At 72.2% G+C, this 55,818-nt stretch carries 54 protein-coding genes and 2 pseudogenes (1 of these 56 only partly in view); 32 read left to right on the forward strand and 24 right to left on the reverse strand.

Features of this window, described 5'->3' with window-relative positions:
- The first annotated feature begins 327 nt into the window (after positions 1-327).
- Together CA983_RS02245 and CA983_RS02250 are read left to right on the forward strand one after the other, a co-directional pair.
- On the forward strand, positions 328-798 hold the full coding sequence (locus tag CA983_RS02245) for a DUF5709 domain-containing protein (RefSeq protein ID WP_086599166.1): 471 nt from the start codon (positions 328-330) through the stop codon (positions 796-798).
- 35 nt (positions 799-833) lie between these two features.
- Positions 834-1,079: a type B 50S ribosomal protein L31 gene (locus CA983_RS02250; protein ID WP_086599167.1), complete on the forward strand. Its 246-nt coding sequence runs from the start codon at positions 834-836 to the stop codon at positions 1,077-1,079.
- A gap of 41 nt (positions 1,080-1,120) precedes the next feature.
- Here CA983_RS02250 and CA983_RS02255 read toward each other — a convergent pair whose 3' ends face one another.
- Positions 1,121-1,915 (reverse strand): metal-dependent hydrolase, encoded by a 795-nt coding sequence (locus tag CA983_RS02255; protein WP_086599168.1) that lies wholly within the window; start codon positions 1,913-1,915, stop codon positions 1,121-1,123.
- 144 nt (positions 1,916-2,059) lie between these two features.
- Here CA983_RS02255 and CA983_RS02260 point away from each other — a divergent pair, with 144 nt between their 5' ends.
- The 3 genes from CA983_RS02260 to CA983_RS02270 all read left to right on the forward strand — a co-directional run bounded on the left by CA983_RS02260 (position 2,060) and on the right by CA983_RS02270 (position 6,506).
- The gene (locus CA983_RS02260) at positions 2,060-4,573 is read left to right on the forward strand and encodes a DEAD/DEAH box helicase (RefSeq protein ID WP_086599216.1); all 2,514 of its coding nucleotides are present in this window, start codon (positions 2,060-2,062) and stop codon (positions 4,571-4,573) included.
- Positions 4,574-4,610: 37 nt separating this feature from the next.
- Positions 4,611-5,483 carry an acyl-CoA thioesterase gene (locus tag CA983_RS02265; protein WP_086599169.1) on the forward strand — a complete coding sequence of 291 codons (873 nt, stop codon included), beginning with the start codon at positions 4,611-4,613 and terminating at the stop codon, positions 5,481-5,483.
- Between the two features lie 126 nt (positions 5,484-5,609).
- Positions 5,610-6,506 (forward strand): DMT family transporter, encoded by an 897-nt coding sequence (locus CA983_RS02270; protein WP_086599217.1) that lies wholly within the window; start codon positions 5,610-5,612, stop codon positions 6,504-6,506.
- Positions 6,507-6,600: 94 nt separating this feature from the next.
- Here the strand turns inward: CA983_RS02270 and CA983_RS02275 are convergent, their stop codons facing one another.
- The 4 genes from CA983_RS02275 to CA983_RS02290 all read right to left on the reverse strand — a co-directional run bounded on the left by CA983_RS02275 (position 6,601) and on the right by CA983_RS02290 (position 9,426).
- Positions 6,601-7,386: an Fpg/Nei family DNA glycosylase gene (locus tag CA983_RS02275; protein WP_086599170.1), complete on the reverse strand. Its 786-nt coding sequence runs from the start codon at positions 7,384-7,386 to the stop codon at positions 6,601-6,603.
- Positions 7,387-7,396: 10 nt separating this feature from the next.
- Positions 7,397-7,768, reverse strand: coding sequence for a VOC family protein (locus tag CA983_RS02280; protein WP_086599171.1), 372 nt, complete (start codon positions 7,766-7,768; stop codon positions 7,397-7,399).
- Between the two features lie 148 nt (positions 7,769-7,916).
- Positions 7,917-8,888 (reverse strand): DUF6397 family protein, encoded by a 972-nt coding sequence (locus CA983_RS02285; RefSeq protein ID WP_086599172.1) that lies wholly within the window; start codon positions 8,886-8,888, stop codon positions 7,917-7,919.
- 124 nt (positions 8,889-9,012) lie between these two features.
- Positions 9,013-9,426: a roadblock/LC7 domain-containing protein gene (locus CA983_RS02290; protein ID WP_086599173.1), complete on the reverse strand. Its 414-nt coding sequence runs from the start codon at positions 9,424-9,426 to the stop codon at positions 9,013-9,015.
- 104 nt (positions 9,427-9,530) lie between these two features.
- On the opposite strand from CA983_RS02290, the gene CA983_RS02295 reads away from it, so the two are divergent.
- Complete coding sequence (locus CA983_RS02295) at positions 9,531-9,959, forward strand: PPOX class F420-dependent oxidoreductase (protein WP_086599174.1); 429 nt, start codon at positions 9,531-9,533, stop codon at positions 9,957-9,959.
- A 17-nt stretch (positions 9,960-9,976) separates the two neighbouring features.
- Here CA983_RS02295 and CA983_RS02300 read toward each other — a convergent pair whose 3' ends face one another.
- The 3 genes from CA983_RS02300 to CA983_RS02310 form a co-directional block, all read right to left on the reverse strand.
- Positions 9,977-10,582, reverse strand: a complete 606-nt coding sequence (locus CA983_RS02300; RefSeq protein ID WP_086599175.1) for a GTP-binding protein — start codon at positions 10,580-10,582, stop codon at positions 9,977-9,979.
- Between the two features lie 63 nt (positions 10,583-10,645).
- Positions 10,646-11,056: a DUF742 domain-containing protein gene (locus tag CA983_RS02305; RefSeq protein WP_086599176.1), complete on the reverse strand. Its 411-nt coding sequence runs from the start codon at positions 11,054-11,056 to the stop codon at positions 10,646-10,648.
- Positions 11,057-11,078: 22 nt separating this feature from the next.
- Entirely contained in the window at positions 11,079-11,516 is a 438-nt protein-coding gene (locus CA983_RS02310; RefSeq protein ID WP_020277336.1) for a roadblock/LC7 domain-containing protein, read from the reverse strand.
- A 209-nt stretch (positions 11,517-11,725) separates the two neighbouring features.
- On the opposite strand from CA983_RS02310, the gene CA983_RS02315 reads away from it, so the two are divergent.
- Positions 11,726-12,928: an IS110 family RNA-guided transposase gene (locus CA983_RS02315; protein ID WP_086599177.1), complete on the forward strand. Its 1,203-nt coding sequence runs from the start codon at positions 11,726-11,728 to the stop codon at positions 12,926-12,928.
- Positions 12,929-12,933: 5 nt separating this feature from the next.
- Here CA983_RS02315 and CA983_RS02320 read toward each other — a convergent pair whose 3' ends face one another.
- Positions 12,934-15,459, reverse strand: coding sequence for a sensor histidine kinase (locus CA983_RS02320; protein WP_086599178.1), 2,526 nt, complete (start codon positions 15,457-15,459; stop codon positions 12,934-12,936).
- Positions 15,460-15,641: 182 nt separating this feature from the next.
- A complete protein-coding gene (locus CA983_RS02325) occupies positions 15,642-16,415 on the reverse strand; it encodes an MHYT domain-containing protein (protein ID WP_086599179.1) in 774 nt (257 codons plus the stop codon).
- Positions 16,416-16,567: 152 nt separating this feature from the next.
- On the opposite strand from CA983_RS02325, the gene CA983_RS02330 reads away from it, so the two are divergent.
- On the forward strand, positions 16,568-17,167 hold the full coding sequence (locus tag CA983_RS02330) for a class I SAM-dependent methyltransferase (protein ID WP_086599218.1): 600 nt from the start codon (positions 16,568-16,570) through the stop codon (positions 17,165-17,167).
- 72 nt (positions 17,168-17,239) lie between these two features.
- Here the strand turns inward: CA983_RS02330 and CA983_RS02335 are convergent, their stop codons facing one another.
- Positions 17,240-18,142 carry an oxygenase MpaB family protein gene (locus CA983_RS02335; RefSeq protein ID WP_086599180.1) on the reverse strand — a complete coding sequence of 301 codons (903 nt, stop codon included), beginning with the start codon at positions 18,140-18,142 and terminating at the stop codon, positions 17,240-17,242.
- A gap of 98 nt (positions 18,143-18,240) precedes the next feature.
- Between CA983_RS02335 and CA983_RS02340 the strand changes: the two are divergent.
- Together CA983_RS02340 and CA983_RS02345 are read left to right on the forward strand one after the other, a co-directional pair.
- Positions 18,241-18,537: pseudogene (locus CA983_RS02340) on the forward strand (hypothetical protein).
- 135 nt (positions 18,538-18,672) lie between these two features.
- Positions 18,673-19,530, forward strand: a complete 858-nt coding sequence (locus CA983_RS02345) for a hypothetical protein (RefSeq protein ID WP_086599181.1) — start codon at positions 18,673-18,675, stop codon at positions 19,528-19,530.
- 140 nt (positions 19,531-19,670) lie between these two features.
- Here CA983_RS02345 and CA983_RS02350 read toward each other — a convergent pair whose 3' ends face one another.
- The gene (locus tag CA983_RS02350; protein WP_010040978.1) at positions 19,671-19,853 is read right to left on the reverse strand and encodes a hypothetical protein; all 183 of its coding nucleotides are present in this window, start codon (positions 19,851-19,853) and stop codon (positions 19,671-19,673) included.
- A 271-nt stretch (positions 19,854-20,124) separates the two neighbouring features.
- On the opposite strand from CA983_RS02350, the gene CA983_RS02355 reads away from it, so the two are divergent.
- Both CA983_RS02355 and CA983_RS02360 read left to right on the forward strand, forming a co-directional pair.
- On the forward strand, positions 20,125-23,019 hold the full coding sequence (locus CA983_RS02355) for a DEAD/DEAH box helicase (RefSeq protein ID WP_086599182.1): 2,895 nt from the start codon (positions 20,125-20,127) through the stop codon (positions 23,017-23,019).
- Entirely contained in the window at positions 23,016-24,299 is a 1,284-nt protein-coding gene (locus tag CA983_RS02360) for an SWIM zinc finger family protein (RefSeq protein ID WP_086599183.1), read from the forward strand. The genes CA983_RS02355 and CA983_RS02360 overlap by 4 nt, the downstream gene beginning before the upstream one ends.
- Here CA983_RS02360 and CA983_RS02365 read toward each other — a convergent pair.
- Positions 24,288-24,638: a hypothetical protein gene (locus tag CA983_RS02365; protein ID WP_086599184.1), complete on the reverse strand. Its 351-nt coding sequence runs from the start codon at positions 24,636-24,638 to the stop codon at positions 24,288-24,290. The genes CA983_RS02360 and CA983_RS02365 overlap by 12 nt on opposite strands.
- 270 nt (positions 24,639-24,908) lie before the next feature.
- Positions 24,909-26,075, reverse strand: coding sequence for a xylose isomerase (xylA, locus tag CA983_RS02370; protein WP_086599185.1), 1,167 nt, complete (start codon positions 26,073-26,075; stop codon positions 24,909-24,911).
- A 116-nt stretch (positions 26,076-26,191) separates the two neighbouring features.
- On the opposite strand from xylA, the gene xylB reads away from it, so the two are divergent.
- From xylB to CA983_RS02400, 6 genes are all read left to right on the forward strand, one after another.
- Positions 26,192-27,637: a xylulokinase gene (gene xylB / locus CA983_RS02375; RefSeq protein WP_086599186.1), complete on the forward strand. Its 1,446-nt coding sequence runs from the start codon at positions 26,192-26,194 to the stop codon at positions 27,635-27,637.
- Positions 27,638-27,652: 15 nt separating this feature from the next.
- Complete coding sequence (locus tag CA983_RS02380) at positions 27,653-28,861, forward strand: ROK family transcriptional regulator (RefSeq protein ID WP_086599187.1); 1,209 nt, start codon at positions 27,653-27,655, stop codon at positions 28,859-28,861.
- Between the two features lie 250 nt (positions 28,862-29,111).
- Complete coding sequence (locus CA983_RS02385) at positions 29,112-29,714, forward strand: N-acetylmuramoyl-L-alanine amidase (protein ID WP_086599188.1); 603 nt, start codon at positions 29,112-29,114, stop codon at positions 29,712-29,714.
- Between the two features lie 103 nt (positions 29,715-29,817).
- Positions 29,818-30,213 (forward strand): luciferase domain-containing protein, encoded by a 396-nt coding sequence (locus CA983_RS02390; protein ID WP_086599189.1) that lies wholly within the window; start codon positions 29,818-29,820, stop codon positions 30,211-30,213.
- 3 nt (positions 30,214-30,216) lie between these two features.
- Positions 30,217-31,389, forward strand: a complete 1,173-nt coding sequence (locus CA983_RS02395) for a bifunctional class I SAM-dependent methyltransferase/NUDIX hydrolase (RefSeq protein ID WP_244206585.1) — start codon at positions 30,217-30,219, stop codon at positions 31,387-31,389.
- A gap of 127 nt (positions 31,390-31,516) precedes the next feature.
- The gene (locus CA983_RS02400; protein ID WP_208636865.1) at positions 31,517-32,755 is read left to right on the forward strand and encodes a phosphodiester glycosidase family protein; all 1,239 of its coding nucleotides are present in this window, start codon (positions 31,517-31,519) and stop codon (positions 32,753-32,755) included.
- Between the two features lie 2 nt (positions 32,756-32,757).
- On the opposite strand, the gene CA983_RS02405 is transcribed toward CA983_RS02400, so the two are convergent.
- The 6 genes from CA983_RS02405 to CA983_RS02430 all read right to left on the reverse strand — a co-directional run bounded on the left by CA983_RS02405 (position 32,758) and on the right by CA983_RS02430 (position 38,164).
- Positions 32,758-32,952: a hypothetical protein gene (locus tag CA983_RS02405; protein WP_086599191.1), complete on the reverse strand. Its 195-nt coding sequence runs from the start codon at positions 32,950-32,952 to the stop codon at positions 32,758-32,760.
- A 147-nt stretch (positions 32,953-33,099) separates the two neighbouring features.
- Complete coding sequence (locus CA983_RS02410; RefSeq protein WP_086599192.1) at positions 33,100-33,963, reverse strand: phosphatidylinositol-specific phospholipase C/glycerophosphodiester phosphodiesterase family protein; 864 nt, start codon at positions 33,961-33,963, stop codon at positions 33,100-33,102.
- Positions 33,964-34,223: 260 nt separating this feature from the next.
- Positions 34,224-35,306: an acyl-CoA dehydrogenase family protein gene (locus tag CA983_RS02415; RefSeq protein ID WP_086599193.1), complete on the reverse strand. Its 1,083-nt coding sequence runs from the start codon at positions 35,304-35,306 to the stop codon at positions 34,224-34,226.
- A complete protein-coding gene (locus CA983_RS02420; protein ID WP_086599194.1) occupies positions 35,303-36,508 on the reverse strand; it encodes an acyl-CoA dehydrogenase family protein in 1,206 nt (401 codons plus the stop codon). Before CA983_RS02420 ends, CA983_RS02415 begins: the two co-directional genes overlap by 4 nt.
- The gene (locus tag CA983_RS02425) at positions 36,505-37,470 is read right to left on the reverse strand and encodes an NADPH:quinone oxidoreductase family protein (protein ID WP_086599195.1); all 966 of its coding nucleotides are present in this window, start codon (positions 37,468-37,470) and stop codon (positions 36,505-36,507) included. Before CA983_RS02425 ends, CA983_RS02420 begins: the two co-directional genes overlap by 4 nt.
- A gap of 121 nt (positions 37,471-37,591) precedes the next feature.
- The gene (locus tag CA983_RS02430) at positions 37,592-38,164 is read right to left on the reverse strand and encodes a helix-turn-helix domain-containing protein (RefSeq protein ID WP_086599196.1); all 573 of its coding nucleotides are present in this window, start codon (positions 38,162-38,164) and stop codon (positions 37,592-37,594) included.
- Between the two features lie 78 nt (positions 38,165-38,242).
- Here CA983_RS02430 and CA983_RS02435 point away from each other — a divergent pair, with 78 nt between their 5' ends.
- The 5 genes from CA983_RS02435 (at position 38,243) to CA983_RS02455 (ending at position 42,982) form a co-directional block, all read left to right on the forward strand.
- Positions 38,243-39,172, forward strand: a complete 930-nt coding sequence (locus tag CA983_RS02435) for an NAD(P)/FAD-dependent oxidoreductase (RefSeq protein WP_086599220.1) — start codon at positions 38,243-38,245, stop codon at positions 39,170-39,172.
- A gap of 93 nt (positions 39,173-39,265) precedes the next feature.
- Entirely contained in the window at positions 39,266-40,804 is a 1,539-nt protein-coding gene (locus tag CA983_RS02440; protein WP_086599197.1) for an ATP-dependent DNA ligase, read from the forward strand.
- Positions 40,801-41,259, forward strand: a complete 459-nt coding sequence (locus CA983_RS02445) for an NUDIX hydrolase (RefSeq protein ID WP_086599198.1) — start codon at positions 40,801-40,803, stop codon at positions 41,257-41,259. The genes CA983_RS02440 and CA983_RS02445 overlap by 4 nt, the downstream gene beginning before the upstream one ends.
- Positions 41,260-41,334: 75 nt before the next feature.
- Positions 41,335-42,720 carry an NADP-dependent succinic semialdehyde dehydrogenase gene (locus tag CA983_RS02450; RefSeq protein ID WP_086599199.1) on the forward strand — a complete coding sequence of 462 codons (1,386 nt, stop codon included), beginning with the start codon at positions 41,335-41,337 and terminating at the stop codon, positions 42,718-42,720.
- A 25-nt stretch (positions 42,721-42,745) separates the two neighbouring features.
- Positions 42,746-42,982: a DUF6213 family protein gene (locus CA983_RS02455; protein WP_029181253.1), complete on the forward strand. Its 237-nt coding sequence runs from the start codon at positions 42,746-42,748 to the stop codon at positions 42,980-42,982.
- Between the two features lie 75 nt (positions 42,983-43,057).
- Here CA983_RS02455 and CA983_RS02460 read toward each other — a convergent pair whose 3' ends face one another.
- Positions 43,058-43,723 carry a thiaminase II/PqqC family protein gene (locus tag CA983_RS02460; protein WP_086599200.1) on the reverse strand — a complete coding sequence of 222 codons (666 nt, stop codon included), beginning with the start codon at positions 43,721-43,723 and terminating at the stop codon, positions 43,058-43,060.
- A gap of 184 nt (positions 43,724-43,907) precedes the next feature.
- Here CA983_RS02460 and CA983_RS47535 point away from each other — a divergent pair.
- Positions 43,908-44,106 (forward strand): annotated as a pseudogene (locus tag CA983_RS47535) (cupin domain-containing protein); the annotation flags it as partial.
- Between the two features lie 91 nt (positions 44,107-44,197).
- On the opposite strand, the gene CA983_RS02470 reads toward CA983_RS47535, so the two are convergent.
- Complete coding sequence (locus CA983_RS02470) at positions 44,198-45,424, reverse strand: acyl-CoA dehydrogenase family protein (protein ID WP_086599201.1); 1,227 nt, start codon at positions 45,422-45,424, stop codon at positions 44,198-44,200.
- A 172-nt stretch (positions 45,425-45,596) separates the two neighbouring features.
- Here CA983_RS02470 and CA983_RS02475 point away from each other — a divergent pair, with 172 nt between their 5' ends.
- Positions 45,597-46,241, forward strand: coding sequence for a TetR/AcrR family transcriptional regulator (locus CA983_RS02475; protein WP_086599202.1), 645 nt, complete (start codon positions 45,597-45,599; stop codon positions 46,239-46,241).
- Positions 46,242-46,327: 86 nt separating this feature from the next.
- Here CA983_RS02475 and def read toward each other — a convergent pair whose 3' ends face one another.
- Positions 46,328-46,873, reverse strand: a complete 546-nt coding sequence (gene def, locus CA983_RS02480; protein ID WP_086599203.1) for a peptide deformylase — start codon at positions 46,871-46,873, stop codon at positions 46,328-46,330.
- Positions 46,874-47,032: 159 nt separating this feature from the next.
- Between def and CA983_RS02485 the strand changes: the two genes are divergently transcribed.
- From CA983_RS02485 to CA983_RS02515, 7 genes are all read left to right on the forward strand, one after another.
- Positions 47,033-48,271, forward strand: coding sequence for a MurT ligase domain-containing protein (locus tag CA983_RS02485; protein ID WP_030835363.1), 1,239 nt, complete (start codon positions 47,033-47,035; stop codon positions 48,269-48,271).
- A gap of 23 nt (positions 48,272-48,294) precedes the next feature.
- Positions 48,295-49,023, forward strand: a complete 729-nt coding sequence (locus tag CA983_RS02490) for a type 1 glutamine amidotransferase (RefSeq protein WP_059417691.1) — start codon at positions 48,295-48,297, stop codon at positions 49,021-49,023.
- A 195-nt stretch (positions 49,024-49,218) separates the two neighbouring features.
- Entirely contained in the window at positions 49,219-50,244 is a 1,026-nt protein-coding gene (locus CA983_RS02495; protein ID WP_086599204.1) for a 6-phosphofructokinase, read from the forward strand.
- 140 nt (positions 50,245-50,384) lie between these two features.
- Positions 50,385-51,335 carry a cytochrome c oxidase assembly protein gene (locus CA983_RS02500; protein ID WP_086599205.1) on the forward strand — a complete coding sequence of 317 codons (951 nt, stop codon included), beginning with the start codon at positions 50,385-50,387 and terminating at the stop codon, positions 51,333-51,335.
- 121 nt (positions 51,336-51,456) lie between these two features.
- Positions 51,457-52,824: a DUF6777 domain-containing protein gene (locus CA983_RS02505; protein ID WP_086599206.1), complete on the forward strand. Its 1,368-nt coding sequence runs from the start codon at positions 51,457-51,459 to the stop codon at positions 52,822-52,824.
- 33 nt (positions 52,825-52,857) lie between these two features.
- Positions 52,858-54,669, forward strand: a complete 1,812-nt coding sequence (locus tag CA983_RS02510; protein WP_086599207.1) for a serine/threonine-protein kinase — start codon at positions 52,858-52,860, stop codon at positions 54,667-54,669.
- Positions 54,670-54,682: 13 nt separating this feature from the next.
- Positions 54,683-54,862: a hypothetical protein gene (locus CA983_RS02515; protein ID WP_086599208.1), complete on the forward strand. Its 180-nt coding sequence runs from the start codon at positions 54,683-54,685 to the stop codon at positions 54,860-54,862.
- A gap of 3 nt (positions 54,863-54,865) precedes the next feature.
- Here CA983_RS02515 and CA983_RS02520 read toward each other — a convergent pair whose 3' ends face one another.
- Positions 54,866-55,818, reverse strand: the 3' portion of a protein-coding gene (locus tag CA983_RS02520) for a sensor histidine kinase (protein ID WP_086599209.1). 253 nt of this gene lie beyond the right edge of the window; only the last 953 of its 1,206 coding nucleotides appear in the window; its start codon lies beyond the right edge, outside the window; its stop codon occupies positions 54,866-54,868.

Below are 55,818 nucleotides of genomic sequence, written 5' to 3' on the forward strand. Positions count from 1 at the left end.
CGGTAGGTGGGCCTCCGGAGGCGGCCCGGGGTCGGCCCGCCCGGCCCGAGGTCGGCACAGCCCGAGGTCGGCAGGCCCGGGGTCGGCAGGCCCGGGGTCGGCAGGCCCGGGGTCGGCACGGCCTCCTGGTCGGGTGACCGCCGGAGGCGTTCCGTGGCGTTGCGCGGTTCCGAGACGGGGTGGAAGGCTGGAAGCAGGCACCGGCTCGGGGGATCGCCCGGGAACCGCGGCAGCGGTCCGGCGGCGGGCGGCGTCAGTGCTCCGTGTGGCGGCGGCCCGGCGCGGGCCCCGGTGTGAACGGGCCCGCCCCACCCCCTGGAGGTACCCGTGAAGAGCTCCGACGGCTGGGGAGACGACGTCTACCAGCCGGAACCATCCGAGCAGAGAGAGGACACGGGGCTGCTCGACTCCGAGGACACCCTGGAGTACGACGGCGTCGACGATCCCCTCGACCGGGGCTGGTCCCCTCCCGAGCGGCCCTGGGCCGTGGAGCACAGCGGCGTCACCGCGGCGGAGCGGCAGCGGGGCGAGACGCTGGACCAGCGGCTCGCCGAGGAGCTGCCGGAGCCCGTCGCCCCGGACGGTGACGGTCTCGGGGACTGCCAGGGCACGGACGGGGAACTCCTGGACAACGAGGTCGGCGCCGCCCGCTCCGGCCGGCTCGTGGCTCCCGACGAGGGCGCGCACGAGGACGAGGAGGGCGCGCTGGTCGCCATGGACGTGGGCATCGACGGCGCGGCGGCGTCGGCCGAGGAGGCAGCCGTGCACATCGTCGACGAGGACGTCCTGCCCGGCTGATCGCAGTACCGACCCGAGCCGCACGAGGAGCAGCCATGCAGCAGGACAAGCACCCCGACTACCACCCCGTCGTCTTCCGCGACCGGGCCGCCGGTTACGCGTTCCTGACCCGGTCCACCGCGACCAGCGACCGGACCATCGAGTGGGACGACGGCGAGACCTACCCGGTCGTGGACGTGGAGATCTCCTCGGAGAGCCACCCCTTCTACACGGGCAAGGCCCGCACGGTGGACTCGGAGGGCCGGGTCGCCGCGTTCGAGCGCCGGTACGGCGGCCGCTGAGCCCTGGCCCCCCGGCTCGCCCGGCGCCTGTAAGACGGCGCCTAGATGACGTTGAGCGCCGCCGCGCAGCCCACCCCGCCGAGCAGCATGAACACCGGCATCAGCACCTTGAGCTCGACCCAGCTGCCCGCCCGGAACCGCATGAACTTCGGCGGCCCGACCGGGTACCAGCGCTTCCGGCCGACGGGGATGGGCCACAGGATCGGGCAGCCGGAGACGGTCAGCGCGTCCCCGATGTCGTGCACGATCGCGCCCAGCACGACCGGCAGCCCCAGCCACAGGTACTCCTGGCCCGGCGCCGTGAACAGCCAGTCCGCGCCGTTGCCCGGCTTGTCCAGCACACCCGCGAGGATCCAGGCGGTGGCCGCGGCCAGCAGCCACACCAGGACCTCGCTGCTGGAGCCGCGCGTCGCCCGCCACAGCAGACCCTCGATGGCCAGGACCATGTGCACGAAGAGGACCGCCAGCACCCCCCAGCGGTCACTGGTGATCGCCACGACCGAGGTGCCCGCACCGATCATGACCGCCCACAGCCAGGTGTGCGTGAGCGTCCGGTGCCCGCCGGAGCGACGCGGGTCACCCTGCTTCTTGGTGGCCTTGTAGACGGCGTACGACAGCTTGTCGACGACCTCGCACAGCCAGCGCGACAGCGGTCCGAAGGACCGGGAGATGGTGGCCGCCTTGTGGTCGAGGTCCGGGGCGAGCGCTGCACCGGCGCAGATCAGAGCGCCGACGAGGAGGACCGGCCAGGGCATCGGGTGCCCGGCCGCGGCGGCGGCCGCACCGACGCCGAGCCAGGCGGCGGCGCCCGACAGTGAGTGTGCTGGTCCCATCATCGGCGTTGCCCGCCCCATTCCTCGTGTACCGCTGTCCAGTTGACCGGCGCGTGACATCCCGTCGGCGACACAGCGTAGCGTTCGCGATCTTCGTGCCCGCAGCCGATTCCCGCATCGGGCAGGAGGCCAGGCAAGATGGGGGGCGTGACCCTCATCGATCAGCTGCCGCCGACCGCCGACCCCGACGCCCTGTACGAAGCCTTCGAGTCGTGGGCCGGTGAGCGGGGTCTCACGCTCTATCCCCACCAGGAGGAGGCGCTGATCGAGGTGGTCTCCGGCGCGAACGTGATCGTGTCGACGCCCACCGGTTCCGGCAAGAGCATGATCGCGGCGGGCGCGCACTTCGCCGCGCTGGCCCGGGACGAGGTCACCTTCTACACCGCCCCGATCAAGGCGCTGGTGTCGGAGAAGTTCTTCGAACTGTGCAAGATCTTCGGCACGGAGAACGTCGGCATGCTGACCGGCGACGCGTCGGTCAACTCCGACGCCCCCGTGATCTGCTGCACCGCCGAGGTGCTCGCGTCGATCGCGCTGCGCGACGGCAAGGACGCGGACGTGGGGCAAGTCGTGATGGACGAGTTCCACTTCTACGCGGAGGGCGACCGCGGCTGGGCCTGGCAGATCCCGATCCTGGAGCTGCCGCAGGCGCAGTTCGTGCTGATGTCGGCGACGCTGGGCGACGTCTCCTTCTTCGAGAAGGACCTCACCCGCCGCACCGGCCGCCCGACCTCGGTGGTCCGCTCGGCGACCCGGCCCGTGCCGCTGTCGTACGAGTACCGCTACACGCCGCTCACCGAGACGCTCACCGACCTGCTGGCAGCCCGGCAAGCGCCCGTCTACATCGTGCACTTCACGCAGGCGCAGGCCGTGGAGCGGGCGCAGGCGCTGATGAGCATCAACATGTGCTCACGCGAGGAGAAGGAGCAGATCGCCGAGCTCATCGGCAACTTCCGCTTCACCACCAAATTCGGCCGCAACCTCTCCCGTTACGTCCGGCACGGCATCGGCGTCCATCACGCCGGCATGCTGCCCAAGTACCGCCGCCTGGTGGAGAAGCTCGCGCAGGCCGGCCTGCTGAAGGTCATCTGCGGCACGGACACGCTCGGCGTGGGCGTCAACGTCCCCATCCGCACGGTGCTGTTCACGGCCCTCACCAAGTACGACGGCACCCGCGTCCGCACCCTGCGCGCCCGGGAGTTCCACCAGATCGCGGGCCGTGCCGGCCGGGCCGGCTACGACACGGAGGGCTTCGTCGTCGCGCAGGCGCCCGAGCACGTCGTCGAGAACGAGAAGGCGCTCGCCAAGGCGGGCGACGACCCGAAGAAGCGCCGCAAGGTCGTTCGCAAGAAGGCCCCGGAGGGCTTCGTCGCGTGGTCGGAGCAGACCTTCGAGAAGCTCATCACCTCCGAACCGGAGCCGCTGACCTCCCGGTTCCGGGTGACGCACACGATGCTGCTGTCGGTGATCGCTCGCCCCGGCAACGCCTTCGAGGCGATGCGCCACCTGCTGGAGGACAACCACGAGCCGCGCAAGCAGCAGTTGCGGCACATCCGCCGGGCCATCGCGATCTACCGCTCGCTGCTGGACGGCGGCATCGTCGAGAAGCTCGACGAACCGGACGCGACCGGCCGCGTCGTCCGCCTCACCGTCGACCTCCAGCAGGACTTCGCGCTCAACCAGCCGCTGTCCACGTTCGCGCTGGCCGCGTTCGAGCTGCTGGACCCCGAATCGCCGTCGTACGCGCTCGACATGGTGTCCGTGGTCGAGTCCACCCTGGACGACCCGCGGCAGATCCTCGCCGCCCAGCAGAACAAGGCGCGCGGCGAGGCCGTGGCCGCGATGAAGGCGGACGGCGTCGAGTACGAGGAGCGCATGGAGCGGCTCCAGGACATCACGTACCCGAAGCCGCTGGAGGAGCTGCTCTTCCACGCGTACGACACGTACCGCAAGAGCCACCCCTGGGTCGGTGACCATCCGCTGTCGCCGAAGTCGATCATCCGGGACATGTACGAACGGGCGCTGACCTTCACGGAGTTGGTGTCCCACTACGAGCTGGCCCGCACCGAGGGCATCGTGCTGCGCTACCTCGCCAGCGCCTACAAGGCCCTCGACCACACCGTCCCGGACGACCTCAAGTCCGAGGACCTCCAGGATCTGATCGAGTGGCTGGGCGAGATGGTGCGCCAGGTCGACTCCAGCCTGCTGGACGAGTGGGAGCAGCTCGCCAACCCGGAGGAGATGACGGCCGAGGAGGCCCAGGAGAAGGCCGACGAGGTCAAGCCGGTCACGGCCAACGCCCGTGCCTTCCGCGTCCTGGTCCGCAACGCCCTGTTCCGCCGGGTGGAGCTGGCCGCCCTCGACCAGGTCGAGGAGTTGGGCGAGATGGACGCGGAGTCCGGCTGGGACGCCGACGCGTGGGGCGAGGCGATGGACAAGTACTGGGACGAGTACGACGACCTCGGCACCGGCCCCGACGCCCGCGGCCCCAAGCTGCTGATCATCGAGGAGGAGCCGGAGAACGCCCTGTGGCGGGTCCGGCAGATCTTCCACGACCCGAACGGCGACCACGACTGGGGCATCAGCGCGGAGGTCGACCTGACCGCCTCGGACGCGGAGGGCCGCGCGGTCGTCCGGGTCACCGACGTCGGCCAGCTGTGAACGGCCGGGCAGCAGCGAGCACAGGAGAATCCCACGCATGACGACGAACCCGGCCGAGCGACTGGTCGACCTGCTCGACCTTGAGCAGATCGAGGTCAACATCTTCCGTGGCCGCAGCCCGCAGGAGTCCCTCCAGCGGGTCTTCGGCGGCCAGGTGGCGGGCCAGGCCCTGGTCGCCGCCGGCCGCACCACGGACGGCGACCGTCCCGTGCACTCACTGCACGCGTACTTCCTGCGCCCGGGCATCCCGGGCGTGTCGATCGTCTACCAGGTCGAGCGGGTGCGCGACGGGCGGTCGTTCACGACCCGCCGGGTCACGGCCGTGCAGCAGGGCCGCACGATCTTCAATCTCACCGCCTCCTTCCACAAGCCGGAGGAGGGCAGCTTCGAGCACCAGTTGCCGCCGGCCCGCAAGGTTCCGGACCCGGAGTCCCTGCCCACGGTCACGGACGAGATCCGCGAGCATCTGGGCGCCCTGCCCGAGCAGTTGGAGCGGATGGCCCGCCGCCAGCCCTTCGACATCCGCTACGTGGACCGGCTGCGCTGGACCGCCGAGGAGGTCGCGGACGCCGAGCCGCGCAGCGCCGTGTGGATGCGCGCGGTCGGGCCGCTCGGCGACGACCCGCTCGTGCACACCTGCGCCCTCACCTACGCCAGCGACATGACCCTCCTGGACGCCGTCCGCATTCCCGTCGAGCCGCTGTGGGGCCCGCGGGGCTTCGACATGGCGTCACTGGACCACGCCATGTGGTTCCACCGTCCCTTCCGGGCCGACGACTGGCTGCTGTACGACCAGGAGTCACCCATCGCGGTCGGCGGCCGCGGTCTGGCCCGGGGCCGGATCTACGACCGTGAGGGCCGGCTGGTCGTGTCGGTCGTGCAGGAGGGGCTCTTCCGCAAGCTGGACTGACCTGGTCCTATGCCGGTCGGGGCCGCGGTTCGGGCTCCGATCGCGCCCGTGCCCGGTTCCGGCGACCATGGCAGGAGGAGGCACTCTGCCGGCGTCACGCGCCCGCCGATCCGGGAGGTGGCCACGCTGCACACCGTGCTCCCCGTCGTCTTCGCGGTCTGCGCGGCCCTCAGCAACGCCGTCGCGACGGTGTTGCAGCGCAAGGCGGCGCTCACCGTGCCGCGCTCCCAGGGGCTCAGGGCCGGGTTGATCGCCGATCTGCTGCGCCGGCCCGTCTGGCTGGCCGGCATCCTCGCGGTGATCGGCGCCGCCGTCTGCCAGGCGCTGGCGCTGGCGACCGGGCCGCTGACGATCGTCCAGCCGCTGTTCGTGCTGGAGCTGCCGCTGACCCTCGTCGTCGCGTCGCTGCTGATGCACCGGTATCTGCCGCGCACGGGCTGGCTGGCCGTGACGGTGGTGGTGGCCGGACTTGCGGTCGCGCTCGCCGCCGCGTCCCCCACCGGCAATCGCACCCATGTGGAGCTGGACCGCTGGATCCCCGCGCTCGCCGTGTGCGCCGCGGCGGTCGCCGGCCTCGCCGTCGCCGCCCTGCGCCGCCCGGAGGGCCGGGCCCGGGCGGCGGGTCTCGGTGCCGCGACGGCGATCAGCTACGCGGTGACCGCGGCGCTGATGAAGGCCGCCACTCACATCCTCGACGAGCAGGGACTCGTGTCCTTCCTCACCGCCTGGCAGACCTACGCGTTCGCAGCGACCGGCGTGTGCGCGCTGTTCCTGCTGGAGAACGCGATGCAGGCCGGCCCCCTGGTCGCCTCGCAGCCCGCGCTCACCCTCGGTGACGCGCTGGTGAGCCTCGCCCTCGGCATCACCCTGTACGAAGAGACGGTCCGCACCGGGTGGTGGCTGCTGCCCCAGCTGTTCGGTGTCGCGCTGATCGCCGCGGGGGTGCTCGCCCTGTCGCGGATTCCGTTCACCCAGTCGCTCATGGCGCCGGACGAGGAACGCCGGACGGCGGGAGTGCCCTGAGGCCGGGACTGCCCTGCGTGCAGGGACTGCCCTGAGGACAAGGAGGCCCCGGCCGACCTGGCCCACGGCGACTGACAGGCCCTGGCCGACTGGATCACCCGTCCGGCTGGCACCGCGGGCACCACACCGTGCCACGGCCCGCCATCCGGGACCGGCGCAGGCCGCTGCCGCAGCGCGGGCACCGGGGGTCAAGGTCGTCACGATGTCCGGTGAGCCAGGAGTCCCGCGGCGGCACGCAACCGGCGCTGACGGCGGACCGCAGGGTTCTGCGCATCTCGCTGTACAGGCGACGGCGGTCGTCCTGGGTGAGCTCACGCGCCAGGCGGTCGGGGCGCAGCCGGGCCCGCCACAGGATCTCGTCGGCGAGCAGATTGCCGAGGCCGGCCAGGGCGGACTGGTCGGTGAGCGCGGTCTTCAGGTGACCTCGGCGCGACGAGAGCACGGCCTCGAACTCCGGGCGGTCCACCGCCATCGCGTCCGGGCCCTGCCGCCCGAGCAGCCGGTCGAGGTCGGAGTCGTCGTGGGCCAGCCAGAGGCCCTGGAGCTTGCGCTGGTCCCGAAAGCGCAGCTGACGGTTACCGCTCAGGGTGAACAGCACCCGGTCGTGGGCCTCGACGGCATCGCCGGGACGACCGCAGACCAGCCGGCCGGTCATGCCGAAGTGCAGCACCAGGGTGGGGCCGCCGGTGCGGGCGAGCAGCCACTTGCCGTGCCGCTCGGGGGTGCCGAACCGCCGGCCCTCCAGCGCGTCGCGCAGGCCCCGCACCCCGACCCCGTGCAGGACGCCCGCGTCCCGCACCTCGACATGCCGCACGACCCGCCCCTTCGCACAGGACTCGAGCACCTGCCGGAAGCCCTCGACATCGGGCAGCTCGGGCATGACCGACGGGTCAGGATTCCTGGAGGACGGACAGCACGTTCCCCGCCGGGTCGGTGAACCACGCGATCAGCGGGCCGCCGCCGCGGAAGATGCCCTTGTCATCCGCCTTGAGGTGGTCGTAGCGCTCGAAACGCACCCCCCTTCTGCTCAGCTCGTCGACCGCCGCCTTGATGTCGTCGACGGGGAAGTTGAGGATGGTGTAGGTCGCCGGGGTGTGGTCCTCCTTCGGGTAGACCAGGATGTCCCGGCCGCCCGCGATGTGCAGGATCAACATGCCGTGCTCTTCCGAGACGCGGATTCCCAGCGTGTCGCCGTAGAACTTCCTGGCCGCGTCGATGTCGTTCACGGAGAAACCGCTGTACGCCTTCGTCGTACCGAACATGATCGCCTCCCGGACATAGTCTCCTCACAGGTCGGACCGGAACGCATCCGGAAACTCATCGCTTGTCGGGCGGACAGCGGGGCGCGCGCCCTTCGCCCGGCAGGGGTCACCCCGCAGGGTTCACCCGGCAGGGGTCCTGCGGCAGGGGTCACCCGGTAGGCCGCCGGCCTCTGCGGCGCAGCCAGCCCAGGAGGCCGTGGGAAGGCGTGTGATCCGGGGGCACGGACCGGTCTTCCGCCGGAGCCGCGACCGGTTCCGGCACTGAGGTCGGGGCCGGCACCTGCCCCGGGGCCGGTACTTGCTCCGGGGCCGGTACTTGCTCCGGGGCCGGTTCCGGGGCCGGGCGTGGTGCCGGGCGTTGCCTTCGGGCCGTTTCCATCGTGTGGGCGAGATCCGCGCGGAACCAGGCCACTTCGTCCGGCTCGCTCGCCGTCATGAGCTCCTGGGCCAGCTCGGCCGCGGGCGATCCGGGCGCGCCGTGTGCCGGGAGCCGGGGGCGGCAGCGGTTCAGGTGGGCGCGCTCGTACGGATCCTCCACCACGTCCGACACATCGGCCGGGTCGAGGAGGCAGGCCACGGCCGCCGCGTGCGCCCACGGGTCGTCTCCCGCCTGCCGCAGCAGGAACCCGATGTGCCGTCCCCGCCAGTTGCGGGGCCGCCGGTCCAGCCCCGCCTTCAGCCCTTCCCGCATCTCCGCGGGCGTGCGGCCGGTCAGCAGCCGGGCGTTGCTCTCCTCGGCCGCGAACTGCCGTAGCTCCTCGGCCAGATAGAGCCATACGACGGTGCGGTAGCGGTTCAGGTAGAAGCGCACGGGCACGAGCAGGCCGAAGCGGGCGAGGCTCGTGAACCTGGTGGGCGTCACGTCCATGAGCTTGGCGCCGTCGTTGGTTCCCGCGGTCGCGACGCGCTCGCGCAGTGCGTCCGGAAAGCCGTCCTCGGCGCGCAGTCGGTCGATCTCGGCGCGGGCGACCCGTCGGCCTCCGCCTCCTTCGTCGGGAACGGTCCGGATGAGTCCGAGATTCACCGCCAGGTCGAACTCGCCTCGCCTGAGGTCGAGTTCGCGGGCCGCCCGGCTCGGGCCGCAGGTGAGGCGGTCGGGTTTCGCGATGGTGCCTGACATGGTCGTCTCCCCCGTGGAGTCGGCGGCTCACGCCGTGTGCGGTTGCCGTGAAAAAACGGTAGCCGCTTCGGCGCACCTCGTGGCGAGCCTGTGGATAACTCCGCGGGGGTGGCGAACGTGCAGGTCAGCCGCCTGATTCCGGTTTCCGTTCGGGCTGGCGCGCGTCCACGTCGAGGTGCTCGCCGACCCGGTTGACGAGAAGTGTCATCTCGTAGGCGATCTGGCCGATGTCGGCCTCCGCGCCACTGAGGACGCACAGACAACTGCTCGTGCCGGCCGCGGTGACGAAGAGCACGGCGTCGTCGAACTCGATCATCGTCTGGCGTACGCTGCCCGCGCCGAAGTGCCGTCCCGAGCCCTTGGCCAGGCTGTGCAGTCCGGACGACACGGCCGCGAGGTGCTCCGCGTCCTCGCGGCGCAGTCCGGTACTCGCGCCTGTCACCAGGCCGTCGTTGGACAGGACCAGTGCGTGCCGCACTTCGTGGACGCGCTCGGTCAGGTCGTCCAGCAGCCAGTCCAGTCCCTGGTTCTGCGCCATGTTCCGATCTCCCCGTTTTCTCCCCGTGCGATTCTCCTCCTGGCCGGAGGATCTCCACGCCAGCCTTCCCCACGACCGCGGCCGGGGCAAGGAGGATGGGAGCCATGGCAGAGAAGATGACCGACACGCAATGGCGGGAGTTCGTTTCCCACGGCACCCGCACCGGAAAGCTCTCCACGGTCCGGGCCGACGGGAGCCCGCACGTGACCCCGATCTGGTTCGTCCTGGACGGTGACGAGCTGGTGTTCAACACCGGCAAGGACAGCGTCAAGGGGCGCAATCTCATCCGTGACGGCCGGGTCGCCCTGTGTGTGGACGACGACCGGCCGCCGTACTCCTTCGTGGTGGTGCGGGGACGCGCCCGCGTGTCGGACGACCTCGACGAGATACGGCACTGGGCCACCCGCATCGGCGCCCGGTACATGGGCGAGGAACGCGCCGAGGAGTTCGGCGCCCGCAACGGCGTCCCGGGCGAACTCCTCGTCCGTGTCGCCATCGACAGGGTCCTGGCGGAGCGGGACGTCGCGAACTGACGGAGAGGCACCCCGAATCAGCCGACCGAGTCGAGAAGTCGGGCGGTGTGCATCCGCCCGGCGTACTCGACGAGCCGGATCAGCACCTCCTTTCCCGAGTCGCGGTCCCGGGCGTCGCACAACACCACGGGCGTGCCACGGTCGAGGTCGAGGGCGCGCGAGACGTCCGAGGCGCCGTGCCGCCGGGCGCCCGCGAAGCAGTTGACGGCCACCACGAACGGGATGCGCCGGTGCTCGAAGTAGTCGACCGCGGGGAAGCAGTCCTCCAGGCGGCGGGTGTCCGCGAGGACCACCGCGCCGAGCGCCCCTTGCGACAACTCGTCCCACAGGAACCAGAACCGGTCCTGGCCCGGCGTGCCGAACAGGTACAGGGAGAGGCCGGAGCGGATGGTGATGCGTCCGAAGTCCATGGCGACGGTCGTGGTGGTCTTGTGGTCCACACCGTCGGTGTCGTCCACCGACTGGCCGGCTTCGCTGAGCAGTTCCTCGGTGCGCAGCGGCCGGATCTCGCTGACGGCGCCCACCAGGGTGGTCTTGCCCACGCCGAACCCGCCGGCGACCAGAATCTTCAACGCCAGTGCGGAAGTCTCGGCGCCGGTGGCGTCGGAGTGCTCGGAGACCATTGATCACTTCTCTCGGGAGTGCCGGCAAGGGGTGAGGTGAGTACGTGGGCGGTGTGCCGGTATCTACAGCGCCCTCAGTCCCGCGATCACCTCGCGCAGGATGCGCTCGTCGGGCAGCTGTGCCGGCGGCACGGGGCGGCTGACGGTGACGCTGCCGAGTTCCAGGAGGTCGCCGAGGAGGACCCTGACGACGCCCACGGGCAGGTCCGCGCCCGCGGCGAGTTCGGCGACCGACTGGGTCTCCGTATGGCACAGGTCGAGGAGGGTCCGGTGCTCCGGACCGAGCGGGACGTCGTCCACGCCGGACGCGGCCGGGTCCAGCGAGACCAGGGCGATCAGGTCGAACCGCACGCCGGTGGGGCCGGGCCGGGTGCGGCCGCCCGTCATGGCGTAGGGGCGGACGAGCGGGCCGGCCTCATGGTCGTACCACTGGCTGCCCTGATCGGGCGGGGTGCCCGTCATGTCCTCGGTCATCTGCGCGGACCGCCCTCTCGGTTCATCCGGCGGCGGGTGGCCGGGCGCCGACGCGGGGCGCGGTGCCGAGGTGCTCGCCGACGCGTTTGACCAGGCGTGCCATCTCGTACGCCACGAGGCCGATGTCGGCGGTCACGGCGGTGAGGAGGGCGAGGCAGGATCCGTCGCCCGCCGCGGCCACGAACAGGAAGCCCTCGTCCATCTCCACCATGGTCTGGCGGACGCCGCCGGCCCCGAAGTGCCGTCCGGCTCCCTTGGCAAGGCTGTGGAAGCCCGAGGCGACCGCGGCGAGGTGCTCGGCGTCCTCGCGGCGGAGATCGGTCGAGGCGCCCACGGCCAGGCCGTCGTTGGACAGCACCACGGCGTGCCGTATCTCGCTCACGCGGAGCACCAGATCGTCCAGCAGCCAGTCGAGTTCGCCGGAGCTCCGGGCGGAATGCGTGCTCGGGTCCTGGATCATGCGGGGTCCCTAAGAATGTTGGCGGTCCGGGAGGACCGGGTGTGGCTGATGCGGCGTTGCTGTCGATGGCTCAAGGAGAATGGCCGCCCGGTCCTCCGGGACGCTCCGACCACTGATTGAGAACTGCGGTCATCGCTGGTTAGGGACCTGTCGGCGGGGTGTTCTTCGGACCACGAAGTGCTGGTCACGAGAGACACGGAGCGACGGGCTTGAGCACGGCTCACGAGCGGATATGGGTCGGCGTCGACGCTGGCAAGGGGCATCACTGGGCGGTCGCGGTCGGCGCCGACGGCGAGACACTGTTCTCGACGAAGGTGATCAACGACGAAGCTCAGATCCTCACCCTCATCGACACAGCCCGCGAACGGGCCGCCGAAGTGAGGTGGGCGGTGGACATCTCCGGCCGTGCCTCGACGTTGCTGCTGGCCCTGCTGATCGCTCACGGTCAGCAGGTGGTCTACGTGCCCGGTCGCACCGTCAACCGGATGACCGCCGCCTACAAGGGCGAGGGCAAGACCGACGCCAAGGACGCCCGCGTCATCGCCGATCAGGCTCGCATGCGACGGGACTTCGCCCCGCTGGACACGCCCCCGGAACTCGTCTCCAACCTCCAGGTGTTGACCCATTACCGAGCCGACCTGATCGCCGACCGCGTGCGTCTGATCAACCGGCTCCGAGACCTGCTGGTCGGCATCTGCCCGGCTTTGGAGCGAGCCTTCGACTACTCCGCGGCCCAAGGCCCGGTCGTGATGCTGACCGAGTACCAGACCCCGGCAGCCCTGCGCCGCATCGGTGTCAAACGGCTGGCCACTTGGCTGGAACGGCGCAAGGTCCGCGGCGCCCAAGCCATCGCCACCAAGGCGGTCGAAGCCGCCCAGGCCCAGCAGACCGTGTTGCCCGGCGAGAAGCGGGCGGCGAAGCTGGTTTGCGACCTCGCCCACCAGCTCCTGGCCCTGGACGAGCGGATCAAGGACAACGACCGGGAGATCCGCGAGACCTTCCGCCTCGACGAGCGTGCCGAGATCATCGAGTCGCTGCCCGGCATGGGACCGATCCTGGGTGCCGAGTTCGTCGCCATCGTCGGTGACCTGTCCGGCTACCGCGACGCCAACCGTCTGGCCTCGCACGCCGGCCTGGCCCCGGTGCCCCGCGACTCCGGCCGACGCACCGGCAACTACCACCGGCCCAAACGCTACAACCGGCGCCTGCGCCGGCTGTTCTACATGTCCGCGCAGTCCGCGATGATGCGGCCAGGCCCGTCCCGGGACTACTACCTCAAGAAACGTGCCGAGGGCCTGATCCACACCCAGGCGTTGCTCGCACTCGCCCGCCGCCGGGTCGACGTCCTGTGGGCGATGCTGCGTGACAGGAGGCTGTTCACCTCCGCCCCGCCGGTCACGCAGGCGGCTTGACACGATCATTGAGATTCTCCTTCGAAGCTGTCGCTGCCCGTCGGGCAGGGAGTGGTTCCGCGGCCGGGTTGTCTGCCGCCGCCGCGCGTCCAGCCGTCGCGGTATGCCGCCATGCGGTCCCGGACGAGCTCGGGGGTGCGTTCGTCGTCCCGGGGTGCTGGCGAGGGCGGCGGCTCCTCGGGGCGCCCCTCGCGCAGTTGGGGTGCGAGGCTGGCCTGCCGTACGCGGCGCGGGAGGTCGTCGGAGCCTTCGGGCTGCTCCTGGGGCCGGTGCAGTCGCAAGGTGGCGACTCCTGGGGGTGGGGTGTGGCTCGTGGTCTCCGCGACGGCCGGGACGGGAGCCACCAGGGCGCGCCGGTCTGCCGGTGCCGGGACGGCGTCGGGGACGGTGTCCTGATGCGGGACGCCGTCGGGCACGCGCGCGTGGACGCGTGCCTCGGGCTGCCGCGCGTGCACCGCTTCACGGTGGGAACGTTCCGCCGCGCCGGTGTGCAGCAGGGCGGTGGGTACCAGGACGACCGCGGTGGTGCCGCCGTACGGCGAGGTCCTCAGGTGGACCTTGATGCCGTGGCGGGCGGCGAGCCTGCTGACCACGAACAGGCCGAGCCGGTCGCTGTCGAACAGGTCGAGCGCCTCGGACTGCTCGATGCGGCGGTTGGCCTCGGCGAGGGTCTCCTTGCCCATGCCGAGACCGCGGTCCTCGACCTCGACGGCGTAGCCGTTACCGACGGGTTCGCCGGTGACGCGCACGCGCGTGTGGGGCGGCGAGAACTGGGCGGCGTTCTCGATGATCTCGGCGAGGAGGTGCGTGAGGTCGGCCACGGCCGCGCCGACGACGGCCGCCTCGGGGAGCTGCCGTACCTCCACGCGCGCGTAGTCCTCCACTTCGGAGACGGCCGCGCGGACCACGTTGGTCAGGGAGACGGGCCTGCGCCAGGCTCGGCCGGGGGCCGCTCCGGAGAGGATGATCAGGCTCTCGGCGTGGCGCCGCATGCGGGTGGTGAGGTGGTCGAGGCGGAAGAGGTCGCTCAGTTCGTTCGGGTCGTCCGAGCGGCGTTCCATGCTGTCGAGGAGGCTCAGCTGCCGGTGGACGAGGATCTGGCTGCGGCGGGCGAGGTTGACGAAGACGCCGGAGATGCCGCTGGCGAGTTCGGCGCGCTCGACCGCGGCCCGCAGCGCGGCACGGTGGACGGTGCCGAGGGCCTCGGCGACCTGTCCGGTCTCGTCCTCGGCGGACGGACCCGGCGGTGCCTCGGCGCGGATGTCGATCTCCTCGCCCGCGCGCAGTCTCCGCATGGCCTCGGGGAGTTTGCGCCGGGCGATCTCCAGGGCGCTGTTGCGCAGGCTCACGAGCTCCACCACGAGGCCGCGGCCGATGCGCACGGAGATGACGAGCGAGGCGGCGACGGCGGCGAGGCCGAGCAGGACGGCCGCGCCGGCCGGGGTGAGCAGTCCCCGGGTGAACGGGTCGGCCCGCTGCGCGACGCCTCGTGCGGCGTCATCCTCGATGGTGCGCATGCCGTTCTGCACGTGCGCGTGGGCGGTGTTCCAGGTGCTCTCGGGTACCGCCTCGATCGCCTTGGCGCCCGGTCCGCCGGCGAGGATCCCGTCCTCGGCGTCGCCCAGCCCGGCGTAGGCGCTGCTGTCGGCGAGGGCGTTCCACGCGGAGCGTTCGGTGCCGCGCAGGTCGGTGACGGCCGACTCGGTCAGGGTGCGGCGCAGGTCGACGGCGCCGGTGAACAGCCGGAGCCGCTCCCCGGTCAGCGTCCCGGACAGGCGGGCGCTCGCCAGAAGCGCGTCCTGCCGGGCCAACGCCTCGCCGGCGCGGGAGAATTCGAGCAGCACGCGCGCGTCGGAGCCGAGGTCGGCGTCCTGGATGCCGGTGAGGGCACCGCCGACGCCGAGAGCCTCGGAGATGGTCCGGGTGTAGCGGTGGTACGTCTCGGCCCAGCCCGCGCGCCGGTCGCGCACCTCGGTCCGCAGCGGACGCAGTTGCTCGGCACCGGTGACGAACGCCTCCAGCCGGCGGGCGACTTCGGCGGGCAGTTCCTCGCTGTCGGCGACGGTGCTGTTCTCGCCGAGCCGCAGTTTCGCGACGGCCCGGTCGGTGCGCCGGGCGAGTTCGGCCAGTTCGTCGGCCCCTGCGGCGGAGGGGTCGGTGGCGCGGCGTACGGCGGCGGCGCGTTCGGCCTGGAGGGCGGCGACCGCGGCGGAGACGGGGGCCCGGACCATGGCGTCCACGCGCTGGACCTGCCGTAGCCGGGAGACGTCCTGGGCAGTGGTGACGGTGGCGTGGGCCCACAGGGCCAGGAGGGAGACGACCGGCACCATCAGCAGGCAGACGATCTTGGCGCGCACGGTACGGGGGCGTATGTGCCAGCGCTCCGGGCGCGTGGGCACTCCGTCCGGCGCGGCCCCATAGGGCGCATCGGAGCCCTCGTCGGCCGGTGGTCCGGCGTGCAGGCGGCGACCGCGCACGGGCGGGGGCGGCGCCTCGGCGCCGGTTGTGGGCGTCCTACGGGGTGTACGCATGGACTCCTCGCTCGGGGGTGTTTCGGGGCGTGTCACCCCGGCATCAGGGCGTGCCGTCCGGGCTTCGAGGGCTGCCGTCCAGACCGTGGGGCTTGCCGTCCGGACCGTGGGGCTTGCCGTTCGGACCGCGGGGCTTGCCGTCCGGAGGGCCTGTCGCCCGCCACGCCGGGCCTCGGCCGCGGCTAACGGGCGACGCTCTCGACCGGCCGCTGGGCCGACGCGGACGCCTCACGCTCCCCTGCTGTCGGCGACAGCGCGACGAAGGCGGAGGTCAGGAAGAGGTAGGACCCGAGGCCGACGGCGAGGGGGAAGATGAACTGCATCGCCGTGGCCCCGGGCAGTGCCTCCCCGGAGGGCGTCACGCGCACGCTCACCGCGAACATCCCGGTGTAGTGCATGCTGCTGACGGCCGCGCCCATGATCAGGGAGGCGACGGTGACCGCCACGGGTGACTTGATGTTGAGCGCCGCCCACAGAGCCGCCGTCGCGGCGACGACGGCGATCAGGACGGAGAGCCCGACGAGGACCGGGTCGTAGGTCACGTCGCCGTGCAGGCGGACGGCCGCCATGCCCAGGTAGTGCATGCTGGCGACGCCGAGGCCGGTGGTGAGCCCGCCGATCAGCAGGGCCCGGCCGCGGTCCCGGCTGTAGCCGACGGCGAACACGCCGGCGCAGACGACGACCATGGCGACGAGCAGGCTCAGCAGGGTGAGCGGCACGTCGTAGCGGATATCGGTGCCGGCGACGCTGAAACCGAGCATGGCCACGAAGTGCATGGTCCAGATACCGGTGCCGATCGCCGAGGCGGCGGTGACGAGCCAGTTGCGGCGCGAGCGCCCGGTGGCGGCGAGCGCGCGGACGGTGCAGCGCAGCCCGAGGGCGGCGCCTATGCAGGCCATCACGTACGACAGCGCGGGGGTCAGCCACCCCAGGGCGGCGTGGTCCAGGTGTCCCATGACCCCGGGACGCTAGACCCGGCAGGGGCGCACGAAGGGGGCGCATTTCGAAAGGTGTTGGAATATGACGCAAGGATGTACCGGAACGATCGGGTCAAGCTCGAACGTGTGCACTGAGGCGTCATCCGTGCCGGTGAGGAATCATGCCGTACATGAGCGACGACCAGACGCGTGTCCAGGAGTTCTTCACCGCCCGCGCCGCCGACTGGGACAGCCGGTTCCCCGATGACGGTCCGGCCTACGCTGCCGCGGTCGCCGAGCTCGGACTGCGCCCGGGCGACCGCGTGCTCGACGCGGGGTGCGGCACCGGACGCGCCCTGCCGCCGCTGCGTGCCGCCGTGGGGCCCTCGGGAGTGGTGCTCGGGGCCGATCTGACCCCGGCCATGCTGCGGGAGGCCGTGCGGGCCGGACGGGACCGTGACGCGGCGTTGGTGCTCACGGACGTCGCCGCGCTGCCGCTGCGCTCCCACGCGCTGGACGCCGTGTTCGGGGCGGGGCTGATCTCGCATCTGCCGAGTCCGGCCGAGAACCTGCGGGAGCTGGCGCGCGTGGTGCGTCCCGGTGGTGTGCTGGCGCTGTTCCACCCGATCGGCAGGGCGGCCCTGGCCGCGCGCCACGGCCGCCCGCTCACCCCGGACGACCTGCGCGCCGAGCGCAACCTCCGGCCGCTGCTGGCCGGTTCGGGGTGGCGGCTGATGTCGTACGCCGACGAGGACTCCCGCTTCCTGGCGCTCGCCGTCCGCGAGGACTGAGCTGCCGCGTCACCCGGCCTTCACCCGGCCTCGGCGTCCGGCCTCGTCACCCGGCCTCATCACCCGCCCGCGTCACCCGGCCTCGGTGTCCGAAGCCGCCACGTGCCGCACGGGGCAGCCCCGGACGCCCGGGACCGGGCGCGTGCCCAGGTCGTCGAGCCGGTAGCCGTACGGGTAGCCCTTGATCTCCCAGTTCTGGCGGGCGAAGTGCGGGGCGCGCCGGGGCGGCAGCAGACGGACGGCGCGGCCCCGCAGCCGTACCGCGCGACGCACCCACGCGCGCGTGGCGGCGCTCGGCGGGGTGTAGCGGAAGGCACGCAGCAGCGAGTCGTCGAGCAGCGCGAGGGTCGTGGTGCGCAGCAGCGGCGCGAGCGGGCGCGGGTACCAGGAGGACATCAGGTCGAGCGTGGCGTCCGAGACCCGCTGGGCCTCCTCGTCCCAGGCGAAGTGGGCCGCCTCGTAGCCGTCGAGGCAGGTCTCGAACTCCTCGTAGGTCTCGGGGATGTCCTTGATGCCCATGTGCCGGCCCAGCGTGCGGTAGTGGACGACACTGGCCACGATCTCGTGGCGCGACATCCTGCGCCACCCATAGGCGTCGATCCACCGTTTGGGCACCACGACGAACGTGCAGAGCACGTAGCGCATGTCGTCGTTGCTGATGTCGTAGCTGCGGTGCATCTGGTTGATGCGGCGGATCGCGGTCCTGCCCTGGTCGCTGCCGAAGCCGTGCTCGACCACGGCGTCCAGGAGCAGCGACGTGTCGTCGTAGCGCTTCTGTGTCCGCTCCGTGAGCTCCGCCGTCTCGGCGAGCAGCCGGCCGATGCTCGGGACGGCGTACGTGCGGTACAGGGCCAGCTCCAGGGCGCGGGTGAAGTCCCAGGGGAACTCGTACGCCACGCTCAGCCGGTAGATCTCCGTGGCCTCCCGGTACGGGTCCATCCGCCGAATCTGTTCCAGCCGCGCGAAGCGCTTCACAGTGCCGTCCCCCTTCTGTCACCGGAGATCCAACTTTACGTTGGTGTCAGCGAGATGACCGGCAGGCGGGACATCCGCACAGGGGGAAGGTGGTCAGCATGTGGGGCAAGGTCCGCAAGGCCGGAGACAGAGTCGCTCATGCCTTGCGCACGGAGACGAAGGCCGGTGAGGGCAAACGTCCGCACAACCTTTTCGAGGCGGCCGCGGCCTACGTCACGGCGAGCGCGGAGAACGACCAGGAGCGGGCCGAGGAGGCGGCCGGCTGAGTGTCGCCCGAGGCGCTGTCGTTCGGGGTGAACGAGCTGGCGGGCCGGGCCGTCATCGCGCTCGCACGGGAACGCGGCGAATCGCCCCGGACCGTGGCCCGTGAGCTGCTGGGGCTGCCGGCGGAGTGACGCGCCCCGATCGGACGACCGATTCGCCCCGTCCGCCGGAAAAGGGCAGCTCCTGGTGCGCGCGTAAGGCCGTGACAAGCGGCTTCCGCGCGCACTAGGGTGCGCGCCGGTGGACGAACCGATGGGGAGGCTGGGATGGCCGGGACGGATGAGGACACCGTCGCCGCCGCGGACGACGCGCTCTATGTGCTCACGGCGGTGCTGCTGACGCCGGCGCAGTTCCCGAGCGTGCTGGGCGACGACTATCCGCAGGCGTGCGCGGCGCTCGGCCTCGTGCCGCTCGCCGACGGGTACGGGCTGGTGCTCGGCCAGGACGGCGACGGCGCCCGGTGGACCGTGGTCATCGACGACGTCTCCCTGGTGGCCGTCGCGATCGCATCCTGGGACTGCGGGATGGAGTACGACCTGTCGCCCGACGAGCGCACGGTCGTCGCGGCCCTGCCCGGCTGGCCGCTCGCGGTCGCGGTCGCGGCGCCCGGGGTGCCCGCGCCGCACGATCCCGGCCCGGAGGCGGACGACCGGCCCCCGCTGACCCCGCCGGACACCACCGCCTGGGGCCCGGCCCAGCGGCGCATGGGCGCGGACGAGATCGCGCTTCAGTGGGCGATGTGGCGGGAACAGGTCGACGACTCGGCCTTCCCGGCGCCGGGGTCCTCGGCGACGCCTGGTGACGGAGGCTCTGCGGCCGACGGTCCGGGCGGAGGCGGGGAGAAGGGGCAGCAGGGCCACAGCGGCATCCGGCGTGTCCTCGCGGAGGCGCGCACGTACATCGACTCGCCGCCGCCACTGGGCCGGGTCCGGTCGTCGTTCGCGCCGGGGGACGCGCGGACCCTGCGGGCCGACGGTCCCGGCTGGTCGCTCGTGGCCAGGACCGACGACATCGCCTTCGTGCTGCTGGACGAGGAACCCGGCGAGGTCCTGCCGGTGGGCCGGGGGCCGGAGCTGCCGGGTCTCCTCGAAGCCCTCGACAGGATGGCCGTACGGCCCAACTGAGCAAGAGGCCGCACGGCCGAACTGAGCAAGAGGCCGCACGGCCGAACTGAGCAAGATGGCCGTACGGCCGAACTGAGCAAGATGGCCGTACGGCCGAACTGAGCCGGTGCGGCCTTCGGCCGCGCCGGACCATCAGCGCGTCAACGGCCCAGCTCCTTGCGGGTGGCGCGGCGCAGCCTGCGCCGCTGCGAGGGGTCCAGCGTGAGATACGCGGCGGCCGGGACTCCAAGGATGATCAGGAGCGATGCCCACCAGGGCAGCCAGATCAACAGGATGAGCCCGACTGCCACGCCGCCTGCGGCGATCTTGGCGTTCTTGGACATGATGTCGCCTCCTTCGCGGCCACTGCCGCTCTCTGTCCCGAAAACGGGCCCGCGCTCGCGGCAGTTCCTGACCGCGACCCTGAGACATCCCTGAGGCGCGCCCCCTACGCATCCCTGAGACCTCTATAGTGGCCCAGCTCACAGCCAAGTCATACCCAGAGGTTGCGGGAAATGCTGTACCCTCGGCGACTCCGACCCGCTAGTCAAATTTGAGGAATCAGTCATAGCCGAGCATCCGACTCCCCCGGCACCCTCCTCCGACTTCTCCGAACTGGCCCACTGCTGCGCCGTGTTCCTGCCCGGCGACCCGGCCCGGACGGGCAGCGTCGCCTTCTGGCGGCCGGACGGCGAGACCCCTCCGGCATCGACATCGACATCGACGTCGGCTTCGGCTTCGGCTTCGACGTCGGCTTCGGCTTCGGCTTCGGCTTCGGCGTCTGTCACGGACCTGACCGTCGTCGTGCCCGACGTCGACGGGGTGGACGGGGTCGGGCCGCAGAGCGTGCCCGCCGTCCTGGTGCCGGTGCGCACCGCCCTGCCGGTCCTCGTGCGCGCGCGTGCCGGCGCGCAGGGGCACCGGTCCACCGTGTTCTGGGGCGCGGCGGCCACGCACGCCCTGCACCTCGTGGCGCGCGGACTGCTGCTGCCGGGGCTGTCCCCCGGCGACCACGACGCCTGGCGCACGGGCCCGCTGCGCGCCCAGGACGTCGAGGCCGTACGGCGCCTCGCCGCCGCCATGCCGCCCGAGGCGCACTCAGTGCCACTGGCGGGCTCCGGGTCGCTGCGGCTGCCCGACCCGGAGCAGCTCCTGCGCGCCTTCCTCGACGCGGTCGCCGACACCCTGCCCCGCTCCCCCGCCGCGCCGCTGGTCACCGGCGGCCCCGCCTACGCGTCGCCCGAGCCGGTGCGGCTGCCCGAGCAGCGCGCGTGGGCCGCCGACGTCGCCGCGGGTCACGACGCGGGGGTGCGGCTGTCGCTGCGGATCGAGGCGGACGGCCTGACGGACGCGGCAGACTCGGCGGACGGCGGCGCGGACGTGACGTTCCGGGCCGTGCTCCAGGTGCACAGCGTGAGCGATCCCGCGCTCGTGGCGGACGCGGCCGACGTCTGGGCCGGCTCCGGGGGCGATGCCTTCGGCCCGCGCGCGCGGATGGACGCCCTGCTCGCCCTGCGCCGCGCGGCCCGGGCCTGGACCCCGCTCACGCCCCTGCTGTCGGCGACCGTGCCGGACGCGGTCGAGCTCGCCGACGAGGAGGTCACCGAGCTGCTCGGCGCGGGCGCCCGGGCGCTGGCGGCGTCCGGAGTCGACGTGCACTGGCCGAAGGGACTGACCCGCGAGCTCACCACGCGCGCGGTGGTGGGTCCCTCCGACGACGAACCGGAGTCCGGCCAGGCCTTCGCCGCCATGCCGTCGTTCCTGTCCGCCGACGCGCTGCTCGCCTTCGACTGGTCGTTCACACTGGGCGACAGGCGGCTGAGCCGAGAAGAGCTGGACCGGCTCGCCGAGGCCAAGCGCCCAGTGGTGCGGCTGCGCGACCAGTGGGTCCTGATCGACCCTCAGGAGGTACGCCTGGCCCGCTCCCGGCAGGACCACAAAGTGACGCCGGTGGACGCGCTGGGCGCGGCCCTGACGGGCTGGGCGGAGGTGGACGGCCGCCGGGTCGAGGTGCGGCCCACCGGGTGGCTGGCGGCCCTGCGGGAGCGGCTCGCGGACCCCGAGGGGCAGCAGCCCGTGGAGCAGCCGGCGGCCCTCACCGCCACCCTGCGGGACTACCAGCGGCGGGGCCTGAACTGGCTCGCCGGCATGACCTCGCTGGGTCTGGGCTGCTGCCTCGCCGACGACATGGGACTCGGCAAGACGATCACTCTCATCGCCCTGCACCTGCACCGGCAGACCGACGCCCGGTCCGCCGGGCCCACCCTCGTGGTCTGCCCGACGTCCCTGATGGGCAACTGGCAGCGGGAGATCGAGCGGTTCGCGCCCGGCACGCCCGTGCGGCGCTTCCACGGCGCGCGGCGCGGCCTCGACGGCCTGGCCGACGGGGAGTTCGTGCTCACCACGTACGGCACGATGCGCCTGGACGCGCCCCGGCTCGCCGAGGTGCCGTGGGGCATGCTCGTGGCGGACGAGGCCCAGCACGTGAAGAACCCGCACTCCTCGACCGCGCGGGAACTGCGTTCCATCGGCGCACGCGCGCGTGTGGCGCTCACCGGCACCCCGGTGGAGAACAACCTGTCGGAGCTGTGGGCGATCCTCGACTGGACCACCCCGGGGCTGCTGGGCCGCCTCGGCACCTTCCGCAGACGGTACGCGGAGGCCGTCGAGGGCGGTCAGGACCCGGGCGCCGCGGACCGGCTGGCCCGGCTCGTACGGCCGTTCCTGCTCCGCCGCCGCAAGTCGGATCCGGGGATCGCGCCCGAGCTGCCGCCGAAGACGGAGACCGATCACGCCGTGTCGCTCACCCAGGAGCAGGCAGGCCTGTACGAGGCCGTGGTGCGCGAGGCGCTCGCGGAGATCTCCGGCGCCGGCAGCATGGCGCGGCGCGGACTGATCGTGAAGCTGCTGACCGGTCTGAAGCAGGTCTGCAACCACCCGGCGCAGTACCTCAAGGAGGAGCGGCCGGTGATCGCCGGTCGCTCGGGGAAGCTGGAGCTGCTGGACGAACTGCTCGACACGATTCTCGCCGAGGAGGCGGGCGTACTGGTCTTCACGCAGTACGTGCAGATGGCCCGCCTCCTCGAACGGCACCTGGCCGCCCGCGGCACGCCCTCACAGTTCCTGCACGGCGGGACGCCCGTCGCCCAGCGCGAGGCCATGGTGCGGCGCTTCCAGGACGGCGAAGTGCCCGTGTTCCTGCTCTCGTTGAAGGCGGCGGGCACCGGCCTGAACCTCACCCGGGCCGAGCACGTCGTGCACTACGACCGCTGGTGGAACCCGGCCGTCGAGGCCCAGGCGACCGACCGCGCGTACCGCATCGGCCAGACCCGGCCCGTGCAGGTGCACCGGATCATCGCCGAGGGAACCATCGAGGACCGCATCGCCGAACTGCTGGCCCGCAAGCGGGAACTGGCGGACGCGGTCCTGGGCTCCGGCGAGGCCGCCCTCACGGAGCTGACGGACGCGGAACTGGCGGATCTGGTCGAACTGCGAGGGGGCCTGCGATGACTCGGTACGACGGTGACACGGAGCGCACGTTCGCCGCGCTGCCACCCGCGAGCGGGCGGGCCTTCGCGCAGACCTGGTGGGGTCAGGCGTGGCTGAAGGCGCTGGAGGACACGGCACTGGACTCGGCGCAGCTCAAGACGGGCCGTCGGCTCGCGCGCGCTGGAGCGGTCGGCGCGGTGTCGGTGCGCCCGGGGCGGCTCACGGCCGTCGTCCAGGACCGTGACCGCACGGCGCACCGGGCCGACGTCCTGCTGGAGGAGCTGTCGCCCGGACAGTGGGACCGCTTCCTGGACATGACCGTGGAGCGGGCCGGTCATGTGGCGGCGCTGCTGGACCGGGAGATGCCGCCGCACCTGGTCGAGGACGCGGCGGCCGCGGGCGTCGACCTGCTGCCGGGCCTGGGCGATCTGGAGCCGGAGTGCGGCTGCGGAGCCTGGGACCACTGCGGGCACACGGCGGCGCTCTGCTACCAGGTGGCGCGACTGCTGGACCAGGACCCGTTCGTCCTGCTCCTGATGCGGGGACGCGACGAAGCCACCCTGCTGAACGATCTCCAGTCGCGCGGCGGCGCGTCCGCCACGGAGCGTTCCGGCCAGGAAAGCGTGGACGCGGCCGAGGCGTATGCGGCCGGCGACATCCTGCCTCCGCTGCCTCCCCTGCCCGAACTCCCCACCGAGCCGGGGGTGCCGCCGTCCCTGGACACCGAGACGCCGCCCGCTCCGGGCATCGACCCGGCCGCGCTGGAGTTCCTGGCCGCCCGGACCGCCGTACAGGCCCACCGCCTGCTGGCGGAGTCACTCCGAGACCCGCACGAACGGCACCTTCCCGGAACAGACTTGTCCGTCTCGGAAGACGCCGTGCGGCTGGCCGCGGGCGAGCCCGGGCGGGAGGTGGCGGACCGTCTCGCCGACGGGTCGGGGCGCGGACGGGAGGGGCTGGCAGCGGCGGTCCGTGCCTGGCGCCACGGTGGTGCGGCCGCGTTGTCCGTGCTCGACGAGGAGTGGAAGGTCGACGGCGAAACGCTCGCACGCGCGCGTGCCGCCCTGGAGTCGGCCTGGGACGCGGACGAGCGGCCGGAGCTGCGGGCGCGGGGCAACCGCTGGACGGTCGTCGGCGCACCGGTCCAGCTGCGCCTCGGCCAGGACGGCCGGTGGTGGCCGTACCACAAGGAGCGCGGCCGCTGGCTGCCCGCGGGAGGCGCCGCACAGGATCCGGCGACGGCACTGACGTCGGCGGAGCTCGCCGCCGGTGACGAGACCGCTCTGGGTTCAGGGCTGTGACTCGCCGGTGTCCAGGGACGGCAGGAGCGATTCGAAACCGCTCRGCAGATCGCTCGGCAGATCGCTCGGCAACTGGCTGGGAAAGCCCGACGGCAGCCGCGTCGGCAGCTTGCTGGGCAACTCGGTGGGCAGTTCCGTGGGGATGCCGAAGGACGGAGCGGGGGTGCTGCTCGTGCTCTCGGCGGGCGGCTCCCGGTCCGGAGAGTCGTCGCTTCCCCTGGCCATCAGCACCACGAGTGACACGGCTGCGACGGCCACGAGCACGGCGAGCAGGATGAGCAGCGGGTTCCGGCGCCGGGGAGGCCCGGGCGGGTGAGGCGGTACGGGTGGCATGGCCATACCGCCCAGGGTCGCCGCTCACCGCTCAACGCGGGATGGCGGCACGGAAGTTGATACGGGCTCATGGCGTGGACCGCATGATTCCGGAGCACTACGGACCGTGATTCCGGAGCATGACTGACGGTGATTCCGGAGCATGACTGACGGTGATTCCGGAGCATGGCTGACGGCGATTCCGGAGCATGGCTGACGGCGATTCCGGAGTTTTGCGAACCCGTCGGCCGGTCACACACCCCGTGACCGGCCGACGTCCCGCACGCGCGCGTGCGCTCAGCCGCGTGCCCCCAGCAGGTGGTCCATCGCCAGCTGGTCCAGACGCTCGAACGCCATGCCGCGGGCGGCGGCCGCCTCGACGTCGAAGGCATCGAAGGCCGACCGGTCGGCGAGCAGGGCCTGGAGGCCGTCCTCGGCGGTCGGCTGGGCCAGCTCGTCCAGGCGGGCCGCGCTCAGGGCCTCCTGGACCTCCGGGTCGGCGCGGAAGTCGGCGGCGCGCTCCTTGAGGATGAGGTAGTTGCGCATGCAGCCGGCCGCCGACGCCCACACCCCGTCGAGGTCCTCGGTGCGCGGGGGCTTGAAGTCGAAGTGCCGAGGACCGGCGTAGCCGGCCGACTCCAGCAGGTCGACCAGCCAGAACGCGGACCGCAGGTCGCCGGCGCCGAAGCGCAGGTCCTGGTCGTACTTGATGCCCGACTGGCCGTTGAGGTCGATGTGGAACAGCTTGCCCGCCCACAGCGCCTGCGCGATGCCGTGCGGGAAGTTCAGCCCGGCCATCTGCTCGTGCCCGACCTCGGGATTGACGCCGTACAGCTCCGGCCGCTCCAGACGCTCGATGAACGCCAGGGCGTGGCCGACGGTCGGCAGCAGGATGTCGCCGCGCGGCTCGTTCGGCTTGGGCTCGATCGCGAAGCGCAAGTCGTAGCCCTGGGAGATGACGTACTCGCCGAGCAGGTCGAAGGCCTCCTTCATCCGGTCCAGGGCCGCGCGGACGTCCTTGGCGGCGCCCGACTCGGCACCCTCCCGGCCGCCCCAGGCCACGTACACCTGGGCGCCGAGCTCGACGGCGAGGTCGATGTTGCGGATGGTCTTGCGCAGGGCGTAGCGGCGCACGTCGCGGTCGTTGGCGGTGAACGCGCCGTCCTTGAAGACCGGGTGCGTGAAGAGGTTGGTGGTGGCCATCGGGACCTTCATGCCCGTGGCGTCCAGTGCCTGCCGGAAGCGCTTGATGTGGGCCTCGCGCTCGGTGTCGCTCGAGCCGAACGGGATCAGGTCGTCGTCGTGGAAGGTGACGCCGTGGGCGCCCAGCTCGGCCAGTCGCTGCACCGTCTCGACCGGGTCGAGGGCACGCCGCGTGGCGTCGCCGAAGGGATCCCGTCCCTGCCAGCCGACGGTCCACAGTCCGAAGGTGAACCTGTCCTCGGGGGTGGGCTGGTAGCTCATGCCGCGGCTCCTTGCTCGCTGAGGCTATTTCGTCATGCCGATTTACAAATTAGTATGCGAGCACCTTCCTGGGAAGAGACAAGGTGTCTCGGGACGAGAGCAGAGGGAGAAACCCGATGTCAGAAGCCGAGGGTCCGCTCGTCATCGGCGTGGACTCGTCCACCCAGTCCACGAAGGCGCTGGTCGTCGACGCGGCCACCGGCCGGGTCGTCGCCACCGGCCAGGCGCCGCACACCGTCTCCTCGGGGGCCGGGCGCGAGAGCGATCCGCGCCAGTGGTGGGACGCGTTGCGCGAGGCCCTGCGCCAGTGCGGCGAGGCGGCGCACGAGGCCGCCGCGGTGTCGGTCGGCGGGCAGCAGCACGGCCTGGTCACGCTGGACGAGCGGGGCGAGCCGGTGCGCCCGGCGCTCCTGTGGAACGACGTGCGCTCGGCGCCGCAGGCACGCCGGCTGACCGAGGAACTGGGCGGCGCGAAGTTCTGGGCCGAACGCACCGGCAGTGTCCCCGCCGCCTCTTTCACGGTCACCAAGTGGGCCTGGCTGGCCGAGCACGAGCCGGAGGCGGCGCGCGCCACGAAGGCCGTGCGCCTCCCCCACGACTACCTCACCGAGCGGCTCACCGGGCAGGGCACGACCGACCGCGGCGACGCCTCCGGGACGGGCTGGTGGGCGTCCGGTACGGAGGCGTACGACGAGGAGATCCTGGCGCACGTGGGGCTCGACCCGGCCCTGCTGCCCCGTGTGGTCCGGCCCGGCGAGGTGGCGGGCACGGTGCGCGACAGCCACGATCTGCCGTTCTCCAAGGGCACGCTGGTCGCCCCCGGCACCGGCGACAACGCCGCCGCGGCGCTGGGCCTGGGGCTGCGTCCGGGCATGCCGGTGATGAGCCTAGGCACGTCGGGCACGGTGTACGCGGTGTCGCAGCGGCGGCCCGCAGACCCGAGCGGCACGGTGGCCGGTTTCGCCGACGCCCGCGGTGACTGGCTGCCGCTGGCCTGCACCCTGAACTGCACGCTCGCCGTGGACCGCGTCGCGACGCTGCTGGGCCTGGACCGCGAGGCCGTCGAGCCCGGCACGGCCGTGACGCTGCTGCCCTTCCTGGACGGCGAGCGCACCCCGAACCTGCCGAACGCCTCCGGCCTGCTGCACGGCCTGCGCCACGACACGACCGCCGGCCAGCTGCTCCAGGCCGCCTACGACGGTGCCGTCCACTCCCTGCTCGGCGCGCTCGACCTGGTCCTGGACCAGGACGCGGACCCCTCGGCGCCTCTGTTGCTGATCGGGGGCGGTGCCCGGGGCACCGCCTGGCAGCAGACGGTCCTGCGGCTGTCGGGGCGTCCCGTGCAGGTGCCCGAGGCCAAGGAGCTGGTGGCGCTCGGCGCCGCCGCGCAGGCGGCCGGGGTGCTGACCGGGGAGGACCCGGCGGCGGTCGCGCGGCGCTGGAACACGGCGGCCGGGCCGGTGCTCGACGCCGTCGAGCGGGACGAGGAGACGCTGGCCAGGATCGCCGGGGTACTCTCCGACGCGGCTCCGCTGCTGGAGCGGCCCACGGACACCCACTGAGGACTGGCGTCAGGCATGACCGCACCGCTGCACGAGGCCCGTCCGGCCGGGCCGGGGCGCGCCCTGCCGGACACCCAGCAGGGCATGCGCCGCCGCAACCTCGCCCGGGTCCTGCACGCCGTCCGTGCCGAGGGGCCGCTGTCCCGGGCCGCCGTCGCCTCCCGGATCGGCCTGACCCGGGCGGCGGTGTCGACGCTCGTCGACGAACTCATCCGCTCGGGGCTGCTGGAGGAGCTGGGGCCCGAACGGCCCGGCCGGGTGGGCCGCCCCGGCTTCGCGCTCGCGCTGAGCGGACGCGGACCGGCGGGGATCGGCGCGGAGGTCGGTGTCGACCATCTCGCGGTCTGTGCCGTGGACCTGCGCGGCACGACCCGGTCGCGGGCGATACGCCAGGGCGCGAACCGCGGCCGCTCCCCCGGGCCCGTGCTCGCCGAGCTGACGGAGCTCATCCGCCGGGTCGTCGCCGAGGCGGAGGGCGAGGGCCTGTGGCCGGCCGGTCTCGCCGTGGCCGTGCCCGGTCTGGTGGCGCGCGACGCCCGGACCGTCGTACGCGCCCCGAACCTCGACTGGCACGACACGGACCTCAGTGACTTTCTTCCGGCGGACCTGCCGCTGACCGTGGACAACGAGGCCAACTTCGGCGCGCTCGCCGAACTCTGGCTCGGCGAGGGCACGCCGCGCGACTTCCTGCACGTGTCGGCGGAGATCGGCATCGGGGCCGCGGTCGTGGTGGACGGCGGACTGCTGCGCGGAACCCGCGGTTTCGCGGGCGAGTTGGGGCACGTGCCGGTCCAGCCGGACGGGCCGGAGTGCGCGTGCGGCGGGCGCGGATGCCTGGAGCAGTACGCCGGCGAGGAGGCGGTGCTGCGCGCGGCCGGTCTGGAGCCGGACGAGGACCGGGTCGGGCTGCTGGCGGGGCGCGCGGCCGAGGGCGACGAGGACGTACGCCGTGCGCTGCGCGAGGCGGGCACCGCGCTCGGAGTCGCCCTGACCGGGGCGGTCAATCTGCTGGACCCGGAGAGCGTGGTGCTGGGCGGGGAGCTGTCGGGGTTGGCGCCGTGGCTGCTGCCGTCGTTGCGGGAGGAGTTGGCTCGCCGGACGGCTGGTCCGGCCTGTCCCGTGTCCGTGTCCCGGCTGGGCCCACAGGGGCCGCTGCTGGGAGCCGCGCACTCGGTCGTGCGGGCGGTGCTGGACGATCCGGCGACCGTTGCGGAGCGGGCCTGAGGACCAGCCCTCACCTACAGGCGGGGCATGAGCGGCACATGACCGGGGCCGACTCACGAAGCCCGTCAATCACCCGACCGAGTGGGCGAGTTGTCCACATCTCCGCGCCCCTCCACCAAAAAACGTCGCGCTCTTCGGGCCGACCGGCAGGCGCCGTAACTTGATCGACGCGGGCCGCGACCACAATGGCCGCCGCTCCGAGCAGTTGAGCAAGTGATACCCCGCCGTCGAGCCCGGAAGGCACACACTCATGGAACGGACAACCCCCTTCCTCAGCAGGCGAGGCCTCCTCATGGGCGCCGCTCTCACCGCTGTCCCGTACGCCCTGTTCCCCGACGCACGGGCCGCCGCGCGGCCCCAGGCAGTCGACCACCCCGGAGCCGCGTGGCACCCGGCGAGCCGCAGCAACTACACGCCGTCGAAACGCCCCCGCGCCCATCCGCTGCGCTATGTGGTCATCCACGTCGCGCAGACGACCTACTCCGGCACCCTGTCCGTCTTCAGGAACCCCAGGAACAAGGTGTCCGCGCACTACGTGGTGCGCTCGTCCGACGGGCACGTGGCGCAGTGCGTGCGCGAGGCCGACATCGCGTGGCACGCGGGGAACTGGGACTACAACACCCGCAGCATCGGCATCGAGCACGAGGGCTGGGTGGACCAGCCCAAGTACTTCACCGACGCGATGTACCAGCGGTCGGCCCGGCTCACCGCGGCGATCTGCGCGAGGTACGACATCCCCAGGAATCGGGCGCACATCATCGGCCACCACGAGGTACCGGGCAGCGACCACACCGATCCGGGCCGTCACTGGGACTGGAAGCGCTACATGAGACTGGTCGACAAGTACGCCTGAGAACACCGCACTTGACCGCCTCGCCCCCTGCCCCCACCTCACGTCCCGGTTACAAAACGCTCAACCTCTGGTTGCGGCACGGTAAGCACGCAACGATGGGACCATGACTCTGGCCCAGCGCGCCCTGGAGCGTCTGCAGGCCTGGCCCGACCTGATGGCGGGCCCGGCGAGTTGCGGCACCGGATGGGCGCTCCGTTCCGTCCGTGACGAGATCGTCCACTTCCACTCGACACGGGACGTGGACCTCCACCTCACCCACCGGGCCATCCAGCGCTTCCACTACGACCTCGCCGGTTCGAGCGCGATCCATCTGGTTCCCGGATCGTGCTGGGTGACGGTCCACCTCGACTGCGAGGCGGACATCGACCTGCTGCTGAGCCTGGTGAGCATCGCTCTCAAGGCCCACCAGACCAGGCCCGCCGACGAGGAGCCGCGCCCGGCCGGGTGCAACTTCCACCGTGTCGCGGTTCTTCCGCGCGACGCCGTGGCGGGCGGCTGAGCCTTGGTGACGCGACCGGAGGCCGTGAACGCGGAGGCCTGGCGTGCGTACGGCGCACACCACCTGCGGCGTGGCACGGTGTTGCCCGAGGTGGCGCGGATCGACTGGGGGTTCGAGGGCGCGGGGCCGGGGATCGAGGTGCTCGGGGAGCTGACGGGCCGGCGCGTGCTGGACCTCGGGTGCGGTCCGGCCCGGCACGCCGCCCATCTGGTCCGTGCTCACGGCGCGCTGGTGGACGCGGTCGACTCCGCGGCCGGGCAGTACGAACGGGCGCGCGCCCGCTACGGCTCCCTGCCCGGGCTGCGGCTGGTCCTGGCCGACGCGGTGGAGCATCTGCGCTCGGCGGAGCCGTACGACGTCATCTACTCGGTCAACGCGGTGCCGTACATCGACCCGCACCGGCTGCTGCCCGCCCTGGCCGCGGCGCTCAGGCCGGGCGGCAGGCTCTGCTTCACCGTGCTGCACACCAACGCGCACGGTGACGGACCGTCGGACGAGGTCGTCGCCCGGCCGGAGGTCCTGCGGCTGGCCGGCGGCGGGGACGTCACCGTCCGGATGTGGGTCCTCGACCCGGAGCTGTGGACGGCCCTGCTCGCCGAGCACGGGCTGCGGGTGGAGCAGGTCGACGTCCTCGACACGCCGCGGGACGGCAACCGCGCGTCGTACCGGCTCTTCCGGGTGACACGGCCGGTCCGTGTCAGCTCCCGGCCGCGCACGGCCAAGCCGCCGGTGGCCCACGCCGCGCTCGGGGTCGGCGCCGTCCTGCACGGGCCCCGCGGACTGCTCCTGGGCCGGCACCGGCACGGGACGTGGGAGCTGCCCGGCGGGACGGTGGAGCCCGGGGAGTCGTTGCGGGAGGCGGTCGTGCGCGAACTCGGCGAGGAGACGGGGCTCGACGCCCGGCCGGAGGACGTCCGGCTCCTGGGGACGCTCCTCGACGACGCCGGAGGTGTCGTACGGGTGACGGTGGCCGCCCGGGTCACCGCCTGGCGGGGAGAGCCGTCGGACCAGCCCGGGGAGAGAGTGGGCCGCTGGCACTGGTTCGCCCTGGACCGGCTGCCGGAGGAGCTGTTCGTGTGCAGCGCGCAGGCCCTCACGGCCTGGCGGCCGGGTCTGCCGATCGACCACGCGCCCGCTCACTTCACGCCGTACGACACCGGAACGGGCGACAGCTGAAGCACCCAGAGGGGTGCGTTTTTTCAGCCGTTCCCGCGTAGTCCGCGCTCAGCCACCCTGCCTGCCCTCGTGGTCTGGTGCACTGCCCCTGAGGGTCCGGACAGTTGACGAGGCATCAGGGGGCACGGTGACAGGTCGTCGCAGGCGACGAGGAGCAGGCAGAGCGGTACTGGCGTTTCTCACGGCGTTCGGCGCGCTGGCCGGAGCGGCCCTGACGGGGGCGGCACCGGCCGGCGCCGTCCAGAAGGGCCTACGGGTCGCGCCGGGGGTCATGTACGAGGAGTTCGACATCGAGGCGGCCAAGGGGGTGACGCACGCGCACGTGCTGAGGGTCGACCTGGGTCATCCGCAGGTACAGGTCGATCTGCTGTATCCCGGGGCGGTGGCCTCGCGGGCGCAGGTCTCGCGGATGGCCGACGCCCAGGGAGCCGTCGCCGGTGTCAACGGTGACTTCTTCAACATCACCGAGGCGCAGCATCCGGGCGTCGAGGCGACCGGCGCGAGCGTGGGTCCGGCGATCGCGGCCGGGCGGACGCTCAAGGCGGCCGTGCCGAACGGCCAGCGTTTCGGGCCCGCGCTGCCGTCCGGCACGACCACCGAGGACGTGTTCGGCGTCGGCACCGACGGAGTGGCGCGGCTGGACCGGCTGGCCCTGGACGGCTCGGTCCGTACGGCCGAGGCGCAGGTGCCGCTGGGCGGGCTCAACCAGTACGCGCTGCCGGTGGGTTCGGTCGGGGCGTTCACCTCCGACTGGGGCAGCGTCTCCCGCGTGCGCGCCACGTGCGGCACGGACACGGACCGGGCCGCGCCCTGCAGCACGGACACGTACGAGGTGACGGTCCGCGACGGCAAGGTCGTGTCGGCCGCTGACAGGCCCGGCAGCGGTCCCATCGCCGCGGGGACGACCGTGCTGGTCGGCCGGGAGGCCGGGGCTCAGCAGCTGCGGAAGTTGGCCACCGGCGAACCGGTCGAGGTCGAGCACCGTCTCGTGGCGGCCACGGACGGCGCCGCGTACCGTCTCGCCCTCGGCGGCTACCCGGTCCTCACGGGCGGGCGGCCGCTGCCGGGTCTGGACGACACGGCGTCGGCCGTCCGCACGGCTGTGGGGATCGCCGACAGCGGGCGGCGCATGCTGCTGCTCGCGCTGGACGGCGCCGCCGCCTACCGCAGCGGACTGACGATCGCCGAAGTGGCCGACACCATGCGGAAGCTGGGCTCGGACGACGCCTTCAGCCTGGACGGCGGCGGGTCGTCGACGCTGGTCGCCCGGAAGGCGGGCGCGAGCACCGTCTCGGTGCGCAACCACCCCAGCGGCGGCGCGGAGCGCGCCGTTCCGAACGGCATCGGCGTGTTCTCGGGGGCGTGACGTCAAGGCCGCAGGCTGCTGACGATGTCCGCCGTCGCCGTCAGGCCGCTGTGGATGGTGGGGGCGACGCTGGTGCTGGCCAGGTAGAAGCCGAGCAGCAGGCAGACCAGCGCATGGGAGACCTTCAGCCCGCCGTTGCGCAGGAAGATCACCGCCAGGATCGCGAGCAGCAGCACCACAGAGATGGAAATGGCCATCGTCGACTCCTCCGCCACGCCGCCATGTCCGGTTCACGGCGTTCGGCCATAAGTGTGGCGTAGCGGAGGGTTCGTCCGGGCAGCTGACCTGTCCGCCGAACGTGTGGTGTCCCACATGTCCAACGCGGTCCGACGTGTCGTATTCGTCTACGCCGCCCGCCGGGCGTCCAGGAACGCCTCGAGTCCGGCGAGGTCGTCGGTGTTGAGGTAGTCGACGTCCGCGGCGAGCAGTTCGGCCCACAGCGCGTCACGGGCGGGGCCGGCCAGGTCCGGGGTCGCCCAGAACCGCACTTTCTGGCCCCGCTGGTGCGCGGCCCGGACGGTACCCCTCAGCTTCTCCCGCTCGGCGTCCGGGAACGCGCCCACGCCCCGCCAGGTGAAGTTGAGTGTCCAGTTGTCGCTGATCAGCGGGATGAAGGAGGCCGGCGCCTGGCTGCCGAGGTCGGCGAGCCGGCCGTCGTAGAAGGCGCGCCGGACGGTCTGGGCCTCCATGGGGGCGCGGGCCGCGCGGTCGCCGGAGACGACGGCGGTGACCGGGCCGGGGAGGACTCGGCCGTGGGCGTACGTCGTGAACAGGTGCCGGTAGCGCCTGAGGTGGCGGTCGAGTTCGAGGTACGTCGACGAGCCTTCGGTCTTGATGTCGACGAGCAGTTGCAGCGATCCGCGGTATCCCCGGTACACGCGGCCGCGGTTGGCCCGCACGCGCGCGGCGAGCGGGTCGAGGTAGAGGGACTCCAGCGTGCGGGCCGGGTCGAGGTCCTCCGGGTCGTGGGCGACGAGGAGTTGGTCGTCCACGAGGTAGATGTCGGCTTCGACGCTGCCGAACCGGTGGTCCAGAGCGTCGAGCAGGGGGCGCGGGTGCTCGTAGTCGTTGTGGGCGTGGGCGCGCCACAACGGGCGGGGCCCGTGCCGCCGTTCGCCGGCGAGGGCGTGGCCGGCGGGGAGGGCGACCGAGCCCGCGAGGGCGGCGCCGAGGGTGGTGAGGGCTCTGCGACGGGTGGTGAGGTCCATGCTCTGCCTCCCTGGAAGTGCCGTACGGGAACCCTGCGAGTATGGGGTTCGCGCAGGGCCAAGGAGCAGGGCCTTGCGGGGAGTTGGCCGGAGTGCCGTCGTGCGTTCACTTCAGCGGAGCAGGGCACACACGGAAAAGCCCGCCCCTGGTGGGACGGGCTTTCTCCAGCGCGACGAGACGTCGACGAGGCGTCAGCGGGATGTCTGTCAGGACCATCGGGTGTCCGTCAGGGGTCCGTCAGGCGTCTGCCAGGGGTCTGTCAGGGGGCCTGGAGGTCGACCAGTCCGGCCAGTGCCTCCCGGTGGGCGCCGGCCGTGCCGAAGGCGATCGAGTCGGCCTTCGCGCGCTTCAGGTACAGATGCACCGGGTGCTCCCACGTCATGCCGATGCCGCCGTGCAGTTGCAGTGCCTCCTCGGCGGCGTGGACGGCCACGGGCGCCGCGTAGGCCTGGGCGACGGTGACCGCCACGTCGGCGTCCTGGCCGGTCGACAGGGCGTCGGCGGCGTTGCGGGCGGCCGCGCGGAGACCCGCGACCTCCAGCCACAGCTGGGCCAGCCGGTGCTTGAGCGCCTGGAAGCCGCCGACGGGCCGGTTGAACTGCTTGCGGTCCTTGAGGTAGCGGACGGTCTCCGTCAGCGTCCAGTCGGCCAGTCCGAGCTGTTCGGAGGCGAGCAGCCCGGCTCCGGCACGCAGGGCCCGGCGGACGGCGGGTTCGGCGTCGCCCAGCAGACGGCCCGGCACCCCGTCGAGGGTGACGGTCGCGAGCGGCCGGGTCAGGTCCAGGGAGACCTGGGGCGTGACCGTCGCGGCGGTGGCGTCGACCGCGTACAGGCCGCCGTCGTCGGCGGGCACGAGCAGCACGTCGGCGACCGCCGCGTCCGCGATGCCGGTCAGTTCGCCGTGCAGCAGGCCGCTCTCGTGCTGGACGACCTTGTAGGCGGCGCCCGGTGCGACGTTGAGGGCGACCGCGAGGGCCCCGATCGACGTCCCGGAGGCGAGCTCGGTGAGCAGGTCGTCGGTCCCGCAGGCCAGCAGCGCCTCGGTGGCGACGACAGCGCTCGTGAGGTACGGGACGGGCGCGACCGCACGCCCCAACTCCTCCAGCACCACGGCGGCTTCCCGGTGCGTGGCGCCCTGGCCGTCCAGCTCCTCCGGCACGAGCAGGCCCGCGAGGGCCATGCCGTCGGTGAGGGCCTTCCACAGCGCCAGGTTGTGCGGGGTGTCCGACTCGATGCGGGCGATGACGCCGGGTGCGTCGCAGTGGTCGGCGAGCAGGTCCCGGACGGCGGCGCGCAGCGCCTCTTCCTCCTCCGAGTACAACAGGTCGGGTTGTGCGCTCATCGGGCCAGGTCCTTCCAGGCGACGTCCTTGTCGGTGCGCGGTTCGGCGGGCAGGCCGAGGACGCGCTCGGCGACGATGTTCAGCAGGACCTCGCTGGTCCCGCCCTCGATGCTGTTGCCCTTGGAGCGCAGGTAGCGGTAGCCGGCCTCGCGGCCGGTGAAGTCGACCAGCTCCGGGCGGCGCATGGTCCAGTCGTCGTACAACAGGCCCTCCTCGCCGAGGAGTTCCACTTCCAGGCCGCTGATCTCCTGGTTGAGGCGGGCGAAGGCGAGCTTCATGCCGGCGCCCTCGGGGCCGGGCTGGCCCGCGACGAGCTGCTGGCGCAGCCGCTCGGCGGTGAGGCGGGAGACCTCGGCGTCCACCCACAGCTTCAGCAGCCGCTGGTGCAGGTCGTGGGTGCGCAGCTCGGGCCGCTCGCGCCAGGTCTTCGCGACCGGGCCGATCATGCCGCCCTCGCGGGGCAGCCGCATGCCGCCGATGGCCACGCGCTCGTTGTTCAGGGTGGTCTGCGCGACCCGCCAGCCGTCGCCGACCTCGCCGAGGCGGTGGGAGTCCGGGATGCGGACGTCGGTGAGGAACACCTCGTTGAACTCGGCCTCGCCGGTGATCTGCCGCAGCGGCCGCACCTCGACGCCCGGGTCGGTCATGTCGCACACGAAGTACGTGATGCCCCGGTGTTTGGGCACGTCCGGGTCGGTGCGGGCGATGAGGATCGCCCAGCGGGCCACATGGGCACTGGACGTCCAGACCTTCTGCCCGTTGACGACCCATTCGTCGCCCTCACGGACGGCCCGGGTGCCCAGCGCGGCCAGGTCGGATCCGGCACCGGGCTCGCTGAAGAGCTGGCACCAGACCTCCTCCCCCGTCCACAGCGGCCGCAGGAAGCGCCGCTTCTGCTCCTCGGTGCCGAACTGCAGGATGGTCGGCGCGGCCATCCCGAGGCCGATGCCGATGCGCCGCGGGTCGTTGCCGGGCGCCCCGGCCGCCTCCAGTTCGGCGTCCACGACGACCTGGAGGGAACGGGGAGCGCCGAGTCCGCCGAGGCCCTCCGGGTAGTGCACCCAGGCCAGTCCGGCGTCGAAGCGGGCCCGGAGGAAGTCCGGGCGGTCGGTCGAGGCCGGCGGGTGAGCGGCCAGCAAGTCCTGTGCGCGACGGCGCAGTTCCTCGGCGCTGATCCCACCGCGCTGCTCTCCGCTGGTCATGCTGTCTCCTCCACGACGACGGCGATCCGGCCGGTGGTCAGGCCGTCCGCGACCTTCTGCACGGCGGTGGCGGCCCCGCCCAGCGGCACGCGCTCGCTCACCAGCGGCTTGATCGCACCCCGGGCGGCCAGCTCGGTGAGCTGCTCGTGGCAGTGCTGGACGAGCTTCGGGTTCTTGGTGTTGTACAGGCCCCAGTGCAGGCCGAGGATCGAGTAGTTCTTCACCAGGGCATGGTTCAGCCCCGGGCTGGGGATCGTGCCGCTGGCGAAGCCGACGACGACGATGCGCCCCTCGAAGGCGACGACCTTGGCGGACTGGGCGTAGGCCTCGCCGCCGACCGGGTCGTAGATCACGTCGGCGCCCCGGCCGCCGGTGGCCTCCTTGACTGCGGCGACGACGTCCTCGGAGCGCCGGTCGATCACGACGTCGCAGCCCAGCTCGCGGGCGACGGCCGCCTTCCCGGAGCCGCCGACGACACCGATGACGGTGGCGCCGGCGGCCTTCCCGAGCTGCACGGCCGCGCTGCCGACCCCTCCTGCGGCAGCGTGGACGAGCAGGGTCTCGCCGGCCTCCAGACCGGCCCGGCGGTGCAGACCGAACCAGCCCGTCTGGTAGCCGATGTGCAGGGCCGCGGCCTCCGCGTCGTCCAGGGCGCCCGGCGCGGGCAGCAGGGCGGCGGAGTCCGCGACGGCGTACTCGGCGAAGCCGCCGTACGGCAGCGCGGGGTTGGCGATCACCCGGCGGCCGTCCTCGGTCTCGCCGCAGATCTCCACGCCCGGGGTGAAGGGCAGCGGCGGCCTGACCTGGTACTGGCCCCGGCACAGCAGGGCGTCGGGGAAGTTGATGTTCGCGGCGCGCACCTTCAGCAGGACCTGGCCGTCGCCGGGCGTGGGCGCTTCCACCTCCTCCAGCCGCATCACCTCACCCGGCTCACCGTTCTCGTGCACTTGCCATGCCTGCATGCGGGGCCTCCACGGGACTGCGTCGACTGCGTCGTCTGACCGGGGTCGCATACTAAGCGGTCGCTTGCAGATCAGGGAACAGTCTCCGGGGGACGAGTGCCGCCGAGAGGTATCTCGTACGTCACGATCGCTTGGGCCGCGCCCGCACGTGCATCCGCTCCCCCTGCGGCCCGAACAGGCTGAGGAACTCCACGGGCCCCTCCCCCGTGGACCCGAACCAGTGCGGCACCCGGGTGTCGAACTCCGCGGCCTCCCCCGCCGCGAGCACCACGTCGTGCTCGCCCAGCACCAGGCGCAGCTTCCCGGACAGCACGTACAACCACTCGTAGCCCTCGTGGGTGCGCGGGTCCGGCTCCTGTCTGCGCTGGGGTTCCAGCACCTTGTAGGCCTGGAGGCCGCCGGGCTGGCGGGTGAGCGGCCAGTGGGTGCGGCCGAACATCTCGATCGGCTTCGACCGCACCCGCGGGTCACCGGCCGACGGGGTTCCGACCAGCTCGTCCAGGGCCACCTGGTGCGCCCGGGCGATCGGCAGCAGCAGCTCCAGGCTGGGTTTGCGCAGGCCGGACTCCAGTCGCGACAGGGTGCTGACGGAGATGCCGGTGGTCTCGGAGAGCGCCGCCAGGGTCACCTCCCGCTCCTTGCGCATCTGCCGCAGCCGGGGGCCGACGCCCGCGAGTACCTCGTCCGTAGTCATGGTCGTATTGCAGATTCGGCAAACGCGTTTGTCAATACCGTGGCACCGGGGCGACTCTCGGCGGTGGAGGTGGTCACCATGACCGAGAAGTACGCAGTGGTCGTCATCGGCGGGGGTGCGGCGGGGCTGTCCGCGGCGCTGGTGCTGGGCCGCGCCCGGCACCACACGCTGGTCGTCGACGCGGGTGAGCCGCGCAACGCGCCCGCCGCGCACATGCAGGGCTATCTGTCGCGGGACGGGATGCCGCCCGCCGAGTTCCTCGCTGTCGGCCGGGAGGAGATCGCGCGCTACGGGGTGGAGCTCGTGCGGGACCGGGTGGTGGAGGTGGAGAAGGGCGAGGACTTCGCCGTGGTGCTGGCCGGCGGGCGGACCGTGCGGGCCCGGCGGCTGGTGATCGCGACCGGGCTGAAGGACGAGCTGCCGGCGGTTCCCGGTGTCGCCGAGCGGTTCGGCCGGGACGTACTGCACTGCCCGTTCTGCCACGGCTGGGAGGTGCGCGACCAGCCGTTCGGGGTGCTGGCGTCGAGCCCGGCGAGCGTGCACCAGGCGCTGATCGTGTCCCAGTGGTCGAAGGACGTGCGGTTCTTCCTGCACACGGTCGCCGAGGAGGAGCTGTCCGACCAGGACCTGCGCCGGCTCGCCGCGGCCGGGGTGGACGTGGTGCCCGGCGAGGTCGCGGGGCTGGTGGTCGAGGACGACCGGCTCACCGGCGTCCGGCTCGCCGACGGTACGGCGCACGCCCGCTCCGTGCTGTTCGTCGGTCCGCGCCCCGTCCCGCAGACCGGCCTGCTGGAGCGGCTGGGCGCCGAGCTGCACGAGACGCCCTTCGGCGCCTACCCTGTCGTCGACCCGACCGGGCTGACGACCGTCCCGGGCGTGTGGGCCGCGGGCAACGCGATCGGCTTCGCCGAGCAGGTCGTGCACGCGGCGAGCGGCGGGTACCGAGCGGCGTCCGCGATCGTCGGGGACCTGCTGATGACCGACCTCGACGCGGCCACCCAGGAGTAGAGATGCCGCCTGGACGATCGTCGGCGGCCTGACGGCGGACCGCGACCCCGCCGTCCGGGTGTAGAGGCGGCCCCTCCGGTGCACCATGGCTGCATGCTGTTGCACCGGCTGGCCCGAGTGTCCCAGGAGGTCGCCGCCACCTCGGCGCGGTCCCGGAAGACGGCTCTGCTCGCGGAGCTCTTCCGGGACGCGGAGGCGGAGGACGTGCCGATCGTCATCCCGTATCTGGCGGGCCGGCTGCCGCAGGGCCGGATCGGCGTCGGCTGGAAGGTCCTGAGCCGCCCGGTCGCCCCCGCCGCCGAGCCGGGCCTGACCGTGCGGGAGGTGGACGCCCGGCTGTCGGAGCTGGCCGAGGTGTCCGGCCCCGGCTCCCAGGCGGAACGGGCCCGGCTGGTCGGGGAGTTGATGGGCGCGGCCACCGAGGAAGAGCAGCGGTTCCTGATCGGGCTGCTCACCGGCGAGGTGCGGCAGGGCGCGCTGGACGCGGTCGCCGTCGAGGGACTGGCCCAGGCGACCGGGGCGGCCCCGGCGGACGTACGGCGGGCCGTGATGCTCGCCGGCTCCCTCCAGACGGTGGCCGAAGCGCTGCTCGCGGAGGGCCCCGCCGCCCTGGACCGCTTCCGCCTCACCGTCGGTCGCCCGGTCTGGCCCATGCTGGCGCACAGCGCCTCCTCGGTCGCCGAGGCGGTGGACAAGCTCGGCGCCTGCGCGGTCGAGGAGAAGCTGGACGGCATCCGCGTCCAGGTGCACCGGGACGGCGACACAGTACGGCTCTACACCCGCACCCTCGACGACATCACCGACCGCCTGCCCGAAGTGACGGCCGCCGCGCTGGAGTTGCGGGGCGAGCGGTTCATCCTGGACGGCGAGGTGATCTCGTTCGACGAGGGCGGCCGCCCCCGTTCGTTCCAGGAGACCGCCGGCCGCGTCGGCTCGCGCACGGACGTGGCGACGGCCGCACGCGCGGTGCCGGTCTCCCCCGTCTTCTTCGACGCGCTCTCCGTCGACGGCCACGACCTGCTCGACCTGCCGTTCGCCGAGCGGCACGCCGAGCTGGCCCGGCTGGTCCCCGAGCCGATGCGGGTGCGCCGCACCACGGTGTCCGGCCCGGACGACCTGGGCACGGCGGAGGAGTTCCTCGCCGAGACGCTGAAGCGCGGCCACGAGGGCGTCGTCGCCAAGGCGCTGGACGCCCCCTACAGCGCGGGCCGGCGCGGCGCGTCCTGGCTCAAGGTCAAGCCCGTCCACACCCTCGACCTGGTCGTCCTGGCCGCCGAGTGGGGCCACGGCCGCCGCACCGGCAAGCTCTCCAACCTCCACCTGGGCGCCCTCACCGCCGACGGCGGCCTCGCCATGCTGGGCAAGACCTTCAAGGGCATGACCGACGCGATGCTGACCTGGCAGACCGAACGGCTCCAGCAGCTCGCCGTCGACGACAACGGCCACGTCGTGACCGTACGCCCGGAACTCGTCGTCGAGATCGCCTACGACGGCCTCCAGCGCTCCACCCGCTACCCGGCCGGCGTCACCCTGCGCTTCGCCCGCGTGGTCCGCTACCGGGAGGACAAGCGCCCCGAGGACGCCGACACGGTGGAGGCGCTGCTGGCCGCGCATCCGGAGGTGAGCCCGTGAAGCGCAGTGCCGGCCTGCTGCTCTTCCACCACACCGACAACGGCCTCGAAGTACTGCTCGGCCACATGGGCGGCCCGTTCTTCGCCCGGCGCGACGCCGGGGCGTGGACCATCCCCAAGGGCGAGTACGAACCCGACGAGTCCGCCTGGGCGGCAGCCCGCCGCGAGTTCGAGGAGGAACTGGGGCTACCCCCGCCCGACAGGGAGGCCGTCACCCTCGGCGAGGTCCGGCAGACAGGCGGCAAGATCGTCACGGCCTGGGCGATCGAGGCGGACCTCGACCCGGCGACGATCGCGCCCGGCACGTTCCGGATGGAGTGGCCGCCGAGGTCGGGCCGGCTCCAGGAGTTCCCCGAGCTGGACCGGGTGGCGTGGTTCGGGCTCGACCGGGCCCGTGCGGTGATCGTCAAGGCGCAGGCGGCGTTTCTCGACCGCCTGGCGGAGCACTCGCCCTGAGGAGACGCTCCCGCGTTGCGGTCCGCTCCGCCGCGCGGGAAGGTCGGACTAAGCCCGCTCCGAGGGAGGTCAGCCATGCCCATCGCAACGGTGAACCCGGCGAACGGCGAGACGCTCAAGACGTACGAGGCCATGGGCGAGGAGGAGATCGGGCGCCGGCTCCAGCTGGCGGAGGCCACGTTCCGCACGTACCGGACGACGACGTTCGACGAGCGCGCCCGGCTGCTGAGGAAGGCCGCCGACCTCCTCGAAGAGGACCAGCAGGACATCGCCCGCGTGCTGACGACCGAGATGGGCAAGCCGATCCAGCAGGCCCGCGCCGAGGCGGTGAAGTGCGCCAAGGCGATGCGCTGGTACGCCGACCACGCCGAGGAACTGCTCGCCGACGAGGAGCCCTCCGACACCGACGTGAAGGACTCCGGCGCCTCGCGCGTGCGGGTGCGCTACCGGCCGCTGGGACCGGTGCTGGCGGTCATGCCGTGGAACTTCCCGCTCTGGCAGGTGATCCGCTTCGCCGCGCCCGCGCTGATGGCGGGGAACGTGGGCCTGCTCAAGCACGCCTCGAACGTCCCGCAGACCGCCCTGTACCTGGAGGACCTGTTCCATCGGGCGGGCTTCACGGAGGGCTGCTTCCAGACCCTGCTGATCGGCTCCGCCGCGGTCGACGACATCCTGCGCGACGAGCGGGTGAAGGCGGCCACCCTCACCGGCAGCGAGCCGGCGGGCCGCGCGGTCGCCTCCACCGCCGGGGAGATGGTCAAGAAGACGGTGCTGGAGCTGGGCGGCAGCGACCCCTTCGTCGTCATGCCCTCCGCCGACATCGACCGGGCCGCCAAGGTCGCGGTGACCGCGCGGGTGCAGAACACCGGGCAGTCCTGCATCGCCGCCAAGCGGTTCATCGTGCACACGGACGTCTACGACGCCTTCGCCGAGCGTTTCGCCGAGGGCATGAAGGCGCTGAAGGTCGGCGACCCGATGGCCGAGGACACGGAGGTCGGGCCGCTCTCCAGCGAGCAGGGACTGCGCGATCTGGAGGAGCTGGTCGACGACGCGGTGCGCGGCGGTGCGGAGGTGCTGTGCGGTGGCGAACGCCCGGACGGGCCGGGCTGGTACTACACGCCGACCGTCCTCGCCGGCATCACCCGGGAGATGCGCATCCACCGGGAGGAGGCGTTCGGGCCGGTCGCCACGCTGTACCGGGCGGCCGACCTGGACGAGGCCGTGCTGATCGCGAACGACTCGCCGTTCGGACTGAGTTCCAACGTGTGGACACGGGACGAGGCCGAGGTGGACCGGTTCGTCCGGGACCTGGAGGCGGGCGGTGTGTACGTCAACGGGATGACGGCCTCCCATCCGGCGTTCCCGTTCGGCGGAGTGAAGCGGTCCGGGTACGGGCGTGAGCTGTCCGGGCATGGAATCCGGGAGTTCTGCAACATCACGACCGTTTGGCACGGTGCGTGAGTGTTGCGGGGCTACGATCCCGTCTGTGAACCGCGAAGTGACTCTGCCCCTGATCGTCGACGACCGCGGGACCCTGCAGGTGACTGCGGCCGATGTCAGCAAGCTGTTGCGGACGGTGGGGGGGCGATGGGTGCGGCTTGTCGAGGCCGGGGAGTCGGGGCTCGACGAGGATACGGTCGCCGAGTTGGCCATTGAGCTGGCGAAGCTGGCTGATCGTATTGATGTGGCTTGTATCGCGCACAGCAGTGGGGGTGCGACGTAGTTGCGGCGTGTGCGGGTGCGTTGTGGCTGGTCGCGCCCACGCGGCGGAGTCGCAAGTCGTCACAGCCCCGCGCCTCTATGTCAGCTGCCCCAGCGTCGACCAGAAGCTCGCCTCGTACACCTGGAGTAGGCGGCCGTGTTCATGTGCTCGTTTCTCGTCGAGACGGCCGGCTTCCAGCGCCGCCTGCACCGCCGCTGTCGCCATCTCGTCCAGCTGGGCGGACGGCTCCGCGAAGAAGTCGAAGAAGGCGCACGCCTGCTCCGTGAAGCCGTAATGGGCACGCAGTGCCTCGGCGATGGTCGCGCAGTAGCCGCCCCACGCGGAGAAGTTGGCGGTCAGGGCCAGGACGACGTCCGCCGGTGAGGCGTTGAGGGCCAGCCAGGCGACGTACGCGGGGTAGGCCTGGCAGCCCGGAAGGGGCTCGTACGAAGCCGCCTCCGCCTCGTCCACACCGCACGCCCTCACAAAAGCGTCCAGCCGCTCACCCGCCAGCGCCTCGCCCTCCGCGAGGGTCGTGAAGTAGGCCACCGCCTCCGGGTCGGTCACCGCGGAGCGTTCCGCCAGATGCAGGAACGCGCGGCGGTCCGCGGGGATCACCCAGGACTGTTCCAGGGCGAGCGCGGCAAGGGTGGAGCGGGAGGCCTCGCCACGGGCGATCCGGGGGACCAAGGGGTTGGACTGGGGGTCCGGGGCGAGTTCGGCCGTGGTCGTCGTCAGCAGGTCCCGGGCCGGGTGCGTCATCGCGTCCTCCGTCGTGGGGGTGTGGGGACGAGCCTGGCACGGCGCCCCCGATACGGAGTAGTCCCGCGCGAGATCGGCGCCCCACCGCGTTCCGGAGCACGTGATCACGATGCAGGAGACGCTGGAGCTGGCGCGTGAGCGCCACGCCGACCACCCCAACTGCCGCTGGCCCTCCGGCTCAAACGTGCTCGAAGGCGAGCTGGACGTCCTCGTCTTCGAGCGGCGCGTCCGCCCCCCGACAACTGGCAGAAGTGGGAGTCCGGTTCAGGTAGCCGGGTGGTGCGAGCGGCACCGGCAACGGGGGTCCGCCGGATCACGCGGCGATCGAGGAGCTGCGGACGAGGTACGACATCGAGCAGCTGACCCCTCTCCGACACCGGTGAGCCCGGGCCCGGCCATCACGGCCGGGCCGGGGCTCCGCCCCGGGTCAGGTCGGCTTCCACTCCCCGTCTCTTCAGCGGAGCCAAGCCCCGGTTACCGGATCGTCATGCCCGACAGCGTCCGCGCGATCACCAGGCGCTGGATCTCACTGGTGCCCTCGAAGATCGTGTAGATCGCCGCGTCCCGGTGCATCCGCTCCACCGGGTACTCCCGCGTGTAGCCGTTGCCGCCCAGGATCTGGATCGCCTGGGCCGTGACCTTCTTGGCCGTCTCGCTCGCGAAGAGCTTGGACATCGAACCCTCGGCCGCCGTGAACGGCTTGCCGTTGACGGCCATCCAGGAGGCGCGCCAGACCAGGAGCCGGGCCGCGTCGATGGACGTGCGCATGTCCGCGAGCTGGAACGCCACGCCCTGGTTGTCGATGACCGGCCGTCCGAACTGCTCCCGGGTCTTGGCGTAGTCGAGGGCGACCTCGTACGCGGCCCGGGCGGTGCCGACCGCCATGGCACCGACCGCCGGGCGGGACGCCTCGAACGTGGCCATCGCCGCGTTCTTCACGCGCTCCCCGCCCTGCTTGGCCTTCTCCCGCGCCCGGGCGAGCCGCTCGTCCAGCTTCTCCTTGCCGCCGAGCAGGCAGGAGCCGGGGACGCGCACGTTGTCCAGGATGACCTCGGCGGTGTGCGAGGCGCGAATGCCGTGCTTCTTGAACTTCTGGCCCTGGGACAGGCCCTCGGTGCCCGGCGGGATGATGAAGGAGGCGTGCCCCTTGGAGCCGAGCTCCGCGTCGACCACCGCGACCACGACATGGACGTTGGCGATACCGCCGTTGGTCGCCCAGGTCTTGGTGCCGTTGATCACCCACTCGTCCTTGGCCTCGTCGTACACGGCCCGGGTGCGCATGGAGGCGACGTCGGAGCCGGCGTCGGGCTCGGAGGAGCAGAAGGCGGCGACCTTGACATCATTGGCGTCGCCGTACATCTGGGGGATCCAGGTGCCGATCTGCTCCTCGGTGCCGTTGGCGAGGACGCCGACGGCGGCCAGACCGGTGCCGACGATGGAGAGGGCTATCCCCGCGTCGCCCCAGAACAGCTCCTCCATGGCCATGGGTATGCCGAGGCCGGTGGGGTCGAAGTACTGCTGGGCGTAGAAGTCCAGGGAGTAGATGCCGACCTTGGCGGCCTCCTGGATGACCGGCCAGGGAGTCTCCTCACGCTCGTCCCATTCGGCGGCCGCGGGGCGGATCACATCGGCCGCGAAGCCGTGCAACCAGTCCCGGACCTCCTTCTGTTCGTCGTTGAGCTCCATGGTGAACTCGGCCATGTCGGTCCCTCCAGCGGCACACGTGCATGTTACTTGCGGTAACACCAGTCTGTTACCGGTGGGTAGTCCGCGTCAACTCCTACCGACCGGTCGGCACCCGTTCGATGTCTGGGGCATCTTTGAGTGTTAGTTTGCGCAGGCGTCATCGAAACAGCACGGGTGGGGAGAGCACATGGACACCACGCAGCGGACCGACCAGCAACGGTCCGCCGACCGCCGACGGCGTGAGCTGCTGGAAGCCGCCGACCGAGTGGTGCTGCGCGACGGTCCGCAGGCCTCGATGAACGCGATCGCCGCGGAAGCGGGTATCACCAAGCCGATTCTGTACCGGCACTTCGGCGACAAGGGCGGACTTTACGCGGCCCTTGCCAAACGGCACACGGACGCCCTGCTGGACTCGCTGCGGGCGGCGCTGGACGCGCCGGCGGAGAGACGGGAGCGGGTCGAGGCGACGCTGGACACGTACCTCGCGGCGATCGAGGCGCGACCCCAGGTGTACCGGTTCCTGATGCATCCGGCGGAGGGGGGCCAGCCGGGCGATCAGGGGTTCGATGTCGGCAAGCACAGTGCGCCGTTGCTGCGGCGGATGGGGGAGGAACTCGCCCAGGTCATCGAGGAGCGGCTGGATCTCGGGCCGGGCGGGCAGCAGCTGGCGCGGGTGTGGGGGCACGGGATCGTCGGCATGATGCATGCCGCCGGGGACTGGTGGCTGGGGGAACGGCCATGTTCCCGTGCGGAGTTGGTGCGGAGTCTGGCTGATCTGTTGTGGGGGCGTCTTGCGGCTGCGGGGGATCGGGTGGGCGGTCCGGGGTTCTGACGGTCGTGTTCCGTCTTACCGCCGGTGGGGGTTGTTCGCGCCCACGCGGCGGAGCCGCATATCGAACACAGCCCCGCACCCCTGAACTACACGTCCCTGCGCCAAGAAGACCTGGCCACCTGGCGCATCAGCTTGCGGTGGCGCCAGCCCTTCAGATGGTCCGCGTAGATGCGGCCCTCCACATGGTCGTACTCGTGCTGGAGGCAGCGGGCGAAGAAGCCCGTGCCGTGGACGGTGACCGGCTCTCCGGTCACCGTGAAGCCCTCGACGACCGCGTGGTCGTAACGTTCCGTGGCCGCTTCCAGGCCCGGTAGCGACAGACAGCCCTCCGGGCCCCGGATCACCACTCCGTCCGTCTCGACCAGACGCGGGTTGACCACGTGGCCCAGGTGGCGGACGTCCTCGTCGTCGGGGCAGTCGTAGACGAAGACCCGCAGCGGCTCGCCGACCTGGTTGGCGGCGAGGCCGACGCCCTGGGCGGCGTACATGGTTGCGAACAAGTCCTCCACGAGCCGGGCCAGTTCGAGGCCGAAGTCCGTGACCTCCGCGCAGGGTGTGTGCAGGAGCGGGTCGCCGTGCAGGGTGAGGGGTCTCACGTGGCCGTGGGCGCCGGGGATGGGGCTGTTTCGCATGGCGGCAAGAGTAAGGTCCCTGTCATTCCGCGCCTCCCGCACGAGTTCGCCACAGTGCCGCGGTGTGGGAGTGCGAATGGATCTCGATAGGCTGAGGTCCACACCACGTGGCCGTCAGGCTTCAAGGCGCGGCGCGTACGCAAGGAGGATCGAGAACTGATGGCAGGCAACTCGGACCCGCTCTCGCCGCGGGCCAAGCTGGCCGTGACCGCGGGCAAGGCGGTCGCGGCGGCATCCCGCGCCGCGGGGCGCGGCAGCGGTTCGGTGATCGGCGGCCGGGTGGCGCTCAAGCTCGACCCCGACCTCCTCGCCCGGCTCGCGCAGAACCTGGACGTGATCCTGGTCTCGGCGACGAACGGCAAGACCACGACCACCCGGCTCATCGCCGAGGCCCTGCGCGCGGCGGGACCCGTCGTCTCCAACGCGCTCGGCGCCAACATGCCGGCCGGCATCACCTCGGCGCTCGCGGGCAGCTCGGACGCCCGGTACGGCGTCATCGAGGTCGACGAGAAGTACCTCGCCGGCGTCGCCCGGGACACCGCCCCGAAGTGCATCGCCCTGCTCAACCTCTCGCGCGACCAGCTCGACCGTGCCGCCGAGACCCGCATGCTCGCCGAGAACTGGCGGGAGGGACTCGCCGGTTCCAAGGCCGTGGTCGTGGCCAACTGCGACGACCCGCTGGTGGTGTGGGCGGCGTCGTCCTCCCCCAATGTGATCTGGGTCGCGGCGGGGCAGATGTGGAAGGACGACGCCTGGTCGTGCCCGTCGTGCGGTGGCGTGATGCAGCGCCCCGGCGACGACTGGTTCTGCGGCGAGTGCGGCTTCCGCCGTCCGACGCCGAGCTGGGCGCTCTCCGGCGACCACGTACTGGACCCGCACGGCTCGGCCTGGCCGATCCACCTCCAGCTGCCCGGCCGCGCCAACAAGGCCAACGCCGCCTCTTCGGCCGCCGTCGCCGCCGTGTTCGGCGTGCCGCCGCAGGTCGCGCTGGAGCGCATGTACCAGGTGCAGGCGGTGGCTGGGCGGTACGACGTCGTCCAGTTCCAGGGCCGTGACCTCAGACTCCTCCTCGCGAAGAACCCGGCCGGCTGGCTGGAGACGTTCTCCCTGATCGACCCGCCGCCCACCCCGGTCATCCTCTCCGTGAACGCCCGCGGCGCCGACGGCACCGACACCTCCTGGCTGTGGGACGTCGACTACACGCGCCTGACCGGCCACCCGATCTGCGTCGTCGGCGACCGGCGCCTGGACCTGGCGGTGCGCCTGGAAGTCGCCGACCAGCACTTCCAGGTTTACGAGAACCTCGACCAGGCCGTGGCGGCGTGCCCGCCGGGCCGGATCGAGGTCATCGCCAACTACACGGCGTTCCAGGACCTGCGCCGCCGGGTCGGCAACTGAGCACGAGACGTCAGGGGACTTTTGTGAGCGACAACCAACTGCGCATCGTCTGGATCTATCCCGACCTGCTCAGCACCTACGGCGACCAGGGCAACGTCCTCGTCGTCCAACGCCGGGCCCAGCAGCGCGGCCTGGACGTGGCCCGGCTGGACGTGCGCAGCGACCAGCCGATCCCGACCTCCGGCGACATCTACCTGATCGGCGGAGGCGAGGACCGGCCGCAGCGGCTCGCCGCCGAGCGGCTGCGCCGGGACGGCGGACTGACCCGGGCCGTGGAGAACGGCGCCATCGTGTTCTCCGTGTGCGCCGGCTACCAGATCCTCGGCCACGAGTTCATCAACGACCTCGGCCAGCGCGAGCCCGGCCTCGGCCTGCTGGACGTGGTGTCGGTGCGCGGCGAGGGCGCGCGGTGCGTCGGTGACGTGCTGGGTGACATCGACCCGCGCCTCGGCCTGCCCCCGCTGACCGGCTTCGAGAACCACCAGGGCGTCACCCACCTCGGCCCCACCGCCCGCCCGCTCGCCCGGGTGCGCTTCGGCAACGGCAACGGCACGGGCGACGGCACGGAGGGCGCGTTCAACGACACCGTCTTCGGCACGTACATGCACGGCCCGGTACTCGCGCGCAACCCGCTGATCGCGGACCTGCTGCTGAAGCTGGCCCTCGACGTCAACGCGCTGCCGCCGACCGACGACCGCTGGTACGAGGCACTGCGCAACGAGCGCATCGCTGCTGCCCAGCAGCCTGCCTAGACCGGCAGCGTGCGTTCAGCACGCGTCAACCTGCTGGTCGACAGCCCGTCTGACGGAACATCCGCACAGGTGAGCGGGGTCGTCCAGCAGGCGGACGCGTGCTTCGGTCCGGCCCCTCGATGCCGCTAGGGTGGCGGGGATTCGAGCCGGACAACGTGGTCCGGTCCCGGCCCACGTCGATAAGGTTTTCGGGCTATGCGCATTGGTGTCCTCACGTCCGGCGGCGACTGCCCCGGCCTGAACGCCGTCATCCGGTCCGTCGTGCACCGCGCCGTCGTCGACCACGGCGACGAGGTCATCGGCTTCCGGGACGGCTGGAAGGGCCTTCTGGAGTGCGACTACCTCAAGCTCGACCTCGACGCGGTGGGTGGCATCCTCGCCCGCGGCGGCACGATTCTGGGGTCCTCCCGGGTCCAGCCCTCCCATCTGCGGGACGGTGTGGAGCGGGCCAAGGGCCATGTCGAGGAGCTCGGCCTCGACGCGATCATCCCCATCGGCGGCGAGGGCACGCTCAAGGCCGCGCGGCTGATGTCGGACAGCGGTCTGCCCGTCGTGGGTGTGCCGAAGACCATCGACAACGACATCGCGGTCACGGACGTCACGTTCGGCTTCGACACGGCCGTCGGGGTGGCGACCGAGGCCCTGGACCGGCTGAAGACCACCGCCGAGTCCCACCAGCGGGTCCTGGTGGTCGAGGTCATGGGCCGGCACACCGGCTGGATCGCGCTGCACTCCGGCATGGCGGCCGGCGCGCACGCCATCGTCGTACCCGAGCGCCCCTTCGACATAGAGGAGCTGACCAGGCGGGTCGGCGAGCGGTTCGAGGCGGGCAAGCGCTTCGCGATCGTGGTGGCGGCGGAGGGGGCCAAGCCGCGGGCCGGGACCATGGAGTTCGACGAGGGCGGCAAGGACATCTACGGGCACGAGCGGTTCGCCGGGATCGCCCGTCAGCTGTCGGTCGAGCTGGAGGGACGGCTCGGCAAGGAGGCCAGGCCGGTGATCCTCGGGCACGTTCAGCGCGGTGGGACGCCCACCGCCTATGACCGGGTCCTGGCCACGCGGTTCGGGTGGCACGCGGTGGAGGCCGTGCACCGGGGCGAGTTCGGGCAGATGACCGCGTTGCGGGGCACCGACATCGTGATGGTGTCGTTGGCCGAGGCCGTGGAGACGCTCAAGACCGTGCCGGACAACCGGTACGCCGAGGCGGAGTGCGTTCTCTGAGGCCCCGCGCCCCTTGCGTTCTCCAGGCGCCGCGCCCCTGAGCACGTCTTACCGCCCCCGGTCACCTGTGTGGCCGGGGGCGGTTCTACTCTTGGGGCGGACAGATTGCTGCACACCCCCACGAATCAGGAGCCGGCGGTATGGATCACAGCGGGCACGGCATGACCATGGATCTGCCGCCGTTCACGCTGGGACGAGGGCTGGAGTGGTCGACGGACCCGTTCTTCCTCATCGCCTGCCTGGCCGGGCTGGCACTGTACGGGTGGGGTGTCGTCCGGCTGGTGCGGCGCGGGGACAAGTGGCCGGTGGGGCGGACGGTCGCCTTCGTCATCGGCGTGCTGAGCATCGCGCTCATGATGTGCACCCAGCTGAACGACTACGGCATGGTCATGTTCAGCGTGCACATGGTGCAGCACATGGTGATCAGCATGGTCTCGCCGATCCTGATCCTGCTCGGGGCGCCGATCACGCTGGCGCTGCGCGCGCTGCCGACGGCGGGGCGGGGCCGCAAGGGACTCCGTGAGCTGCTGCTGATGTTCCTGCACAGCCACTACATGCGGATCGTGACCCACCCGGCGTTCACGATCCCGCTTTTCATCGCGAGCCTGTACGGGCTGTACTTCACACCGCTGTTCGACTTCCTGATGGGCTCCAAGCCGGGGCACATCGCGATGATGGTGCACTTCCTCGCCGTCGGCCTGGTGTTCTTCTGGCCGATCATGGGCGTGGACCCGGGCCCGCACCGGCCGGGCTATCTGATGCGGATGCTGGAGCTGTTCGCGGGCATGCCGTTCCACGCGTTCTTCGGGATCGCGCTGATGATGGCGTCCGAGCCGATGGTCCAGACGTTCAAGAACCCGCCCGCCTCGCTCGGCATCGAGGCGCTGTCCGACCAGAACGCGGCGGGCGGCATCGCCTGGGCGTTCAGCGAGATCCCGTCCGTGCTGGTGCTGGTCGCGCTGCTGTTCCAGTGGTACGCCTCGGACCAGCGGCAGGCCAGGCGCGAGGACCGGGCCGCCGACCGCGACGGGGACAAGGAACTCGAGGCGTACAACGCCTATTTGAGCTCGCTGCACGCACGCGGGAACTGACTTTTCCCACGCCCCAGGGCATCCGTTCGTTCTCGCTCTGCTCTTTCTCCACAACGCGGCTGAATAGCTTTTTCCTTCAGTAGCATGAAACGCGTCGGGGGAACCGCAGGGGGGAGCGGTGATGCGGAGGATCGCTGTCCTGGTCGCTTTTCTGTTCGCTCTCGGGGGGTGCGACTCGGGCAGGTCCTTGTTCGAGGTGAAGGCGGTCGCCGCGGGAGTTCCGTCCCTGGCGCCTTTCTTCGCCGAGGACAGCGGGCTCGGCCGGGACGCCCGGGTGCGGTCGCGGGCCGTGCCGGGCGGCCTCCAGCAGGGGGACACGCCGGGGCTGTACGGAGGGACGAAGCAGCAGGGGATCTGTGATGTCGAGCGGCTGAAGCGGTTCCTCACCGCGCCGCGCAACGATCGCAAGGCGCGGGAGTGGGCGGCCGCCCTCGATCTGCGTACGGACGAGATTCCGGGATATCTCGACCGGCTCACACCGGTTCTCCTGCGTCACGACACCCTCGCGTTGAACCACGACTACAAAAAGGGAAAGGCTGTTCCCTTCCGCGCCTTGCTCCAGGCGGGAATCGCGATTCTCGTCGATGAGCAGGGACTTCCGTCGGTCAAATGTTCGTGCGGAAATCCGCTGCGGCCCTTCGAGGGCGACACGAGCCGGATATCCGTCAGGTTCGGGGACGGCAACGAGAAGTGGCAGGGATACGACCGTGCCGAGGTGGTGGTCGTACGGCCCGCTCCCCGGAAGCTGGAGCACATCACCCTCGTCGACGTCCAGGACTCCGGCCGGGGTATCGAGCGGCCCGTCGGCACGACGGGTGAGGCCGACGCCGACTTCGACGCGACGCAGCGGCGGGCCGTGCCGCGTCTCGCCGGGACGACGTTCGGGGAGGCGAGCCGGCGGCTGGCCGAGGCCGGGCTGGCGGTCGCGTTCCGGGGTGAGGAGCCGCCTCCGGGCCGTGCGCGGGTCATCGCGTCCGACCCGGGAGCGGGGACCGAGCTGCGGTTCGGGGCGTATGTGACGCTCAGCGTGGCGGCGGAGTCGGGGACGGAGGAGCGTACGGCGACACCCACGCCCGCGGCGTCCTCCACTCCCCCTGTCGGCTCCAGGCCTCCGACTGTCGGCTCCAGGCCTCCGACGAGTAGCGGGACCCCTCCGACGAGTAGCGGGCCCGCACCTTCCCGGCAGCCCCCGTCGAAGGCGCCGCCCGGCTCCGTGCCGCCCGCTTCGAGCAGCGCGCCCAGGAGCAGTGCACCGCCGACGGCGACCAGCTCACCGCCGCGGGTCACCAGCTCGCCTCCCCGGGCCACGAGTTCACCGCCCACCGGTGAACCGGTCACGAGCAGCGCGCCGCCTCCAGTGAGCAGCGCGGCGCCACCCGTGAGCAGCACGCCCGCGTCCAGCGCCCCCGCGACGACCATGCCTGCGACGACCGCGCCCGCGTCCACCGCTCCGGCGACCACTCCGCCGACCCCGAGCGCCACCGTCTAGCACCGCACCCCCGCCGAACCCGGGAGTCACCGGATGTCCTCAGGATCACCGACGTCGGGAGTGGGCCGGATCGTCGCCGGCCGCTATCTGCTGCTGCGCCGGCTCGGCAGCGGCGGCATGGGGCATGTCTGGCTCGCCCACGACCAGAGACTCGCCTGCGAGGTCGCGCTGAAGGAGATCGTGTTCCGCGACCCGGCCGAGGCCGGCAACGAGCGGGAGGCGCGGGTCGCGCGGGCCCGTGCGGAGGCCCGGCACGCGGCCGGGCTGCGCGGACACCCGCACGTGGTGACGGTCCACGACGTGCTGGAGCACGAGGGGTTGCCGTGGATCGTCATGGAGTACGTGACCGGCGCCGTGGACCTGCGGGAGCTGGTGACCCGGCGCGGACCGCTCGCCCCGGCCGAGTGTGCCCGCGTCGGTCTCGCCGTACTGGACGCGCTGACCGCGGGGCACGAGCGGGGCGTGATGCACCGGGACGTGAAGCCGGCGAACATCCTGCTCGCGCCGGACCGCGCGGGCTCGCCGTACGGGCGGGTGCTGCTCACGGACTACGGCATCTCCGTACAGCCGGACGCCGGTGAGACGCGGTACACGATGGCGTCCGTGCTGGTCGGCACGGCGGGGTATCTGGCGCCGGAGCGGGCGTCCGGCAGCGCGCCGACGCCGGCCGCCGACCTGTTCTCACTGGGCTGCACGCTGTACTTCGGTGTCGAGGGCCGCGGCCCCTTCGAGCGGGAGTCACACCTGGCGGCACTCACCGCCGCGGTCATGGAGGAGCCGCTGCCACCGGTGCGGGCGGGGGCGCTGGAGCCCGTGCTGCGCGGGCTGCTGGCCAAGGATCCGGAGCTGCGGATGACCGCGCAGGAGGCGGAGGCCGGGCTGTCGGCGCTCGTCACGCCCCAGTCGGACGCGTACGAGCGGACCCGGACCGACCCCGGCTCGCCGTCACCGTGGGAGACCCCGCCCGTGCCGCCGACCGGGCCGGACGGTCCGTGGCCCGTGATCGCCGCGCACAGTGCCCGGCGACGGCGGCGCTCCCCCGCCCTCCGGGCCGCCGTCGCCTGCGGGCTCGGGCTGGTCCTCGCACTCGGCGGCGTCTGGTACGCGCTGGCCGACCGGGCCGGTGGCGGGACGGCGGCGCCGTACGGAGAGGCCCTCGGGCTGGGGAAGCCGCTCGCGGACGGCGACTGTGTGCTCGCCGACTGGCCGGGCGGGGCCCGGTTCGCCGGCACGCCCCGGCTCTCCCTGGACCCGACCTGCCGGGACAAGGCGCCCGACGGGCAGGTCGTGGCGTTCGTCGAGGCGGCCTCGGCGGACGAGGCACGGAAGCTCGGACCGGCCCGGTGCGAGGAGCGGACCCGGGAGCTGCGGGACCGGCTCGCCGACGTCCGCAGCCACGCCGTCGTACCGAGCGGCACCGGGTTCGAGGCGGCGGGCCGGCGCATCGCGTGCCTGGTCCTCGGTGCGCACGGGCCGCTGTACGGGCCGCTCGGGGAGCGACGTAGGTTCGGTACGGCGTTCGCCGACACCGCGACCATGCAGAAGCGTGACTGCCTGGACGTCCGTTCGAACCGGGAGGCGCGGCTGGTGCCGTGTGGCGGGCGGTACGACCAGCAGGTGCTCGGTTTCACCCGACTGGGCGGCGACGTGACGCTCGCCGAGGCCCGGACCTCGTCGGACGCCGCGTGCGCCCGGGACGTGGCGCCGCGCGACTACGGCTTCGATCCGTCCGTCTACGAAGCCGGTTCGTGGACCAGTGACGGACCCTGGAAATCCGGTACTCATGTCGTCGTCTGCACCGTCAGGAGGCAGAACGGGGGCACCATGGGGGGAACAGAACCATGAGGAGGGTGTTGCGATGCCCGGTTCCACGAACGGTTCGAACGCGACGAAGACCATGGGAGGGCTCACCGTCGGCGGCCTCGTCCTGGTGACGGCCTACACGGTGGCGCTCGGCAGCAACGGCTGGCTGTGGTTCGGCTGGGTCGTCCTGGGCCTGATCACCTTCGGGATGGTGGTCACCACGAAGAGCACCTGAGGCTCACTCCGGGATCAGCCGTCCGGCCGAATGCACGCCCGGCTGGTACTTCGGGAGCCGGACGGTGATCTTCATGCCCGCGCCCGTGGCGGTCTCGATGACGAGGCCGTGGTCGTCGCCGTAGACCTGGCGGAGCCGGTCGTCGACGTTGGAGAGCCCGATGCCGCCCGAGGGGCTGACCTCGCGGGCGAGGATGCGGCGGAGCAGTCCGGGGTCCATTCCGGCGCCGTCGTCCTCGATGACGACCAGGGCCTCGGCGCCGGCGTCCTGGGCGGTGATCTGGATGTGGCACTTGTCGGCCTTGCCCTCCAGGCCGTGCTTGACGGCGTTCTCGACGAGCGGCTGCAGGCACAGGAAGGGCAGGGCGACGGGCAGCACCTCCGGGGCGATCTGGAGGGTGACGGAGAGGCGGTCGCCGAAGCGTGCCCGCACGAGCGCCAGGTAGTGGTCGATGGCGTGGAGTTCGTCGGCGAGGGTGGTGAAGTCGCCGTGCCGGCGGAACGAGTAGCGGGTGAAGTCGGCGAATTCCAGGAGCAGTTCGCGGGCGCGCTCGGGGTCGGTGCGGACGAACGAGGCGATCACCGCGAGCGAGTTGAAGATGAAGTGCGGGGATATCTGGGCCCGCAGCGCCTTGATCTCGGCCTCGATGAGGCGGGTGCGGGACTGGTCCAGGTCCGCCAGCTCCAGCTGGACGGACACCCAGCGGGCCACCTCGCCGGCCGCCCGGACGAGGACCGCGGACTCGCGGCGCGCGCAGGCGACGAGGGCGCCGTGCACGCGGTCGTCGACGGTGAGCGGGGCGACGACCGCCCAGCGCACCGGGCAGTCGAGGAGGTCGCAGGTCAGCTGGAACGCCTCGCCGCGGCCGGTCTCCAGAGGGCCGGCGAGGCGTTCCATGATCTCGGTGCGGTGGTGGGCGCCGTCGCCGTCCCAGACCAGGACCTGTTTGCGGTCGG

This window comes from Streptomyces swartbergensis (assembly GCF_002148965.1).
Taxonomy (GTDB): Bacteria; Actinomycetota; Actinomycetes; order Streptomycetales; family Streptomycetaceae; genus Streptomyces; species Streptomyces swartbergensis.

Coding starts and splice junctions, on each gene's coding strand:
- CA983_RS02250 (WP_086599167.1), top strand. CDS start 834: ATGCAGCAGGACAAGCACCCCGACTACCACCCCGTCGTCTTCCGCGAC.
- CA983_RS02255 (WP_086599168.1), bottom strand. CDS start 1,915: ATGATGGGACCAGCACACTCACTGTCGGGCGCCGCCGCCTGGCTCGGC.
- CA983_RS02265 (WP_086599169.1), top strand. CDS start 4,611: ATGACGACGAACCCGGCCGAGCGACTGGTCGACCTGCTCGACCTTGAG.
- CA983_RS02275 (WP_086599170.1), bottom strand. CDS start 7,386: ATGCCCGAGCTGCCCGATGTCGAGGGCTTCCGGCAGGTGCTCGAGTCC.
- CA983_RS02280 (WP_086599171.1), bottom strand. CDS start 7,768: ATGTTCGGTACGACGAAGGCGTACAGCGGTTTCTCCGTGAACGACATC.
- CA983_RS02285 (WP_086599172.1), bottom strand. CDS start 8,888: ATGTCAGGCACCATCGCGAAACCCGACCGCCTCACCTGCGGCCCGAGC.
- CA983_RS02290 (WP_086599173.1), bottom strand. CDS start 9,426: ATGGCGCAGAACCAGGGACTGGACTGGCTGCTGGACGACCTGACCGAG.
- CA983_RS02295 (WP_086599174.1), top strand. CDS start 9,531: ATGGCAGAGAAGATGACCGACACGCAATGGCGGGAGTTCGTTTCCCAC.
- CA983_RS02300 (WP_086599175.1), bottom strand. CDS start 10,582: ATGGTCTCCGAGCACTCCGACGCCACCGGCGCCGAGACTTCCGCACTG.
- CA983_RS02305 (WP_086599176.1), bottom strand. CDS start 11,056: ATGACCGAGGACATGACGGGCACCCCGCCCGATCAGGGCAGCCAGTGG.
- CA983_RS02310 (WP_020277336.1), bottom strand. CDS start 11,516: ATGATCCAGGACCCGAGCACGCATTCCGCCCGGAGCTCCGGCGAACTC.
- CA983_RS02320 (WP_086599178.1), bottom strand. CDS start 15,459: ATGCGTACACCCCGTAGGACGCCCACAACCGGCGCCGAGGCGCCGCCC.
- CA983_RS02325 (WP_086599179.1), bottom strand. CDS start 16,415: ATGGGACACCTGGACCACGCCGCCCTGGGGTGGCTGACCCCCGCGCTG.
- CA983_RS02330 (WP_086599218.1), top strand. CDS start 16,568: ATGAGCGACGACCAGACGCGTGTCCAGGAGTTCTTCACCGCCCGCGCC.
- CA983_RS02345 (WP_086599181.1), top strand. CDS start 18,673: ATGGCCGGGACGGATGAGGACACCGTCGCCGCCGCGGACGACGCGCTC.
- CA983_RS02350 (WP_010040978.1), bottom strand. CDS start 19,853: ATGTCCAAGAACGCCAAGATCGCCGCAGGCGGCGTGGCAGTCGGGCTC.
- CA983_RS02360 (WP_086599183.1), top strand. CDS start 23,016: ATGACTCGGTACGACGGTGACACGGAGCGCACGTTCGCCGCGCTGCCA.
- xylA (WP_086599185.1), bottom strand. CDS start 26,075: ATGAGCTACCAGCCCACCCCCGAGGACAGGTTCACCTTCGGACTGTGG.
- xylB (WP_086599186.1), top strand. CDS start 26,192: ATGTCAGAAGCCGAGGGTCCGCTCGTCATCGGCGTGGACTCGTCCACC.
- CA983_RS02380 (WP_086599187.1), top strand. CDS start 27,653: ATGACCGCACCGCTGCACGAGGCCCGTCCGGCCGGGCCGGGGCGCGCC.
- CA983_RS02385 (WP_086599188.1), top strand. CDS start 29,112: ATGGAACGGACAACCCCCTTCCTCAGCAGGCGAGGCCTCCTCATGGGC.
- CA983_RS02390 (WP_086599189.1), top strand. CDS start 29,818: ATGACTCTGGCCCAGCGCGCCCTGGAGCGTCTGCAGGCCTGGCCCGAC.
- CA983_RS02405 (WP_086599191.1), bottom strand. CDS start 32,952: ATGGCCATTTCCATCTCTGTGGTGCTGCTGCTCGCGATCCTGGCGGTG.
- CA983_RS02410 (WP_086599192.1), bottom strand. CDS start 33,963: ATGGACCTCACCACCCGTCGCAGAGCCCTCACCACCCTCGGCGCCGCC.
- CA983_RS02415 (WP_086599193.1), bottom strand. CDS start 35,306: ATGAGCGCACAACCCGACCTGTTGTACTCGGAGGAGGAAGAGGCGCTG.
- CA983_RS02420 (WP_086599194.1), bottom strand. CDS start 36,508: ATGACCAGCGGAGAGCAGCGCGGTGGGATCAGCGCCGAGGAACTGCGC.
- CA983_RS02425 (WP_086599195.1), bottom strand. CDS start 37,470: ATGCAGGCATGGCAAGTGCACGAGAACGGTGAGCCGGGTGAGGTGATG.
- CA983_RS02430 (WP_086599196.1), bottom strand. CDS start 38,164: ATGACTACGGACGAGGTACTCGCGGGCGTCGGCCCCCGGCTGCGGCAG.
- CA983_RS02435 (WP_086599220.1), top strand. CDS start 38,243: ATGACCGAGAAGTACGCAGTGGTCGTCATCGGCGGGGGTGCGGCGGGG.
- CA983_RS02440 (WP_086599197.1), top strand. CDS start 39,266: ATGCTGTTGCACCGGCTGGCCCGAGTGTCCCAGGAGGTCGCCGCCACC.
- CA983_RS02450 (WP_086599199.1), top strand. CDS start 41,335: ATGCCCATCGCAACGGTGAACCCGGCGAACGGCGAGACGCTCAAGACG.
- CA983_RS02460 (WP_086599200.1), bottom strand. CDS start 43,723: ATGACGCACCCGGCCCGGGACCTGCTGACGACGACCACGGCCGAACTC.
- CA983_RS02470 (WP_086599201.1), bottom strand. CDS start 45,424: ATGGCCGAGTTCACCATGGAGCTCAACGACGAACAGAAGGAGGTCCGG.
- CA983_RS02475 (WP_086599202.1), top strand. CDS start 45,597: ATGGACACCACGCAGCGGACCGACCAGCAACGGTCCGCCGACCGCCGA.
- def (WP_086599203.1), bottom strand. CDS start 46,873: ATGCGAAACAGCCCCATCCCCGGCGCCCACGGCCACGTGAGACCCCTC.
- CA983_RS02485 (WP_030835363.1), top strand. CDS start 47,033: ATGGCAGGCAACTCGGACCCGCTCTCGCCGCGGGCCAAGCTGGCCGTG.
- CA983_RS02495 (WP_086599204.1), top strand. CDS start 49,219: ATGCGCATTGGTGTCCTCACGTCCGGCGGCGACTGCCCCGGCCTGAAC.
- CA983_RS02500 (WP_086599205.1), top strand. CDS start 50,385: ATGGATCACAGCGGGCACGGCATGACCATGGATCTGCCGCCGTTCACG.
- CA983_RS02505 (WP_086599206.1), top strand. CDS start 51,457: ATGCGGAGGATCGCTGTCCTGGTCGCTTTTCTGTTCGCTCTCGGGGGG.
- CA983_RS02510 (WP_086599207.1), top strand. CDS start 52,858: ATGTCCTCAGGATCACCGACGTCGGGAGTGGGCCGGATCGTCGCCGGC.
- CA983_RS02515 (WP_086599208.1), top strand. CDS start 54,683: ATGCCCGGTTCCACGAACGGTTCGAACGCGACGAAGACCATGGGAGGG.